At 73.3% G+C, this 54022-nt stretch carries 60 protein-coding genes and 2 tRNA genes (2 of these 62 cut by a window edge); 24 read left to right on the top strand and 38 right to left on the bottom strand.

The annotated features are described in order from the left end of the window. A protein-coding gene (locus GFH29_RS14460; protein ID WP_153324520.1) for a hypothetical protein crosses the window boundary here: on the bottom strand, nucleotides 1–362 show its 5' portion. Its footprint begins 40 nt before the window's first position; 362 of the gene's 402 nt are visible here — the first part of the coding sequence; its start codon is at nucleotides 360–362; its stop codon lies off the left edge, out of view. A 246-nt stretch (nucleotides 363–608) separates the two neighbouring features. Between GFH29_RS14460 and GFH29_RS14465 the strand changes: the two genes are divergently transcribed. Then, nucleotides 609–860: a WhiB family transcriptional regulator gene (locus tag GFH29_RS14465; protein WP_011755173.1), complete on the top strand. Its 252-nt coding sequence runs from the start codon at nucleotides 609–611 to the stop codon at nucleotides 858–860. An 82-nt stretch (nucleotides 861–942) separates the two neighbouring features. Here the strand turns inward: GFH29_RS14465 and GFH29_RS14470 are convergent, their stop codons facing one another. Continuing rightward, complete coding sequence (locus tag GFH29_RS14470) at nucleotides 943–2427, bottom strand: PAS domain-containing sensor histidine kinase (protein ID WP_153324521.1); 1485 nt, start codon at nucleotides 2425–2427, stop codon at nucleotides 943–945. Between the two features lie 81 nt (nucleotides 2428–2508). Here GFH29_RS14470 and GFH29_RS14475 point away from each other — a divergent pair, with 81 nt between their 5' ends. From GFH29_RS14475 to GFH29_RS20940, 4 genes are all read left to right on the top strand, one after another. Continuing rightward, nucleotides 2509–3396, top strand: a complete 888-nt coding sequence (locus tag GFH29_RS14475) for a DUF2785 domain-containing protein (protein ID WP_153324522.1) — start codon at nucleotides 2509–2511, stop codon at nucleotides 3394–3396. A 4-nt stretch (nucleotides 3397–3400) separates the two neighbouring features. Then, complete coding sequence (locus GFH29_RS14480) at nucleotides 3401–3922, top strand: GNAT family N-acetyltransferase (RefSeq protein ID WP_153324523.1); 522 nt, start codon at nucleotides 3401–3403, stop codon at nucleotides 3920–3922. Then, on the top strand, nucleotides 3919–4305 hold the full coding sequence (locus GFH29_RS14485) for a thioesterase family protein (RefSeq protein WP_228387506.1): 387 nt from the start codon (nucleotides 3919–3921) through the stop codon (nucleotides 4303–4305). Before GFH29_RS14480 ends, GFH29_RS14485 begins: the two co-directional genes overlap by 4 nt. Nucleotides 4306–4377: 72 nt before the next feature. Beyond that, complete coding sequence (locus GFH29_RS20940; RefSeq protein ID WP_369759046.1) at nucleotides 4378–4452, top strand: 50S ribosomal protein bL37; 75 nt, start codon at nucleotides 4378–4380, stop codon at nucleotides 4450–4452. Nucleotides 4453–4523: 71 nt separating this feature from the next. On the opposite strand, the gene GFH29_RS14490 is transcribed toward GFH29_RS20940, so the two are convergent. The 5 genes from GFH29_RS14490 to GFH29_RS14510 are packed head-to-tail and all read right to left on the bottom strand — an operon-like array spanning nucleotide 4524 to nucleotide 9168. Next, nucleotides 4524–5303, bottom strand: a complete 780-nt coding sequence (locus GFH29_RS14490) for an ABC transporter ATP-binding protein (protein ID WP_153324524.1) — start codon at nucleotides 5301–5303, stop codon at nucleotides 4524–4526. Continuing rightward, nucleotides 5300–6325, bottom strand: coding sequence for a FecCD family ABC transporter permease (locus tag GFH29_RS14495; protein WP_228387507.1), 1026 nt, complete (start codon nucleotides 6323–6325; stop codon nucleotides 5300–5302). The genes GFH29_RS14490 and GFH29_RS14495 overlap by 4 nt, the downstream gene beginning before the upstream one ends. Beyond that, on the bottom strand, nucleotides 6322–7341 hold the full coding sequence (locus GFH29_RS14500) for a FecCD family ABC transporter permease (RefSeq protein ID WP_153324525.1): 1020 nt from the start codon (nucleotides 7339–7341) through the stop codon (nucleotides 6322–6324). Before GFH29_RS14500 ends, GFH29_RS14495 begins: the two co-directional genes overlap by 4 nt. After that, nucleotides 7334–8149, bottom strand: coding sequence for a siderophore-interacting protein (locus GFH29_RS14505; protein ID WP_153337329.1), 816 nt, complete (start codon nucleotides 8147–8149; stop codon nucleotides 7334–7336). Before GFH29_RS14505 ends, GFH29_RS14500 begins: the two co-directional genes overlap by 8 nt. An 8-nt stretch (nucleotides 8150–8157) precedes the next feature. Continuing rightward, nucleotides 8158–9168 carry an ABC transporter substrate-binding protein gene (locus GFH29_RS14510; RefSeq protein WP_153324527.1) on the bottom strand — a complete coding sequence of 337 codons (1011 nt, stop codon included), beginning with the start codon at nucleotides 9166–9168 and terminating at the stop codon, nucleotides 8158–8160. A 65-nt stretch (nucleotides 9169–9233) separates the two neighbouring features. Between GFH29_RS14510 and GFH29_RS14515 the strand changes: the two genes are divergently transcribed. Continuing rightward, the gene (locus tag GFH29_RS14515) at nucleotides 9234–10055 is read left to right on the top strand and encodes a helix-turn-helix domain-containing protein (RefSeq protein WP_228387508.1); all 822 of its coding nucleotides are present in this window, start codon (nucleotides 9234–9236) and stop codon (nucleotides 10053–10055) included. Between the two features lie 6 nt (nucleotides 10056–10061). On the opposite strand, the gene rsrA is transcribed toward GFH29_RS14515, so the two are convergent. Both rsrA and GFH29_RS14525 read right to left on the bottom strand, forming a co-directional pair. Further along, complete coding sequence (gene rsrA, locus GFH29_RS14520; RefSeq protein WP_153324528.1) at nucleotides 10062–10352, bottom strand: mycothiol system anti-sigma-R factor; 291 nt, start codon at nucleotides 10350–10352, stop codon at nucleotides 10062–10064. After that, the gene (locus GFH29_RS14525; RefSeq protein WP_153324529.1) at nucleotides 10352–11014 is read right to left on the bottom strand and encodes a sigma-70 family RNA polymerase sigma factor; all 663 of its coding nucleotides are present in this window, start codon (nucleotides 11012–11014) and stop codon (nucleotides 10352–10354) included. Before GFH29_RS14525 ends, rsrA begins: the two co-directional genes overlap by 1 nt. Before the next feature lie 204 nt (nucleotides 11015–11218). On the opposite strand from GFH29_RS14525, the gene GFH29_RS14530 reads away from it, so the two are divergent. Next, on the top strand, nucleotides 11219–11776 hold the full coding sequence (locus tag GFH29_RS14530; RefSeq protein WP_153324530.1) for a GrpB family protein: 558 nt from the start codon (nucleotides 11219–11221) through the stop codon (nucleotides 11774–11776). Nucleotides 11777–11917: 141 nt separating this feature from the next. Further along, the gene (locus tag GFH29_RS14535) at nucleotides 11918–13219 is read left to right on the top strand and encodes an HNH endonuclease signature motif containing protein (protein ID WP_153324531.1); all 1302 of its coding nucleotides are present in this window, start codon (nucleotides 11918–11920) and stop codon (nucleotides 13217–13219) included. A gap of 105 nt (nucleotides 13220–13324) precedes the next feature. Here GFH29_RS14535 and GFH29_RS14540 read toward each other — a convergent pair whose 3' ends face one another. Together GFH29_RS14540 and GFH29_RS14545 are read right to left on the bottom strand one after the other, a co-directional pair. Next, nucleotides 13325–13996 carry an alpha/beta family hydrolase gene (locus GFH29_RS14540; RefSeq protein WP_153324532.1) on the bottom strand — a complete coding sequence of 224 codons (672 nt, stop codon included), beginning with the start codon at nucleotides 13994–13996 and terminating at the stop codon, nucleotides 13325–13327. Then, nucleotides 13993–14757: an SOS response-associated peptidase gene (locus GFH29_RS14545; protein WP_153324533.1), complete on the bottom strand. Its 765-nt coding sequence runs from the start codon at nucleotides 14755–14757 to the stop codon at nucleotides 13993–13995. Before GFH29_RS14545 ends, GFH29_RS14540 begins: the two co-directional genes overlap by 4 nt. Before the next feature lie 64 nt (nucleotides 14758–14821). Between GFH29_RS14545 and GFH29_RS14550 the strand changes: the two genes are divergently transcribed. The 3 genes from GFH29_RS14550 to rsgA are packed head-to-tail and all read left to right on the top strand — an operon-like array spanning nucleotide 14822 to nucleotide 17656. Next, a complete protein-coding gene (locus GFH29_RS14550; protein WP_153324534.1) occupies nucleotides 14822–15346 on the top strand; it encodes a DoxX family protein in 525 nt (174 codons plus the stop codon). Nucleotides 15347–15381: 35 nt separating this feature from the next. Next, nucleotides 15382–16656: a 3-phosphoshikimate 1-carboxyvinyltransferase gene (gene aroA, locus GFH29_RS14555; RefSeq protein ID WP_228387509.1), complete on the top strand. Its 1275-nt coding sequence runs from the start codon at nucleotides 15382–15384 to the stop codon at nucleotides 16654–16656. A 7-nt stretch (nucleotides 16657–16663) separates the two neighbouring features. Next, a complete protein-coding gene (gene rsgA, locus GFH29_RS14560; RefSeq protein ID WP_153324536.1) occupies nucleotides 16664–17656 on the top strand; it encodes a ribosome small subunit-dependent GTPase A in 993 nt (330 codons plus the stop codon). A gap of 5 nt (nucleotides 17657–17661) precedes the next feature. On the opposite strand, the gene GFH29_RS14565 is transcribed toward rsgA, so the two are convergent. Further along, the gene (locus GFH29_RS14565) at nucleotides 17662–18099 is read right to left on the bottom strand and encodes a DUF2231 domain-containing protein (protein WP_153324537.1); all 438 of its coding nucleotides are present in this window, start codon (nucleotides 18097–18099) and stop codon (nucleotides 17662–17664) included. Nucleotides 18100–18140: 41 nt separating this feature from the next. Here GFH29_RS14565 and hisN point away from each other — a divergent pair, with 41 nt between their 5' ends. Together hisN and GFH29_RS14575 are read left to right on the top strand one after the other, a co-directional pair. Continuing rightward, the gene (hisN, locus tag GFH29_RS14570; protein WP_194289555.1) at nucleotides 18141–19028 is read left to right on the top strand and encodes a histidinol-phosphatase; all 888 of its coding nucleotides are present in this window, start codon (nucleotides 18141–18143) and stop codon (nucleotides 19026–19028) included. A 113-nt stretch (nucleotides 19029–19141) separates the two neighbouring features. Then, nucleotides 19142–19573 (top strand): CBS domain-containing protein, encoded by a 432-nt coding sequence (locus GFH29_RS14575; protein WP_153324539.1) that lies wholly within the window; start codon nucleotides 19142–19144, stop codon nucleotides 19571–19573. Nucleotides 19574–19583: 10 nt separating this feature from the next. Here GFH29_RS14575 and lepB read toward each other — a convergent pair whose 3' ends face one another. Beyond that, nucleotides 19584–20372, bottom strand: coding sequence for a signal peptidase I (gene lepB / locus GFH29_RS14580; RefSeq protein WP_153324540.1), 789 nt, complete (start codon nucleotides 20370–20372; stop codon nucleotides 19584–19586). Nucleotides 20373–20452: 80 nt separating this feature from the next. Between lepB and GFH29_RS14585 the strand changes: the two genes are divergently transcribed. After that, nucleotides 20453–20821, top strand: coding sequence for an FKBP-type peptidyl-prolyl cis-trans isomerase (locus tag GFH29_RS14585; RefSeq protein ID WP_153324541.1), 369 nt, complete (start codon nucleotides 20453–20455; stop codon nucleotides 20819–20821). Nucleotides 20822–20880: 59 nt separating this feature from the next. Here the strand turns inward: GFH29_RS14585 and GFH29_RS14590 are convergent, their stop codons facing one another. Both GFH29_RS14590 and GFH29_RS14595 read right to left on the bottom strand, forming a co-directional pair. Continuing rightward, entirely contained in the window at nucleotides 20881–21129 is a 249-nt protein-coding gene (locus GFH29_RS14590) for an RNA-binding S4 domain-containing protein (protein ID WP_153324542.1), read from the bottom strand. 44 nt (nucleotides 21130–21173) lie between these two features. Next, complete coding sequence (locus tag GFH29_RS14595) at nucleotides 21174–22439, bottom strand: DUF445 domain-containing protein (protein WP_323368665.1); 1266 nt, start codon at nucleotides 22437–22439, stop codon at nucleotides 21174–21176. A 115-nt stretch (nucleotides 22440–22554) separates the two neighbouring features. Between GFH29_RS14595 and GFH29_RS14600 the strand changes: the two genes are divergently transcribed. Then, nucleotides 22555–24129 (top strand): MXAN_6640 family putative metalloprotease, encoded by a 1575-nt coding sequence (locus tag GFH29_RS14600; protein WP_153324543.1) that lies wholly within the window; start codon nucleotides 22555–22557, stop codon nucleotides 24127–24129. Between the two features lie 70 nt (nucleotides 24130–24199). Here the strand turns inward: GFH29_RS14600 and GFH29_RS14605 are convergent, their stop codons facing one another. Next, nucleotides 24200–24490, bottom strand: coding sequence for a chorismate mutase (locus GFH29_RS14605; protein WP_153325809.1), 291 nt, complete (start codon nucleotides 24488–24490; stop codon nucleotides 24200–24202). A 64-nt stretch (nucleotides 24491–24554) separates the two neighbouring features. Next, nucleotides 24555–27383, bottom strand: a complete 2829-nt coding sequence (locus tag GFH29_RS14610; protein ID WP_153324544.1) for a crotonase/enoyl-CoA hydratase family protein — start codon at nucleotides 27381–27383, stop codon at nucleotides 24555–24557. A gap of 244 nt (nucleotides 27384–27627) precedes the next feature. Here GFH29_RS14610 and GFH29_RS14615 point away from each other — a divergent pair, with 244 nt between their 5' ends. Further along, nucleotides 27628–29229: a sulfatase-like hydrolase/transferase gene (locus GFH29_RS14615; protein ID WP_194288955.1), complete on the top strand. Its 1602-nt coding sequence runs from the start codon at nucleotides 27628–27630 to the stop codon at nucleotides 29227–29229. 112 nt (nucleotides 29230–29341) lie between these two features. Then, on the top strand, nucleotides 29342–30094 hold the full coding sequence (locus tag GFH29_RS14620; RefSeq protein WP_153324546.1) for a B3/4 domain-containing protein: 753 nt from the start codon (nucleotides 29342–29344) through the stop codon (nucleotides 30092–30094). A gap of 9 nt (nucleotides 30095–30103) precedes the next feature. On the opposite strand, the gene GFH29_RS14625 is transcribed toward GFH29_RS14620, so the two are convergent. The 8 genes from GFH29_RS14625 to GFH29_RS14660 all read right to left on the bottom strand — a co-directional run bounded on the left by GFH29_RS14625 (nucleotide 30104) and on the right by GFH29_RS14660 (nucleotide 37001). Continuing rightward, nucleotides 30104–30811: a hemerythrin domain-containing protein gene (locus GFH29_RS14625; RefSeq protein WP_153324547.1), complete on the bottom strand. Its 708-nt coding sequence runs from the start codon at nucleotides 30809–30811 to the stop codon at nucleotides 30104–30106. A gap of 132 nt (nucleotides 30812–30943) precedes the next feature. Beyond that, nucleotides 30944–31017: transfer RNA gene (locus GFH29_RS14630), tRNA-Met, on the bottom strand. 216 nt (nucleotides 31018–31233) lie between these two features. After that, nucleotides 31234–31307: transfer RNA gene (locus GFH29_RS14635), tRNA-Met, on the bottom strand. Between the two features lie 48 nt (nucleotides 31308–31355). Next, nucleotides 31356–34421, bottom strand: a complete 3066-nt coding sequence (locus tag GFH29_RS14640) for a UPF0182 family protein (RefSeq protein ID WP_153324548.1) — start codon at nucleotides 34419–34421, stop codon at nucleotides 31356–31358. Nucleotides 34422–34495: 74 nt separating this feature from the next. Continuing rightward, nucleotides 34496–35116, bottom strand: coding sequence for a PPA1309 family protein (locus GFH29_RS14645; protein ID WP_228387511.1), 621 nt, complete (start codon nucleotides 35114–35116; stop codon nucleotides 34496–34498). Nucleotides 35117–35129: 13 nt separating this feature from the next. After that, the gene (locus tag GFH29_RS14650) at nucleotides 35130–36173 is read right to left on the bottom strand and encodes a PDZ domain-containing protein (protein WP_153324549.1); all 1044 of its coding nucleotides are present in this window, start codon (nucleotides 36171–36173) and stop codon (nucleotides 35130–35132) included. 60 nt (nucleotides 36174–36233) lie between these two features. Then, on the bottom strand, nucleotides 36234–36491 hold the full coding sequence (locus GFH29_RS14655; protein ID WP_153324550.1) for a hypothetical protein: 258 nt from the start codon (nucleotides 36489–36491) through the stop codon (nucleotides 36234–36236). Between the two features lie 57 nt (nucleotides 36492–36548). Next, complete coding sequence (locus GFH29_RS14660; protein ID WP_153324551.1) at nucleotides 36549–37001, bottom strand: molybdenum cofactor biosynthesis protein MoaE; 453 nt, start codon at nucleotides 36999–37001, stop codon at nucleotides 36549–36551. A gap of 44 nt (nucleotides 37002–37045) precedes the next feature. Between GFH29_RS14660 and GFH29_RS14665 the strand changes: the two genes are divergently transcribed. Both GFH29_RS14665 and GFH29_RS14670 read left to right on the top strand, forming a co-directional pair. After that, on the top strand, nucleotides 37046–38437 hold the full coding sequence (locus tag GFH29_RS14665) for a zinc-dependent metalloprotease (protein ID WP_153324552.1): 1392 nt from the start codon (nucleotides 37046–37048) through the stop codon (nucleotides 38435–38437). Next, nucleotides 38434–39048, top strand: a complete 615-nt coding sequence (locus GFH29_RS14670; RefSeq protein WP_153324553.1) for an NUDIX hydrolase — start codon at nucleotides 38434–38436, stop codon at nucleotides 39046–39048. The genes GFH29_RS14665 and GFH29_RS14670 overlap by 4 nt, the downstream gene beginning before the upstream one ends. On the opposite strand, the gene GFH29_RS14675 is transcribed toward GFH29_RS14670, so the two are convergent. The 3 genes from GFH29_RS14675 to GFH29_RS14685 form a co-directional block, all read right to left on the bottom strand. Next, nucleotides 38994–39512 carry a M48 family metallopeptidase gene (locus GFH29_RS14675; RefSeq protein ID WP_153324554.1) on the bottom strand — a complete coding sequence of 173 codons (519 nt, stop codon included), beginning with the start codon at nucleotides 39510–39512 and terminating at the stop codon, nucleotides 38994–38996. The genes GFH29_RS14670 and GFH29_RS14675 overlap by 55 nt on opposite strands. A 9-nt stretch (nucleotides 39513–39521) precedes the next feature. Further along, on the bottom strand, nucleotides 39522–40568 hold the full coding sequence (locus GFH29_RS14680) for a PHP domain-containing protein (protein ID WP_153324555.1): 1047 nt from the start codon (nucleotides 40566–40568) through the stop codon (nucleotides 39522–39524). A gap of 139 nt (nucleotides 40569–40707) precedes the next feature. Beyond that, nucleotides 40708–41502, bottom strand: coding sequence for an enoyl-CoA hydratase/isomerase family protein (locus GFH29_RS14685; RefSeq protein WP_153324556.1), 795 nt, complete (start codon nucleotides 41500–41502; stop codon nucleotides 40708–40710). 158 nt (nucleotides 41503–41660) lie between these two features. Between GFH29_RS14685 and GFH29_RS20490 the strand changes: the two genes are divergently transcribed. Together GFH29_RS20490 and GFH29_RS14690 are read left to right on the top strand one after the other, a co-directional pair. Then, entirely contained in the window at nucleotides 41661–41819 is a 159-nt protein-coding gene (locus GFH29_RS20490) for a DUF5679 domain-containing protein (protein WP_166133072.1), read from the top strand. A gap of 145 nt (nucleotides 41820–41964) precedes the next feature. Next, complete coding sequence (locus tag GFH29_RS14690; RefSeq protein WP_153324557.1) at nucleotides 41965–42792, top strand: hypothetical protein; 828 nt, start codon at nucleotides 41965–41967, stop codon at nucleotides 42790–42792. Nucleotides 42793–42804: 12 nt separating this feature from the next. On the opposite strand, the gene GFH29_RS20495 is transcribed toward GFH29_RS14690, so the two are convergent. The 6 genes from GFH29_RS20495 to GFH29_RS14710 all read right to left on the bottom strand — a co-directional run bounded on the left by GFH29_RS20495 (nucleotide 42805) and on the right by GFH29_RS14710 (nucleotide 46573). Beyond that, nucleotides 42805–42975 carry a hypothetical protein gene (locus GFH29_RS20495; RefSeq protein ID WP_194288956.1) on the bottom strand — a complete coding sequence of 57 codons (171 nt, stop codon included), beginning with the start codon at nucleotides 42973–42975 and terminating at the stop codon, nucleotides 42805–42807. A 174-nt stretch (nucleotides 42976–43149) separates the two neighbouring features. After that, a complete protein-coding gene (locus GFH29_RS14695; RefSeq protein WP_153324558.1) occupies nucleotides 43150–43413 on the bottom strand; it encodes a hypothetical protein in 264 nt (87 codons plus the stop codon). Between the two features lie 31 nt (nucleotides 43414–43444). Further along, nucleotides 43445–43609, bottom strand: coding sequence for a hypothetical protein (locus tag GFH29_RS20500; RefSeq protein WP_194288957.1), 165 nt, complete (start codon nucleotides 43607–43609; stop codon nucleotides 43445–43447). Between the two features lie 60 nt (nucleotides 43610–43669). Further along, nucleotides 43670–43987, bottom strand: coding sequence for a WhiB family transcriptional regulator (locus GFH29_RS14700; protein ID WP_153324559.1), 318 nt, complete (start codon nucleotides 43985–43987; stop codon nucleotides 43670–43672). Between the two features lie 126 nt (nucleotides 43988–44113). Continuing rightward, nucleotides 44114–44371 carry a hypothetical protein gene (locus GFH29_RS14705; RefSeq protein ID WP_153324560.1) on the bottom strand — a complete coding sequence of 86 codons (258 nt, stop codon included), beginning with the start codon at nucleotides 44369–44371 and terminating at the stop codon, nucleotides 44114–44116. Between the two features lie 171 nt (nucleotides 44372–44542). After that, nucleotides 44543–46573, bottom strand: coding sequence for an ATP-dependent DNA helicase UvrD2 (locus tag GFH29_RS14710; protein WP_228387512.1), 2031 nt, complete (start codon nucleotides 46571–46573; stop codon nucleotides 44543–44545). Between the two features lie 79 nt (nucleotides 46574–46652). Here GFH29_RS14710 and GFH29_RS14715 point away from each other — a divergent pair, with 79 nt between their 5' ends. Further along, nucleotides 46653–46898 (top strand): mycoredoxin, encoded by a 246-nt coding sequence (locus GFH29_RS14715; protein ID WP_153324562.1) that lies wholly within the window; start codon nucleotides 46653–46655, stop codon nucleotides 46896–46898. Nucleotides 46899–46919: 21 nt separating this feature from the next. On the opposite strand, the gene nudC is transcribed toward GFH29_RS14715, so the two are convergent. Further along, complete coding sequence (gene nudC, locus GFH29_RS14720; protein ID WP_153324563.1) at nucleotides 46920–47840, bottom strand: NAD(+) diphosphatase; 921 nt, start codon at nucleotides 47838–47840, stop codon at nucleotides 46920–46922. Between the two features lie 59 nt (nucleotides 47841–47899). Between nudC and deoD the strand changes: the two genes are divergently transcribed. Beyond that, a complete protein-coding gene (deoD, locus tag GFH29_RS14725) occupies nucleotides 47900–48613 on the top strand; it encodes a purine-nucleoside phosphorylase (RefSeq protein WP_153324564.1) in 714 nt (237 codons plus the stop codon). Nucleotides 48614–48660: 47 nt separating this feature from the next. On the opposite strand, the gene GFH29_RS14730 is transcribed toward deoD, so the two are convergent. After that, a complete protein-coding gene (locus tag GFH29_RS14730) occupies nucleotides 48661–48849 on the bottom strand; it encodes a hypothetical protein (RefSeq protein ID WP_153324565.1) in 189 nt (62 codons plus the stop codon). A 61-nt stretch (nucleotides 48850–48910) separates the two neighbouring features. Between GFH29_RS14730 and GFH29_RS14735 the strand changes: the two genes are divergently transcribed. Further along, nucleotides 48911–49993, top strand: a complete 1083-nt coding sequence (locus GFH29_RS14735; RefSeq protein ID WP_153324566.1) for an NAD(P)-binding domain-containing protein — start codon at nucleotides 48911–48913, stop codon at nucleotides 49991–49993. Here the strand turns inward: GFH29_RS14735 and GFH29_RS14740 are convergent. Next, nucleotides 49983–53315 carry an ATP-dependent DNA helicase gene (locus tag GFH29_RS14740; RefSeq protein ID WP_228387513.1) on the bottom strand — a complete coding sequence of 1111 codons (3333 nt, stop codon included), beginning with the start codon at nucleotides 53313–53315 and terminating at the stop codon, nucleotides 49983–49985. The genes GFH29_RS14735 and GFH29_RS14740 overlap by 11 nt on opposite strands. After that, nucleotides 53312–54022: the final stretch of an ATP-dependent helicase gene (locus GFH29_RS14745; RefSeq protein ID WP_153324567.1), read on the bottom strand. It continues 2625 nt past the right edge of the window; the window shows 711 of its 3336 coding nt (coding positions 2626–3336); the start codon falls outside the window, past its right edge; it ends in the stop codon at nucleotides 53312–53314. The genes GFH29_RS14740 and GFH29_RS14745 overlap by 4 nt, the downstream gene beginning before the upstream one ends.

The raw sequence follows: 54022 nt of genomic DNA on the forward strand, positions 1-54022 counted from the left end.
CGGGTGCTGGCCGGGTGCAGAAGACACACCAGCACGACGACCGCGACGACTGCGAGCAGCACCGCGACCAACGTCGTGTCCCCGCCCAGGAAGCTCCAGGCGAGACCGAGCTGGATGAGCTGGGTGAGGATGATCGGCGCACGCGCCCACGGCGCCAGCCGGGTCAGGAACCACGCGCAGAGCATCAGCCCCGCGGCGTACAGCAAGAAGAAGAAGGCGGTCGAGGCGCCCATCGTGACGCGCACCGAGGAGATGTTGATCAGCTCCAGCAGCGCCAGGCCGAGCAGCGCGAGCGCCTCGAGCGCAGCACCACCGGCGGCGACCAGGAGCGGGACGGGCAGGTCTGGACGGCGGTCGGTCACGGCTCCAGGGTAGGAGACCGGGCACCGCGTCGGCCGACGGGTAGCCTCTCAGTGACGCCCGAGTGCGGCCCCTGTGACGAAAGAGACCATCGGAAGGTCTTGTCTCCGCCTCCGTTAGTTGCGACGCTGGGCGTGCGCTCGTGAATGCGTTCACAACGCGGTGCATTGTTGCGCCCAGCGCTTCAACGCAGGCCTGAGATGCCCCTGGTCTGCACGTTCGCAGTAGAGATGAGGGATTCTCCAGCCATGGATTGGCGCCACCGTTCCGCATGCCTCGATGAGGACCCGGAACTGTTCTTCCCGATCGGCAACACCGGTCCGGCCATCCTCCAGATCGAGGAGGCCAAGCAGGTCTGTCGGCGCTGCGAGGTCCGCGAGCAATGCCTCGCCTGGGCCCTCGAGGCCGGCCAGGACCACGGGGTCTGGGGTGGCCTCAGCGAGGACGAGCGTCGCGCGCTGAAGCGTCGCAACGCCCGCGCCCGCGTCCGTACGGCCTGATCACACCCGCCTGACACGTCCGGCCCCGGCGCGACCTTCGCGCCGGGCGGCCGGACCCCGACCGGCTCTCAGCGCCGCACTGTCACTCCAGCGGGATGTCGACCCCGACCCGTGTGCCGCTTCCCTCCGGCACCGGCCCGATCTCGAGCTGGCCGCCGAGCTCGGACTCCACCAGCGTGCGCACGATCGAGAGCCCGAGGTTGGTGGACCCCTCGACGTTGAAGCCCGCCGGCAGCCCGACGCCGTCGTCGTCGACGGTGAGGTGGAGGCGCCCGACCAGGCGCCGCACCCGCACGTCGATGGTGCCGACGAGCTCCTCGCTGCCGGCGTCGTAGCCGTGCTCGACGGCGTTCTGCATGATCTCGGTGAGCACCATCGCCAGCGCGGTCGCCGACTCCGAGGACAGCACGCCGAACGCGCCGTCGCGGCGCACCCGCACCCGCCCGCCGACGGCGCTGACATCGGTCACCATGGCGCCGAGACGGTCGGCCACGTCGTCGAAGTCGACGGTCTCCTCGACGGCCTGGCTGAGGGTCTCGTGCACGATCGCGATCGTGCCCACCCGGCGTACCGCCTCCTCGAGCGCGGAGCGGCCCGCCTCGGAGTCCATCCGGCGCGCCTGGAGACGCAGCAGTGCGGCGACGGTCTGCAGGTTGTTCTTCACCCGGTGGTGGATCTCGCGGATCGTGGCGTCCTTGGTCACCAGCTCCCGGTCGCGGCGGCGCAGGTCGGTGACGTCGCGGACCAGGATCAGCGCGCCGATGCGCTCCCCGGCCGGGCGCAGCGGCACCGCGCGGACGATCAGGGAGATCCCGTCGCTGCGCTCGCTGGTGATCTCCAGGTCGCGCTGGGCGCGTCCACCGAGGACCGCGCTCAGGGTCTCCTCGTCGGGTCGCCGCCGGGGCGGCACCAGCTCGCGGGTGACGTCGGTGAGGGTCAGCCCGGCGAGGTCGCCGGAGAGCCCGAGGCGGCGGTAGACCGACAGTGCGTTGGGGCTCGCGTACTCGACGCGACCCGCCGCGTCGACGCGCAGGAAGCCGTCACCGACCCGCGGGGAGTCCGCGTGGTCGCTGCGCTGACCCGGCGAGGGGAAGTGCCCCCGGGCGATCATCTGGGTCAGGTCCCCCGCGGTCTGCAGGTAGGACAGCTCGAGCTGGCTGGGGGTCCGCACGCCGAGCAGGTTGGTGTTGCGGGCCACGACCGCGATCACCCGGCCCTCGCGCCGCACCGGGATCGCCTCCACCCGCACCGGCACGTCGTCGCGCCACTCGGGATCGCCGTCACGCACCAGGCGCCCCTCCCGGGCCGCGGTGTCGAGCAGCGGACGGCGACCGGCCGGCACGAAGGTGCCGATCACGTCGTCGACGTACGCCGTCGGGCCGGTAGTGGGACGCATCTGCCCGGCTGCCCAGAACCCGCTGCCGTCGCGGTCGGGCAGCCAGAGCACGAGGTCGGCGAAGGAGAGGTCGGCGATGATCTGCCAGTCCGCCTGGAGCAGCTGCAGCCAGGCGACGTCCGCGTCGTCGAGGTCGGTGTGGCTGCGCACGAGCTCGGTCAGGGACGGCACCGGCCCAGCGTAGGCCCGCGCCCGCCCGGCCCGGCCACCGGCATCGTGCACCTGTCGGCGGTGTTTGGCAGGATGGCCCTCATGTCCGGGACGTACTGGCGAGAGCTGCAAGCACAAGGCCTCCCGGTCCCCTCCGACCGCTCGCTGCACGAGCTGAGCGCCGAGCTCACCGCGATGCTGGGCGATCCGGACCCCGCGGTGCGCGAGGGCCTCGCCCTCCCCGCGATCCTCACCTGGCTCGACCGCGGCGTGTACGACGACCTGATGAGCGGCCTCGGCGACGGCATGGCCCTCGGCCTGTCCGCCGGCCTCGGCGAGTCCGGCACCGACACCGTCTTTCGGCGCAGCCTGTCCGCGCGCGTCCTGGGCGCCTGCCTGGAGCGCGGCGTCGAGCTCGCGCTGATCTCCCCCGACCGGGTGCTCGACTGGGGCGACCGGCTCGCGACCTGGTTCCTGCGCGAGCAGGACCTGCGCGGCTTCGTGCCCGGCAAGGGCCGCGCCCACGCGGTCGCCCACGGCGCCGACGCGCTGGGCTCGCTCGCCGGCTCCAGCCACCTCGGCGCACCCGAGCTGACGGTCGTCCTCGACGTGCTGGCCGACCGGCTGCTGCTGCCCACCGAGGTGCTCTTCAACCACGGCGAGCCCGACCGGCTGGCCGCCGCGACCATCCGGGTCCTGCACCGCGACCTGGTGCCGCTGTCGGTCCTCGAGCCGTGGGTGGCCCGGATCGCCGCCCGCGCCGGGGTGCGCGCGGCGTACGACGGGCGCGACCCCTACCTCGTGCGTGGCAACGCCGAGTCGTTCCTGCGCGCGCTCTATCTCCAGCTGGCCCTGGGCCCGCAGCCGCCGCCGGTCCGCGCCGACCTGCTGCTGATCGTCGTCGACGCGCTGCGCGCCACCAACCCCGACCACCTGCGCGCCGCCGGCGAGCACTACCGCGGCACCCGGCGCGCCGGCGCGCGCGGCTGAGTCCGTGACGAGCGAGCGCCCGTCCCCGGTCGGCGACCCCGACCTGGTCGTGCGCCTCGCCGTGCCGGGCGACCACGACGCCGTCGGCGAGCTCGTCGCGGCCGCCTACGCCGACTTCCTCCTCGGCCCCGACGACCCCTACCTCTCGCGGCTGCGCGACAGCGCCGCCCGCGCGGCCGAGGCCGAGCTGTGGGTGGCCGCCGACCGTGGCGGCGAGCTGCTGGGCACTGTCACGATCTGCCCCGACGGCTCTCCGTGGCGCGAGATCGCCGGCCCCGACGAGGGCGAGTTCCGGATGCTCGCGGTCTCCCCCGCCGCCCAGGGCCGCGGGGTGGGTGCCCGCCTCGTCGAGCTGGTGCTGCAGCGGGCGCGCGCCGAGGGTCGCGGCGCCGTCGTGCTCTCCAGCCTGTCGCAGATGCGCGCCGCCCACCGCGTCTACGCGCGCTTCGGCTTCCTCGCCGTCCCTGAGCGGGACTGGCAGCCGGCGCCCGGCGTCGCGCTGCGTGTCTTCCGGGTGGCGCTGTGAGCGAGTCGTCCCTGCGCTTCACGGTCACCGCGGCCGACACCGCCGCGGCGCTCGGCTCCGGCACGCTGCCGGTGCTGGGGACCCCGCGCCTGCTCGCCTGGCTCGAGGCCGCCACCTGTGCCGCCCTGGACCCGACGCTGCCGGCGGGCTCGGCGTCGGTCGGCACCCGGGTCGCGGTCGAGCACCGGGCGCCCAGCCCGGTCGGGCAGCAGCTCGAGGTGACCGCCTCCTCGTCGTACGCCGACGGGCGCCTGCACCGCTTCACCGTCGCCGCCCGGCACGTCGTCGGCGACCGCCCGGGCGTGGTGGTGGCGAGCGGCGAGATCACCCGGGTCGTGGTCGACAGCGTCCGATTCCTGGCCCGGATTTCTCCTGCGTCCTGACATTTGGGAGGATGCTCCGTGGCCCGCCGGACATCCGTTGCAGGGTCGACGTCGATTCCGCAGGAGGACACCATGGGCAAGACCGGCCGCAAGCGCCGCGCTCGCAAGAAGAAGGGCGCGAACCACGGCAAGCGCCCCAACGCCTGAGCGCAGGCATCAAGCACTGAACCCCCGAGCCACCCGGCCGGGGGTTCGCTGCTTTCTCGGGCAGGACCTGCTCAGAAGCCCGCCGTGGGCACCACCATCGGGGTCCCGGCGACCGGGTCCGGGACCACCACGCAGGGCAGGCCGAAGACGTGCTCGACCAGCGCGGCGTCCATGATCTCGCCGGGCGCTCCCTGGGCCACGATCCGCCCGTCCTTCATCGCGACCAGGTGGTCGGCGTAGCGGCAGGCCTGGTTGAGGTCGTGCAGCACCGTCACGATCGTGCGCCCCTCGTCGCGCAGCCGGGCCAGCAGCCCGAGCAGCTCGTACTGGTGCGCCACGTCGAGGAAGGTCGTCGGCTCGTCGAGCAGGAGGTACGACGACTCCTGGGCGAGCACCATCGCGATCCAGACCCGCTGGGCCTGGCCGCCGGAGAGCTCCTCGACGGTCCGGGTGGCCAGCGCGGTCACCCCGGCGGCGGTCATCGCGCGGTCCACCGCCGCCTCGTCGGCCTCGGTCCAGGCGCCCAGCAGCGACTGGTGCGGGTAGCGCCCGCGGCGTACCAGCTGGGCCACCCGGATCCCCTCGACCGGGACCAGCCCCTGCGGCAGGAAGCCGAGCTCGCGGGCGACCGCCTTGGAGCGCAGGGTGGCCAGGTCGCGCCCGTCCAGCACGACCCGCCCCGACGCCGGCGCCAGCAGGCGGACCAGGGCACGCAGCAGCGTCGACTTGCCGCAGGCGTTGGCACCCACGATCGCGGTGAACGCCCGGTCCGGCACCGCGAGGTCCAGACCGGTGGAGATGGTCCGCTCGCCGTAGGCGAGGGTCAGGGCGTCGGCGACCAGGCGGGTCATCGCTTCACTTCCTTCAGCAGCAGCCAGATGAGGTAGGCCCCGCCGACCGCGGTGGTCACGACGCCCACCGGGAGCGCCACGGGCGCGAGCAGGACCTGGGCGAGCAGGTCGGAGGCCGACAGCAGGACCGCCCCGGTGAGCGCCGCCGGCAGCAGCGGCACCCCGGCCGCGCCGGCGAGCCGGCGGCCGACCTGCGGCGCCGCGAGGGCCACGAAGACGATCGGGCCTGCCACCGCTGTCACGGTGGCCGTGCAGCCGACGCCGACCGCGATCAGCAGCAGCCGCAGCGGCCCGAGACGAACGCCGGTGGTGACCGCGAGCTCCTCCCCCAGCGCCGACTGGTGCAGCGCGCGAGAGGCGGCCACGAGCACCACCGCGAGCACGCCCAGGACGAGGAACGGCAGCCGCACCTCCTCCCAGTCCAGGCCGTTGAGCGAGCCGGCGCTCCAGCCGGCGGCGACGATCGCGACGTCGAGCTCGGCGCGCAGCACCAGCCAGGCGTTCACGGCGGTGAGCATCGCGTTCACCGCGATGCCGATGACGACCAGCCGCAGGCCGCTGAAGCCGGCCTGGATCGAGAGCAGGTAGATCACGGCGGCGGTCGCCAGGCCGGCGACGACCGAGCCGGCCGCGAGCTGGGCGGCGCTGCCGCCGAGGACGGTGATCACCAGCAGCGCGCCGGTGTAGGCGCCGGCGTCCAGGCCGATGACGTCCGGGCTGCCGAGCGGGTTGCGGGTGAGGTTCTGGAAGATCGCGCCGGCCAGCCCGAGGGCCGCCCCGAGCACGAGGCCCGCGACCACCCGGGGCGCGCGCCACTCGGTGACCACCACCGACCGCGGCCCGTCGCCGGTCAGCGCGGCCCACACCTCGCCCGGCGGGTCCCAGCCGGTGCCACGGGAGAGGCCGAGGAAGGCCAGCGCGGCGGCCGCCAGCGCCAGCAGCAGGCAGGCCAGCGCCCCGCGCCGCTCCACGAGCAGGACCGGGCCGCCCAGCGGCACCCGCAGGGTCGTCCCGGCGCTCACATCGCCACCGTGCCGTAGCGGCGTACGACCCAGATCAGCACCGGGGCGCCGAGGAAAGCCGTCACGATCGCGACCGGCACCTCCCCGGTGGGCAGCAGCAGCCGGCCCAGCACGTCGGCCGCGAGCAGCAGCGCCGGGCCGAGCAGCAGGCTGAAGGCCAGCAGCCAGGGCACCGAGCCCCGGGCCAGCCGTCGCGCGAGGTGCGGCACGATCAGCCCGACGAACGCGATCGGCCCCGCCACCGCGGTGGCGGCGCCGGCCAGGACCGTCACCAGCACGACGACCAGCACCCGGGTGCGTACGACGTGGGCGCCGAGGGCGTGCGCGACGTGCTCGCCCAGCGCGAGCGCGTCCAGCGGGCGCGAGAGCAGCAGCGCGCCGAGGAGCGCGGCGAGCACGACCAGCACCGGCAGCGTGAGCGGGGTCTGCTCGCGCCCGGCCAGCGACCCGACCGCCCAGAAGCGGTAGTTGTCGAAGACCTCCGGGCGCAGCAGCCGGATCCCCAGCGACAGCCCGGCGAGCACCGAGCTCAGCGCGACCCCGGCGAGCAGCAGCCGCACCGGCGAGCCGCGCCCCACGGCGTACACCGCGACGGTGGCGAGCAGGGCGCCGACGAGTGCGGCGAGGAGCTGCGCGACCTGCGAGCCGGACTGCCACAGCGCCTGGGCCACCACGATCGCGAAGCCGGCGCCCGCGGTCACGCCGAGGATCCCCGGCTCGGCGAGCGGGTTGCGGGTGAGGGTCTGGATCAGCGCACCTGCGGTGGCCAGCGCGGCGCCGACCACGACCGCGAGCAGGGTGCGCGGCACCCGGATGTCACGCACCACGACGTGGTCGTCGGTGCCGGAGAAGTCGAGGAGGGCGCGCAGCACCTCGACGGGCGCGATGCTGCGCGTCCCGACGCAGATGCTCACGACGGCCAGCAGCAACACCGCCGCGGCCGCGCCGAGGAGCAGTACGCCGCGGCGTGGACCCGCCCCGCCCACCTGCGCGGGCCGATGGGCGAGCTCAGTCATCGAGGCCGGCGACCCCGCGCTTCCAGTAGCCGGTGACCATGCTCTCCGCACAGTGTTCCCGGGCCCAGGCGCGCAGCGCCTTGACGTCGCCCGCCTCGCCCGCGGCGAAGAGGAAGGTCCGCCCGGGCGGCAGCGCCAGGGCGGCCACCGCCTCGGCCAGGCGCGAGCCGTCCCCGCGCTCCAGCCAGGTCACCTCGACACCGGGCCGGGAGGCGAGCGGGTAGTCGCGCTCGGCCGCATGGTCGGTGTCGACGAGCACGTGGGCCGACACGTCGGCCGGGGACTCCTCGAGCCAGCGGGCCAGCGCCGGCAGCCCGGTGTTGTCGACGGCCAGCACGTGGTGGTCGAAGCCCGTGGGCCAGACCTTCGCGCCGGGCGGGCCGGCGATCACGACCTCCTCGCCCACGGCGACCGATGCGGCCCAGTCCGCGGCGAGGCCGCCCGGGTGCACGACGAAGTCGAGGTCGATCTCGTGGCGCGCCGGGTCGTGGCGCCGCACGGTGTACTTGCGCGTCGGCGGCACCGGGCGCACCCAGTCCAGGCTGTCCTCGTCGTTGGGCACCGGGTCGTTGCGGGTGCCGTCCGGGAAAGCGAAGACCACCTTGACGTGGTCGTCGGCCTGGTAGGTGTGGAAGCCGGCCAGCTCGGGGCCGGACAGGGTCAGGCGCACCATGGTCTCGGTGACCTGCTCGCGGGCGGCGACGCGCACGCGGCGTACGCCGATCGGGTAGCCGACCCGGGCGATGCCGGTTCCGGTGCGCTGGTGCAGGGCGACCCGGATGCCCGGGTCGGAGCGGTCGATCGACATCGGCGCGCTCACCCGGCCAGCAGCGGCGCGAGCACGGCGTCGAGCTCGTCGAGGGTGCGCAGCGCGGTCTCGTAGGTCGAGGCCTCGGTGAACCGCACGCCGATCGCGCGGTCCGCCTTGACCGCCGGGAGGCTCTTCCACAGCGGGGAGTCGAGCACGTACTGCACGGCTGCCGGCGCCTTGCCGTCGTCCTCGAGGGAGTAGGTGATGACGTCCACGTCGCCGAAGCTCTCCGGGAGCTCCTCGATCGAGGGGTACTCCGAGACGTCGCCGGCGCCGCCGGTCTTCTTGGCGACCTCGCCGGGGTAGCGCGCGCCGATGTCCTCGGCGATGTTCGGGCCCCACGAACCGGCGTACTCACGCATGAAGCTGCCGGCGCTGGTGTCGCCGTAGGCGCCGAGGTGGCCGAAGGTCGCGGACTCCAGGAGGTCGGCGTACTTCTCGCTGAGCTCGGCGGCGCGCGCCTCGTAGGCGTCGCGGGCCTCCTCCCAGGCGTCCAGCTCGCCGGCCGCGTCGAGGTGGCGACGGCTCAGCTCGCGCCAGCCGGAGGGCAGGGCGGGGCCGATGGCGGCGACCGGGGCGATGGACTCGAGGCGCTCCAGGTCGATGTCGACCAGCGCGGGCGCGGGGACGCCGATGATGATCAGGTCCGGCTCGGCCTCGGCGATCGCCTCGTAGTTGGTGGAGTCGGCGGTCTCGCCGGCGACCTTGGTGAGCGACTCGTAGGTCGCCAGGTCCTCCTCGCTCATCAGGTTGGTCCCGCGCTCCCAGCTGGAGATGCCCACCAGCTCGGCCTCGGCCTCGATCAGGCTCGGGACGGCGTAGCCGGTCGCCACGATGCGCTGCGGGTCTGCCGGGATCTCGATGTCACCGTTGTCGGCGGTGAAGACCCGCGTCTCCGCGGAGCCGTCGTCCCCGGTCTCGGCATCCCCCCCGCCGCACGCGGTGAGGGCGAGGGCCAGTGCCGTGGCACCGGCGAAGGCCGTGAGGGACGGACGGGCGAACGGGCGCGAGCGCATGGAGCTCCTTCGACGATTTCTGGACAGGCGTCCGAGAAGACGAAGGTAAGGCTAGCCTTAGCGCTGTGTCGTCGATATCTCCCGGAGGACAGCCGTCGCCGTTCGCAGGACATCTCGACGCGATCGTCGAGGAGTACGGCTACGGGATCGGCCCGCCGACCGGCATGGTCGTGCTGCGCTACCGCCGAGCGGAGGGGCTCAGCGTCGCCGACACCCGCGATGACCACCTGCACTGGCTCTACGTGAGCCCGGACGGCGTCTTGTGCGTACGCCGCGCCGGCGCCACGACCTACCTCGCGCCCGGCACGGGGTTCTGGGCGACCCGCGGCCACGTGCACCAGATCGCCTCGCTCTCCGCGGCCGGCGTGCTGCGAGTGGGCCTGCGCGAGGCGCCGCCCGCGCTCAGCGACCTGGGAGCGGGACCGGTCGAGGTGCCCGCCTCCGTCCTCAGCGCACTGCTGGACGTGACCCGCCCGAACGTGAGCGAGGAGGCGGGCCTGGCGGCGCGCGCGGTCCTGATGGCCGGCGTGCGCGACAGCGGGGCTGTCGTCCCGCCCCAGGAGCCCGGCACCGGGCTGGGCGCCGGCTACGCCCGTCGGGTCGCGGCCGCACTGAGCGCGGACCCCGCCGACGACACCACCCTGCAGGAGTGGGCCGACCGGCTGCACATCAGCGCGAAGACCCTGCAACGCGACTTCACCCGCGAGTTCGCCACGTCGTACACCGAGTGGCGCTCGCGACTGCGGCTCCAGGCCGCCCGCGCCCTGCTCCGCACGCTGCCGGTCAGCGAGACCGCGCACCGAGTCGGCTACGCGAGCCCCTCGGCGTTCGTCGGGGCGTTCACCCGCCAGTACGGCGAGACGCCGGGCCAGTGGGCCCGCCGCTGAGGGCGCTCAGCCCTCGGTGATGCGGACCTGCACCTCGCGCAGCCGGAAGACCACCCGGTCGCGCAGCTCCTGCGGAGCCGCCTCGGAGCAGGACCTGGCGACGACCGACTTCACCGTGCGCTGGAGGTCGTACTTCTCCAGGCAGGGGTTGCAGGTGTCGAGGTGCACGCGGACCGCGTCGCAGTCGGCCTCGGCCAGCTCGTTGTCGATGAAGTAGACGATCTGCTCGAGGTAGTCCGCACAGTCGGTGGCCGAGGGCTCACCGGCGGGCGCGGCGCTGTCGGGCTGCTCGGCCATCACCTGCCCCCTGCCCGCGAGCTGGCGGTGAGCAGGTCGTTGCGCCGCACGTAGTCGGAGAGCATGTCGCGCAGCTGGCGACGCCCCCGGTGCAGACGCGACATCACGGTGCCGATGGGAGTGTCCATGATCTCGGCGATCTCCTTGTAGGCGAAGCCCTCGACGTCGGCAAGGTAGACCGCGAGGCGGAACTCCTCGGGCAGGCGCTGGAGCGCGTCCTTCACCTGGGAGTCGGGAAGGTGCTCGAGCGCCTCCATCTCCGCCGACTTCAGCCCGGTGGAGCTGTGCGACTCCGCGCGGGCGAGCTGCCAGTCCTCGACGTCCTCGGACATCGACTGCTGCGGCTGGCGCTGCTTCTTGCGGTAGGTGTTGATGAAGGTGTTGGTCAGGATCCGGTACAGCCAGGCCTTCAGGTTGGTCCCGGGCCGGAACTGGTGGAAGGACGAATACGCCTTCGCGAACGTCTCCTGGACCAGGTCCTCGGCGTCGGCAGGATTGCGCGTCATGCGCATGGCCGCGGAGTACAGCGGGTCGAGGAACGGCAGGGCGTCGCGCTCGAAGCGGGCAGCGCGCTCCGCGTCGGTCTCGGCAACAGGGTCGACGGGGGTGTCCGCAGGGGCCTGCAGGGCCTCCTCGAGGCCGGGCTCGGTGATATCAGTCATCACGTCCCAGCGTACGCCGCCGACCGGCGCTTCCATCAGTACCGTCACGCAGTCGAGAACGTCGCACGCCGCGCTCTCATTCCCGACTGGCCCTCGGTGGTCCGGTGGCAACCGTCGGTCGCGTGCCGGTTCCGGCGGTCGGGGCCGTCGGGCGAGCTCGTCGAGACCTGCCGGCGCGCGGTCGCGCGATGGAATGCTGGCGCCGTGCCCACTCCACGCGAACCTCGTCGGCCCGATGTCACCACGGCAGAGCTCATCGGCGGCGTGGAGAAGCGCGACCTCCTTCTGGAGGAGTATCAGCCAGGTTGGCCGGAGGCGTTCGCAAGCCATGAACGACGCATCCGCGAGGCGCTCGGACCGATCGCCCAGGTCGAGCACATCGGGTCGACCTCTGTGCCAGGGCTGGCTGCGAAGCCCATCATCGACATCCTCGTCGTGGTCGAGGACATCACGGGCGAGGAGGACTATCTCAGCCAGCTGGTCGACGCAGGCTACGAACTTCGAGTCCGGGAACCGGGCCACCGCATGGTGCGGACCTCTGCCCGCGACATTCACGTGCACATCGTGGAAGCCGGGGATCCGGCCGCCGACGACTACCTGCTCCTCCGCGATCACCTCCGCGCTCACCCCGATGACCGCGCGCTGTACGAGCGCACGAAACGGTCCTTGATCGCCGAGGACTGGGTGGACATGAACGCCTATGCCGAGGCCAAGACCGAGGTGATCGCCGCGATCAAGGCACGCGCCCGGAGACTCGCCTGAGCGCTCACGCGAACAGCGGAGGAACGCCTCGCACCCCCGCCTGGCCCGGCCCGTCCGGCCGGGCCCCGCGCGGGGACAGGTCTTTACCTTCGATTCCACCCAACCCCTTTTCCTCGAACGCGCGTTCGATTAAGATGAGGCATGGCCGACTCCGAGCTCCCCGAGTGCGACACCCCAGCCGCGGTGCTGGCGTTCGCTCAAGCCCGCCGGGCCGCTGCCCAGCGGGCGGAGATCGACGTCTTGGAGGCCGCTCTGGTGTGGGCCGCGATGCACCCCGAGGAGTCGGTCGCCGATGCGGCGCCGACGGCCGGGCTGGTGTTCGGCGAGCTCGCGGTGCCGCTGGCCGGTGAGGGGGCGCCGCTGGTGGCGGAGTTCGCGCCGATCGAGTTCGGCGCAGCGATTGGCATGTCCACCGACTCCGCGCGGTCCTTGGTGGGTGACGCGTTGGAGCTGGCGCACCGGTTGAAGCGGACCTGGAAGCTGGTCCGCGCCGGCAGGGTCCCACTCTGGAAGGCGCGGCGGCTCGCGCAGCTGACCACCACCCTGCCGTTGGACGGTGCGGAGTTCGTGGACCGTCAGCTGGCCGCCTTGGTCGGGAAGATCAGCTGGGCCGGGATCGAGCGGCTCGTTGACCAGGCCCGCGTGATGTTTGACCCTGAGGGTGCGGAGAAGCAACGCCGCGAGGCCGCCGACGGTCGCCGCTTCGACGTCCACACCGACGAGGCCACCCACGACGGCACCGTGCACGTCGAAGGCGTCCTCGACCTCGCCGACGCGATCGACCTGGACACCGCGATCCGTCAGGGAGCTGAGGAGCTCGCCGCCCTCGGATCCACCGAGTCATTGGACGTGCGTCGCTCCATGGCCGCCGGCGAGCTCGCGCGACGCCAGCTCGCTTTCGACCTCCGGGCGGAGGCCGGCGACGGCGCCGCATCGGTGGTCAAGCCCCGCCAGGTCGTCATCCACGTGCACCTCTCGCACGCAGCGATCTCCCGCGACGAGTCCGGCATCGCACACGTGGAAGAGACCCGATCCATCGTGTCGACCGAGCAGGTCCGCGACTGGTGCAGCGGCGACGCCCAGGTGGTCATCAAGCCGGTGATCGACCTTGAGACCCACCACCACACCGACGCCTACGCCGTCCCCGACCGGCTCGCCGACCAGACCCGTCTGGCCCAGCCGGTCTGTGCCTTCCCGTGGTGTGAGCGCCCCGCGCGGCGCTGCGACACCGACCACGTCACCGCCCACGGTGACAGCGGGCCTACGTGCAGCTGCAACCTCGCCCCCCTCTGCCGACGCCACCATCGCGCCAAGACCCACACCGGCTGGGCCTACGACAAGACCGACGCCGCGACGTACCTCTGGCGCTCACCCCACGGGCTGCACTTGATGAAGGACCGCGGCAGTACCCAGCTCGTCACCGCGCACCCGCCGGACGAGTAGATCCACCGCCCCGGACCCTGCCAGCAGCCGGCGGGGCCGTATCCCTGCCTCGCCGGTGTTTCTCAGTGCCCTCACGAGTTCGACCCACGGGATATATCCCGGCGCTCAGGCCCCCGTGCCGTCCCGGGACCCGCAGATGTCACGGACCACCCACTCGAGCACGGACTCGACGACCACCTCGAGGGCACTCTCCTGCGACAGCGGGCCGCGGGCGCCGACCTTGAGGCCGTGGTCGGCGCCGGGCACGACCGCGAGGTCGACGCCGCCGATGCCCTCGGGGAACTCGTCGGGGCGGCCCATGGCGTCGCGTTCGCCCTGGACGACGAGCGTGGGGACGCCGGTGCCCTCGAGCTCGGCGAGGCGCGAGCGCTCGGGGCGGCCGGGCGGGTGCAGCGGGAACGACAGCGCCAGGCATCCGGCGGCGCCGGCCCGCGAGGCGCAGCGCGCTGCCGATCGGGCACCGGCGGAGCGCCCGCCCAGCACGAGCGGTACGCCGTCGCGTGGCGGCAGCGCCGCGACCGCGGCCATCAGCGCGACATCGAGCGTCGGCGGCGCCGTGGCGATCTTGCGACCGGCGACGCGCCAGGGCTGCTCGAGTCGCACCACCGTCACCCCCTGCGGGGGCAGCGCCGCGGCGAGCGCCTCCAGGTCCCGGCTCTCGATGCCGTTGCCGGCACCGTGGCTCATCAGCAGCACCGCGGTGGGGGTGCCGGCGGCCGCGTCGGTCACCAGGCGGGCGGGGCCGTAGGCGGTCTGCAGCGTCTGCTCGGCACTCATGTCACCAGCTCCTGGGGGACGTCCTCGAGCGGAAGCGGCTCGACCAACGACGGGTCGTTGTTGCGCACGTTGCTGACCGCGCGGGACACGGCGTACGCCTCCAGCCGGCCCGGCTCGGCCGGCGTCAGCAGGTCCAGCAGCCTGTCCTGCGCGGCCCGCGGGTCGAGCCAGTCGTGCCAGCGCTCGCGCTCGACCATGAGCGGCATCCGGTCGTGGATGCGCCCGAGGGAGTCCTCGGCGTCGGTGGTGATCACGGTGCACGTCCAGCGGAACCGCGCCGGGTCGTCCTCGGCCTTGTCCGGGTCGCGCCAGATCTCATAGAGCCCGGCCATCGCCAGCGAGCCGCCGTCGCGTGGACGGATGAAGAACGGCTGCTTCACGGGCTTGCCGTTGCGGCCCTTCTCGGAGGTGGCGTACCACTCGAAGTAGCCGTCGGCGGGCAGCAGGCAGCGGCGGGCCGCGAACGCCTTGCGGTACGCCGGCTTCTCCGCGACCGTCTCCATGCGGGCGTTGATCATCCGGTTGCCGATCGAGGGGTCCTTGGCCCACGACGGCACCAGCCCCCACCGCAGCACGCGCAGCTGACGGTGCGGCGGCTCCTCGCTCTCCCGCGACGGCGGACGCTCCAAGACGGCGTACACCTCCTTGGTGGGGGCGACGTTGTAGTCGGGCTCGAGGGCAGCCTCGATCATCGTCTCGGCCACGTCGAACTCCTCGACGAGCTCCTCGGGGCTCCGGCTCGAGGCGTATCGGCCACACATGGGAGCCAGCCTAACGGCGCCGGAGGCGCGCGTGCCCGGTCCCAGCAGCGGGTACGGGGCCACCATGACCGTCAGCAGACTGATCGCCCGCCCGATGCTCGCCTCCGTGTTCGTGGTCGGCTCGGCCCACGCGCTGCGCAACGCCGAGACCCTCGCGCCCAAGGTCCAGGCGGTGGCCGACAAGATCGGTCCCGCGCTGCGCAGCGTCGGGGTCCCGGCGCCCTCCGACCCCGCCACCCTGGTCCGGATCAACGCCGGCACCCAGATCGCCGCCGGCCTGATGCTGGCGACCGGCCGGGCCCCGAGGCTCTCGGCCGGGGTGCTGGCGGCGACCCTGGTGCCGGCGACCATCGCCGGGCACCCGTTCTGGAAGGAGTCCGACCCGGCCGCCCGCAGGCGGGAGATGACCGGCTTCCTGCAGAACACCACCGTCCTCGGCGGGCTGCTGATCGCCGCCGGTGACACCGAGGGCAAGCCCGGCCTGGCCTGGCGTGCCCGCCGCGTCGCCAAGGACGCACGCCGCGAGGGCCGCCACCTCGCCGCCACCGCGCGCCGCGAGGCCGCGCTCGCCAAGGCCAAGGTGTCCTGAGCGCGGCCCGCCGCAGGTGCCCTAGTCTGTCGCGGGTGACGAGCCTGCCCGATCCCTGGCCCGCGCCCCGCGCGCACGCACCCGTCGACGCCGTGGTCTCGTTGCCGGGCAGCAAGTCGCTGACCAACCGTGCGCTCGTGCTCGCCGCGCTCTCCGACGGGCCCTCCGTCGTACGCCGACCGCTGCACTCGCGGGACTCGGCGCTGATGGTCGCGGCGCTGCGCGCGCTCGGCGTGGGCCTCGACGCCACGGGCGAGGACGCTCAGGACTGGCGGGTGACCCCGGCTCCGCTGACCCGCGACGCCGCCGTCGACTGCGGCCTGGCCGGCACCGTGATGCGGTTCGTGCCGCCGGTCGCCGCGCTGTCCACGGGCACCGTCGCCTTCGACGGCGACGCCCACATGCGCAACCGCCCGGTGGGTGAGGTGCTCAGCGCCCTCCGCGCACTCGGCGTGGACGTCGAGGGCGACGCGCTGCCGTTCACCGTGCGCGGGGCCGGGTCGGTCCGCGGCGGACGGGTCGTGGTCGATGCGTCCTCCTCCTCCCAGTTCGTCTCCGCTCTGCTGCTGGCCGGCGCCCGCTTCGACGACGGCGTCGAGGTCGTCCACGACGGCAAGCCGGTGCCCTCGCTGCCGCACATCGACATGACCGTCGCGGTGCTGCGCCAGCACGGCGTGGACGTCGATGACTCCCAGGCCGACACCTGGCGGGTATCCCCCGGCCCGATCCGCGCCGTGGACCACCTGATCGAGCCCGACCTGTCCAACGCCGCGCCGTTCCTCGCCCTCGCCGCCGTCTCCGGCGGCACCGTGACCGTGCGCGACTGGCCCCGCGCCACCACCCAGGCCGGGGACGCGCTGCGCGAGATCCTCACCGCGATGGGCTGCGAGGTGGCTCTCGACGACACCGGGCTGCGGGTCACCGGGCCCGCCGAGCTTCGCGGGGTCGACCTGGACCTGCACGACGTCGGTGAGCTGGCCCCGGCGGTGGCCGCGCTCTGCGCCCTGGCCACCACCCCCTCGCACCTGCGCGGCATCGCGCACATCCGTCACCACGAGACCGACCGGCTCGCCGCGCTCGCCACCGAGCTCGGCCGGCTCGGCGCCGACGTGGACGAGCGCGAGGACGGGCTCTCCTTCCGTCCGGCTCCGCTGCACGGCGGGGTGTTCCACACCTACGCCGACCACCGGATGGCCCACGCGGGCGTCATCGTGGGCGCCGCCGTGGACGGCGTGCTCGTCGAGGACGTCGCGACCACCGCCAAGACCTTCCCCGACTTCGCCGGCTTCTGGTCCGGCCTGTTCGCCTGAGCACCTGATGGCCACCGGTCGCTACTCCACCCACGACATCGAGCACTACGACCGACCGCGGCGGCACACCCGTCCGCGCACCAAGGACCGACCGTCGTACGACGACGCGGTGCGCGGCGTGGTCGTGACAGTGGACCGCGGACGCTTCACGCTGCTGGTGGACGGTCGCACGGTGACCGCCATGAAGGCCCGGCCGCTGGGTCGCAAGGGCGTCGTGGTCGGCGACCGGGTCCGTGTCGTCGGCGACGTCTCGGGGGCCGACGGGGCGCTGGCCCGCATCGTGGAGGTCGAGGAGCGGCTGACCACGCTGCGGCGTACCGCCGACGACGACGACCCCGTCGAGCGGATCATCGTGGCCAACGCCGAGCAGATGGTGATCGTGACCGCGCTCGCCGACCCCGAGCCGCAGCCGCGTCTGCTCGACCGCGCCCTGGTGGCGGCGTTCGACGCGGGCATGCAGCCGCTGCTGTGCCTCACCAAGGCCGACCTCGCCGACCCGGCGCCGCTGCTCTCGACGTACAGCTCGCTGGGCGTGCCGTGGGTGGTCACCCAGCGCGGCGGCGACCTCGACGAGCTGCGCACGCGGCTGGCGGGCCGCACCAGCGTGATGCTGGGCTCGAGCGGCGTCGGCAAGTCCACGCTGGTCAATGCCCTGGTCCCCGACGCCCACCGCGACGTCGGCCACGTCAACGCCGTGACCGGGCGCGGGCGCCACACCTCGACCTCGGCCTACATGCTCTCGCTGCCCGGCGGCGACGGCTGGATCATCGACACCCCCGGCATCCGCTCCTTCGGCCTGGCCCACGTCGAGCCGGAGCACCTGATCGAGGCCTTCCCGGACCTCGACGAGATGACCGAGGAGTGCCCGCGCGGCTGCACCCACGGCGACGCGGAGCCCGAGTGCGGGCTCGACGAGGCACTGGCCGCCGGCACCGTCGACCCCGAGCGGGTCGCGTCGTTCCGCCGACTGCTCGCGGCGCGCAGCGAATCGGCCTACTGAAAGGCTCAGCGCCCGCCCCACACCGCCCGGGCGCCGGCGTCCCCGGTCGCGATGACGGCCACCAGCGTGGCGACCGCCGCCAGCGCCAGCAGCACCCGCACGACGAGACCCACGGCGCCGGGACGGCGGTGCAGCAGCCCCGCCGCCACGGCCAGGACCGCCAGCACCAGCGTCGCCGTCAGCGCGTACGCCGCCCGGTCCTCGTGGCTCGCGACCGCAGGGAGCTGGCGCAGCGCGGGGTTCGCGTCCAGCAGGTCGCTGCCGGAGAGGTAGGCCGCGACCACGAACCCGGCCGCCACCACGGCCGTGGCGACCATCGGCCCGCGCGCCCACTGCCGGGCGCGCGGGACGACGTACACGAGGGCCAGCAGGGCAGCCAGCGGGCCGAGCACGACCGCCCCGTGGATGACCAGCGCGTGCAGCGGCATTCCGTTGATCTCCATGCGCGGATCATGCACGGGTCGCCTGAAAGTAGCCTGTGCCTGTGGCCACCGACTTCACCGACGACCTGCGCCTCGCGCACGTCCTCGCCGACGACGCCGACTCCCTGACGACGGCGCGGTTCAAGGCACTGGACCTGCACGTCATGAGCAAGCCCGATCTCACCCCTGTCACCGACGCCGACCAGGCCGTCGAGGAGGGCATCCGCCGCACCCTGTCCCGGGTCCGCTCCCGCGACGCGATCACCGGCGAGGAGCAGGGCTCGAGCGGCACCAGCGCCCGGCGCTGGATCGTCGACCCGATCGACGGCACCAAGAACTTCGTGCGCGGTGTGCCGGTCTGGGCCACGCTCATCTCGCTGGTCGTCGACGACGAGGTCGTCGTCGGGGTGGTCTCCGCGCCGCAGCTGCAGCGGCGCTGGTGGGCGAGCAAGGGCGGCGGCGCGTGGACCGGGCGGTCCCTGCTGAAGGCCACCCAGTGCCACGTCTCCGACGTGCGCCGCCTCGAGGACGCCTCGCTGTCCTACTCCAGCCTGTCGGGCTGGGAGGAGCGCGGTCGCCTCGACGACTTCCTCTCGCTGATGCGGCGCTGCTGGCGCACCCGTGCGTACGGCGACTTCTGGTCCTACATGCTGCTCGCCGAGGGCGCGGTGGACATCGCGGCGGAGCCCGAGCTGGAGGTCTACGACATGGCCGCGCTCGACGTGATCGTGCGCGAGGCGGGCGGCCGGTTCACCTCGCTGGACGGCAACGACGGCCCGTGGGGCGGCAACGCGGTGGCCACCAACGCCCACCTTCACGACGCGGCGCTGGCGTTCCTGGCCTCGATGCCCCACGACGAGTCCGACCCCGACTCCCGCTCGCACGGCCACGGCTCGGTCTCCGACCTGCGCGCCCACCGGCTGCGCGTGGCCGACGAGTCCTCGGACTAGACCGCGACCGATCCGGCCCACGCGGTGCCCCGCGGGGCCTGTTCGGCGCGCCCGAACGGCAGTACGGTCGTCGCAGCGCCGCCACGACGCGGCCCGAGCGACGGAGGTCCGCCATGAACATCGACGACGTCATGCGGGCCAAGGAGCGGCCCGAGGTGGTCACGATCCGCCCTGAGGCCGATGTCCGGGAGCTGCTCGTGCTGCTCGCCGAGCACAACATCGGCGCGGTCGTCGTCAGCACCGACGCCGAGACGCTCGCGGGCATCGTCAGCGAACGCGACGTCGTACGCCACCTGCACGACGACGGCACGGTGGCCGACACCACCGTCGGCGCGATCATGACGGTCGACGTCGAGACCTGCGCCCCCGACACCGACCTGGACGCCGTGATGCAGACGATGACCGACCGCCGGGTGCGGCACCTGCCGGTGCTGCGCGACGGAGTCCTGGTCGGCGTGGTCAGCATCGGCGACGTCGTGAAGCACAAGATCGGCCAGCTGCAGTTCGAGCGCGACGAGCTCGACCGCTACGTGCACCAGTCCTGACCGGGCCGGCTCACTTCTCGCCGAGTGCCTCGGCCAGGTCCTCGAACGCGCTGGGACGCTCCAGGAGACTGATCCGGTCGGCCGGCCAGACCCGCGAGAAGACCTTGCCGACGACCAGGTCGACCGGCACGAACTCCTCGCCGGACACACAGTCGGTCTCGACCCGGTCGCCGCGGCACATGTGCACGCTGGAGTCGGCCGAGGCGTCGCGGTGGTCGCCCATCACGAAGACGTGCCCCGGCGGCACCGGACCGGCGGTCCAGGAGCAGTCCTGGGTGGGCATCGGCCCGTCGCACTCCTCCTCGTTGCGGGTGAAGGAGTCGCTGTCCAGAGGCACGCCGTTGATCAGCAGCCGGCCCTGCTCGTCGCAGCAGCGGATCACGTCACCCTCGACGCCGATCACGCGCTTCACCAGGTGACCGCCGGTCGGGTACAGCCCGATCTTGCTCAGCACCTCGGCGACCGCGCCGCCCGGCTCCTCGCTGGCGGCGCCGGCGAGCCAGCCGCCCGGGTCCTCGAAGACCACCGCGTCGCCGCGCTGCGGGCCGTCGTCGCCCCAGTAGGACACCTTCTGCACCAGGATCCGGTCGTCCACCTCCATCCCGGGCTCCATCGACCCCGAGGGGATGTAGAAGGCCTGCACGAAGAAGGTCTTGACGATGAAGGACAGCACCAGCGCCGCCGCGAGCAGGATCAGCGACTCCTGCCAGACCGAGAGCCGGCGGTGGTGCACCGGAGCCGCGGCCTCAGCCTCCGTGTCGGATGCTTCGCGCCGCTCATCGTCCTTGTGCACGTCCACCTCTGTTCCTCCCGCCCCGGACCCTCACCGTGGCGGTGGCTATCGTGGCACGTCATCCCTGACGCAACCGAGAGGGCACCATGAACAAGCCTGAGATCGACTTCCCTGACTTCGACGCCCCGTCCGACCTGGTCATCACCGACCTCACCGTCGGTGAGGGCGAGGAGGCCAAGGCCGGCCAGACCGTGACCGTGCACTACGTGGGGGTTGCGCACTCGACCGGCGAGCAGTTCGACGCCTCCTACGACCGCGGCGAGCCGCTGACGTTCCGCCTGGGCGTCGGCCAGGTCATCGCCGGGTGGGACACCGGCGTGCAGGGCATGAAGGTCGGCGGCCGTCGCCAGCTCGTCATCCCCCCGCACCTGGGGTACGGCGACCGCGGCGCGGGTCGCGACATCAAGCCCGGCGAGACGCTGATCTTCGTGTGCGACCTGGTCGCCGTGCGCTGACGCACTGACACACCCCGGGGCCGTCGGCCGCCGGGGCGCCCGGGGTCCTCACCCCCGCTTCACCAGGGCAGGTCGTCGGTCGCCGACTCATCGGCGACCCGGGCGGCCTGCGGCCCGAGGACCACCACGTCGCCCCGGACGAGCTGGCGGCCCCGTCGCGTCTCCACCTCGCCGTTGACCAGCACCCGCCCCTCGGCGAGCGGCGCCTTCGCCTCCGCACCGCTCTCGACCAGGTTGGCCAGCTTGAGGAACTGCCCCAGCCGGATGGTGTCGCGGACCGGGACGTCGAAGGGCTCGGGAGTGGGCATGGGACAAGTCAACCCCACCGCTCCCCGCCCCCGCAGGGCCGGCCTCAGGGCACGAGCACGCTGAGGGTGTGGATCAGCACGCCGACCAGGCCGCCGACGATCGTTCCGTTGATCCGGATGAACTGCAGGTCGCGCCCGACGTGCAGCTCGATGCGGCGCGCGGCCTCCTTGCCGTCCCACCGCTCGATCGTGTGGGTGATCACCGTGGTGATCTCCGCGCCGTACCGCTCGACGCCGAAGACGGCCGCGTCCGCGGCGAGGCCGTCGAGACGCTCGCGCAGCTCCTGGTCGTCCTGCAGGCGCTGGGCGAACGCCGCCAGCTCGACGAGCAGGCGGCTGCGCACCGCGCCCTCGGGGTCGCGCAGCGAGGTGGTGAGCGCGCGGCGCAGCGCGTTCCACAGCGACACCGCGGAGGCGATCACCTGCGGGTGGTCCAGCAGCCGGTCCTTGAGGCGTTCGGTGCGCTCCTGGGTGCCGGGGTCCTCCAGCAGGTCGTGGGCCAGCTGGTCGAGCATCGAGTCGAGCGCCTGGCGCGCCTGGTGGCGCGGGTCGTCGCGGATGTCGGCCACCCAGCGCACCAGCTCGACGTGGATGCGCGCGGTGACGCGGTCGTTGAGCACCGGCGGCGTCCACCACGGCGCCCGCTCCCCCAGCACCGCGGTGACGGTCTCGGGGTTGGCCACCAGCCAGTCGTGCAGCTCCGAGACCGCGAGATCGACCAGACCACGGTGCAGGTCGTCGCGCAGCGTCTCGGAGAGCAGCCCGCCGAGCAGCGGCGCGATCGGCTCCTCGTGGAACCGCGGCACGAGCGCGTCGCGCACGAGGGACTCCACGTGCTCGTCGCGTACCTTGCTCAGCCCGATGGCCGCCACGTCGGCGAACTCGTCGACCACCCGACGCGCGTGGCTGGGCTCCCCGAGCCACCGCCCCACCCGCAGCGAGACCTCGGCGCTCCCGATCCGCTCGCGGATCACCCCCTCCTGGAGGAAGTTCTCGCCGACGAACTCCTCGAGGCCCTGACCGAGCTGGTCCTTGCGCTTCGGGATCAGCGCCGTGTGCGGCACGGGGATGCCGAGCGGGTGGCGAAAGAGCGCCGTGACCGCGAACCAGTCGGCGATCGCGCCGACCATGGACGCCTCGGCGCCGGCGTTGACGAAGCCCCAGAACCCGTCCTCGCCCCGGGTCAGCGCATAGACCAGCGCCGCCAGCAGGAGCAGCGAGACCGCGACCGTGCGCATCCGGCGCAGCCCTTGGCGACGGACCTCGTCGGCAGCCGGATCCCCGGTGATCATCTCGATGGTGGCACTCACGTGGCGATTGTGGCCGACGCCCGAAACGTCGCGTGTTTGCCATTCCGCTCCGGGGGGGCAGTCTTGGCGGGAACGTCGGCGCCCGGGCGCCGCACCACTGACACGAAGGAACTTCATGCGCCGCACCGCCGCTGCTGTCCTCGTGGCACTGAGCACGGCCTTCACGGTCCTGCCAGCCACGCTCCCCACCACCTCATCCGCCGCGAGCGCCCACGAGGACGAGCCCCAGCCGGCCGAGGACGACGGCGGCGCAGTCGCTGCCACGCCCGAGGCCGCACAGGCGGCGCTGGAGGGCGCCACCGAGCTCGTGGAAGGCACCGCCAGCGAGGCCGAGCGGGCGGAGGCGACCCTGACCCTGCGCGACCTGGCGGTCTCCCTGCCGCTCCTGCGCGGCGACGACCGCGCCCGGGCCGAGGCCATCCTGGCCCGCCCGACCGACCGCGGCAGCGACAACTACGGCGACGGCTACTCCGTGTCCTCCAAGCGCAAGTGCAAGGGCAACGTCTGCGTCCACTGGGTGCCCAGCACCGCAGACGCCCCGCCGAACCGGGCCTGGGTCAACACCAACCTCGCGGTGCTCCACAAGGTCCTGCGTCACAGCAAGAAGATGGGCTACCGCGCCCCCACGAGCGACCGCCCCGTCCCGGGCAACAAGGGCGGCAACGGCAAGTTCGACGTCTACCTCGCCGACGTCGGCAGCCGCGGCCTGTACGGCTACTGCGCCCCCGAGTACCTGCGCACCGACAAGAAGGGCCGCGGCCGGGCCATCGGCTACTGCGTCCTGGACAACGACTTCGCCGAGTTCCCCGGCTCCGCGAAGGCCAACCTCCGCGTCACCGCCGCGCACGAGCTGTTCCACGCCGTGCAGTTCTCCTACGACGTCAACGAGGACCGGTGGTTCATGGAGTCCACGGCGACCTGGATGGAGGAGCGCTTCGCCGACGCTGTGAACGACAACCGCCAGTACCTCCCCCAGAGCCAGGTCGCGCAGCCGGTGCGGGCCCTCGACACGTTCTCGACCACCGGCTACACCCAGTACGCCTCCTGGATCTTCTGGGAGTACCTCAGCACCCGCTACGGCAACGGCATCGTGCGCCAGGTGTGGGAGCGTGCGGTCCCCCAGCGCGGCAAGCTCTACTCGATCAAGGCGACCGCCGCGGTGCTGAGGAAGCGGGGTGGCTTCGCCAACGTGTTCCGCGCCTACTCCGCCGCGAACGCCCGCCCCGCGGCGTCGTACCCCGAGGGCAAGAGCTGGCCGGACCCGGCGATCTCGGGTCGCTACAAGCTCGCGCGCAAGGACACCAAGCAGGTCTCGCTGCGGCTCAACCACCTCTCCGCGCAGCACTACGTCGTGAAGCCGGCGAAGTCGCTGAAGGGCAAGAAGTGGAAGCTGCGGATCGCCGTCGACGGGCCCAACCGCGTCACCGCCCCCGGCGCCTACGTCCACGTCAACCGCAAGAAGGGCGGCTCGGGCAAGGCGGTCAAGCTCAACCGCAAGGGCAAGGGCGCCACCACGATCGCGTTCAACCGCCGCAACGTGCGCAGCGTGACGATCACGCTGACCAACGCCTCGACGCGCTACCGCTGCAACAAGCAGTCGGCCTCCGCGCAGACGATGTACAGCTGCCGGGGCAACCCGCGCGACCAGAACCTGCCGTTCCGGCTCACGCTCAAGACCCTCAAGCGCTGAGCACCATCCCTCGCTGAGCACCGTCGCCGGCGTCGCGGAGCGATCCGCGGCGCCGGCGACGTCGTTCGGCTCAGGCCTGCGGGTCCCCGGGCTCCGCGAGCCGGCGGTGGTTGCGGATGACCTCATCGATCACCAGGGCCAGGAACTTCTCCGCGAAGTGCGGGTCGAGTCCCGAGCTCTCGGCGAGCTGACGCAGCCGGGCGATCTGCACCGCCTCGCGAGCGGGGTCCGCGGCGGGCATCTCCGCACGCGCCTTGAGCTCACCGACCTGCTGGGTGCACTTGAAGCGTTCGGCCAGCAGGTGCACCAGGGCGGCATCGAGGTTGTCGATGCTCGACCGTAGTCGGGTCAGCTCGGCCATCGCGTTGTCGTCGCTCACGAGAGAATGCAAGCATCCCCGCCCGACACCCGCGCGCGGTGGGGGCTCAGCGGCCCCGCCACACCGGCGCCCGGTGCTCGGCGAACGCCGCGATCCCCTCGGCCGCGTCCTCGGAGGTGACGGCCACCGACGCGAGGTCGCTCTGCCGGGAGAAGGCCTCCTCCGGCGCCCACGTCGGGGACTCCGCGACGATGCGTCGGCTCACCTGCACCGACAGCGGCGCGTTCGCGACGATCTCCTCGGCCAGCGCCAGCGCGGCGTCGAGGACGGCGCCGGGCTCGGCGAGCCGGTTGACCAGGCCCAGCTCGGCCAGCCTGGTCGCGGGCATCGGGTTGCCGGTCAAGGCCAGCTCCATGGCCACGTTGCGGGGCAGCCGCTCGGTCAGCCGCATCACCCCGCCGGCCGCGGCCACCAGGCCGCGCTTGGGCTCGGGGATGCCGAACTGCGACTGCGTGGAGGCCACCACGAGGTCGGCGATCAGCGCCAGCTCGCACCCACCCGCCAGCGCGTGGCCCTCGACCGCGGCGATCACCGGCTTGGCGATCGGCAGCGCCGAGATGCCCAGCGGGCCGCGCTTCTCGGTGAGGGCGAACTGGCCGGCGGCCGCCGCCTTGAGGTCCATCCCCGCGGAGAAGGTGCCGCCGGCGCCCGTCAGCACCGCGACGCGCGCCTCGGGGTCGGCCTCGAAGGCGTCGATGACGCGCTCGAGCAGCCGGGCGGTACGCAGGTCGATGGCGTTGCGACGCTCGGGACGGTTCAGCGTGATCACCAGCACCGGCCCGCGACGCTCCACCAGCACCGGCGGCTCCGGCGCCTCCGGCAGGGCGGTGCGCTCCTGACCGGTGATCGTGAGGGTGCGGACGTCGTGGACCTCCGCGGACAGCCCGAGCGGGTCGCCGCCGACGATGCAGTCGAGCACCTCGGGCTGGGTGGTCCGCACCAGCACCCGAGCACCCTCGGGGGTCAGCACGCTGAGAATGCCGGCCTCGGGCGCGCCGTCGCGGCCGTACTGTGCGGTCGCGGCCTCCACGACGCCGGGCCCGGCGTAGGAGTCCAGCGCCGGGCGGGCACGCTCGGGCAGCAGCACCGGCGCCAGCGCGCGGTACGGCGTGCGCGGCGGGGTGGCCGAGTAGATCCCCAGGGCGTGCTTGGTGACGAACCAGCCCAGCGAGGTCGACAGGCCGTAGGCCGCCGGGTCGCTGCGCAGCCGGTCGACGAGGGTCGCCACAGCATGGGTGCCGTAGTTGTTGCCCGGCCCGCCGGCGAAGGTGAGCCCGCCGGTGACCGAGAGCGGGCGCTCGGGGTCGTCCAGCGGCAGCCCGAGCTCGCTCGCGGCGATCTGCACCGCGGCGGGGAAGCAGGAGTAGAGGTCGACGTGGCGCACGTCGTCGGGGCCGATGCCGGCGTGCGCGAACGCCGCCTCGCCGATCGCCCGGATCGCCGGTGACGCGGCCAGCTCGCGACGCTCGGAGACGAACCACTCGTCGTACGCCGCGGCGCCGGCGTGCAGGAAGACCCACTTGTCCTGCGCGATCCCCAGCGCGGTGGCGGCCGCGACGCTCGTGACGACGACACCGGCGGCGAGGTCGACCTGGAGGTTCGCGCACAGCAGCTTGGGATAGGGCTCGCTGATCATCCGGTTGCCGGCGTCCGGCGTGGCCAGCTGCTCGGGGGTGTGCGCCTGGGGCAGCCAGGCGTACTCGTTGCCGGCCGCGACCTCGGAGAGCCGCGACCACAGCCCGGTGATCGTGCGGCGGTGCTCCTCGGGGGTCTCCCCGGCCTTGGCGCGCAGCGCGGACTCCATCAGCGCGTAGGTGTAGACCGGCACCGTGAGCCCGGCCGCGGTCTCGGGGCCGTTGTTGGCCTCCCGGTCGCTGCCGAGCACGGTCGTCGGGACGACGTCACGCTCCTGCACCGGCCAGCCGAGGTCGATGCCCTGCTTCTGCGCGGCGGCCAGGGTGGCACCCGCCTCCGCACCGCTCACCAGCACCACCTCGGCGCGGCCGTCGGCCACCACCTGACCGGCGGTGTTGATCAGCACCTGCCCGGCGTCGCCGCCGTACGGCGCGGACATCGCGGTCTCGCTCGGCTCGGCACCGAGCTGCTCGGCGATCAGGCGCCCCGCGTCGCGGTAGGTCCACGAGGCGCTCGCGACGTAGTAGACCGCGTCGGCGGCGCGCAGCAGCTCCTCGCCCGCCCCGCTGTCCTCGGCCGCGCGCCGCAGCGCCCGGGCCGCGAGGGTCGCGGGGTCCTCGGCACCACCCTCGAGGTCGGGACGGCGCTGCACGACCTGCCCGACGCCGACGAGGACCGGGGTGCGGGGGTCCAGGCGGACACCGGTGCGCTCGTGCACCACGCTGCGCTGGGGGAAGCGGCTGCCGGTGCTCTCGGCGGGATCGGCGGCGAGGTCCGCAGCCAGCGCGGCGAAACGCTCGGCGGACTCCACGAGGGCCTCCTTGACGCTCGACTCGACCGTGGCGCCGAGCGGCCCCTCCACCGGGTCGCCCCCGATGCCGGCGCGGATCGTGAAGCGGACCCCGTCCGCCTCGTCCTGGGCGACCTCCATCCGCAGCGCGAGGGTGAGGTTCATCGGCCCGGTGCCGTCGAGCGCGGTCAGCCCCGCCTCCGCCTCCCGCACGACCCAGGAGATGTCGGCCGGGATGCCCATCAAGGTGACCTGCTCCTCGAAGGCGTCGCCGGCGCTCGCGACCTCCGGCGGCGCCTCGCGGAACGCCGCGTGCATGCTCAGCCAGTCCGCGTGCCGGGCCGGGTTGGCCACCAGGGCGCTCGCGACGGCGAGCGGGGCGGCGACCTCGGCGGTCGCCTCGACCAGGCGCGGGAAGCCGGTGAGCTGGGCGGGCAGGGCGGTGGCCATCGCGTCTCCAAAAAAAGTCAGGCATGACTGTTTGTTGACCGGATGCTAGCGCCTCCCGAACCGCCGCGCACCCTCTCCGGCCCGGACAGGCCCCGTAGCGGAGATCGGCGCGGCGCGGGCCGGCACCCACGCCAGTTACCGCATTTCGATGACCGGCGCGCGGATCTGCGGCAGGCTGCTCGTCGGTCTCCTCCCCTCACGGCCCCGGGACCCCTCCGGACCCGACGACGCCCCAGGAGCACCGATGCACCGCCCGCGCGCCACACTCGCGGCCTCGCTCTCCGTAGCGCTCGCTGCTGTCGGGACGCTGTCGTGCCACGCCGGCCCGCCCGGCGGCCCGCCGAGCGCCGACGTGGCGATCCACGGCGCGGTCCTCGCCGGACAGTTCCCGGTCACCGTGGGCACCGAGCCGCTCGGCCCGGCACCGAGCGCGCGCCCGGCGTACGCCGCCCGCCCGAACGTCGTGATGATCACCGCCGACGACGCCAGCGTGGACGACCTGCGCCACATGCCGCACGTGCGCCGGCTGGTGCAGTCCCGTGGCACCCGCTTCGACGAGGCGATCGCGCCCACCCCGATCTGCGTCCCCGCTCGGGCCTCGCTGCTGACCGGGCAGCTCGCGCACAACCACGGCGCCGAGACGATCCGCGGCAGGCACGGCGGGTTCCGCTCCTTCGCCGACCACGACACCCTGCCGACCTGGTTGGCGGACGCCGGCTACCGCACGATGTTCGTCGGCAAGTACCTCAACGGCTACGGCTCGACCCGGAGCAGGCCGCGCACCTACGTCCCGCCCGGCTGGTCGGACTGGGTCGCCACGGTCGACCCCTCGACGTACAGCTTCCGGCGGTTCACGGTGAACCACGACGGCCGGCTGGAGCGAGTGCGTCGCTACAGCACCGACGCGCTGACCGGCTTCGCCACCCGCCTGATCGGCCAGGCGTCGCGCCAGCGGCGCACCCGGGGCACGCCGTTCTACCTGTGGCTGAACTACGTCGCACCCCATGCGGGCGGACCGATCGAGTCCGACGACCCGCTGACACGCCATCCACGCCACCGCGACCGGCTCACCACCACCGTGCCGGCGCCGCGGCACCGCAACGACTTCCGCGGGGTCGCGCTCCCGGCCAAGCCGAACATGTTCGAGCGCGACCTGCGCGACAAGCGGAACCCCGCGACCCGGCGCCCGGCCGGCTGGTCGCGCCTGGACAAGTCGCTCGTGCGCGAGCAGCACCAGCAGCGCCTCGAGGCCCTCCAGGCCGTCGACGAGGGCGTCGCGAAGGTCATCCGGAGGCTGCGCGCCACCGGCCAGCTGCGCCGCACCGTCGTGGTCTACGCCTCCGACAACGGCTGGGGCGTCGGCGAGCACAACATCGTCGGCAAGCACCAGCCCTACGCCGAGCACTCCGGGATCCCGCTGCTCATGGCCGGGCCCGGCGTCCCGCGCGGCCTGCGCACGCGCCTGCTGGTCACCAACCCCGACGTGGCCGCCACGATCGCCGCCCTCGCCGGTGCGCAGCCGCGCCGCCGCGAGCTCGACGGCATCGACGTACTGCCCTGGCTGCGGGCCGGCGGCGATCCGCAGCGCGCGGTGCCGATCTCCAAGCGCGGCGACCCGCGCGGCAACCTCGTCTACAGCGGGGTCAAGACCGGGCGCTGGACCTACGTGCGCTACGTGCGCGGCGGGGAGGAGCTCTTCGACAGGCGCCGCGACCCCTACGAGCTGCGCTCGCTGGCGCGTGCCCCGCGCGCCGCCCGGGCCCTGGCCGAGCTGCGCCGCCTCCACCGCGCCCTGCGCGACTGCGCCGGGGAGAGCTGCATGCGCCGCTACTACGACGGCTCCTGAGGCGCGGCCCCCTCCGCGAGTCGGCGCCCATGGTTGCGCGAGTCGGCGCCAATGGCGCGACTCCGGGCACGACGTCGAGGCACGTCGGCCCACCCCTGTGGTGCACTGGTGGATGGCCACCTCCTCGCCGTCCGACGCACCCACGCCCGAAGCGTTCCTCGCCGGCGCGCGCGTGGATCCCGCGGTGTACGAGCTGCGACCGGACTACCGCGCCATGCTGCTCGCCGTCGACGGGCTCGTCCCCGGGCCGAGCGACGAGGCCGCGGACGCGCTGCTGCGGCGCGCGGAGACCGCGGCGACCGACGCGCTCGGCCCACTCGGTGAGGTCCCGCCCGAGCAGCTCCCCCATGTCGCCGCGTGGCGCGCGGCGTACCGCTCCTTCGGCGCCAAACCCCAGCGCACCCGCAACAGCCTGGAGGCGCTCGTACGCCGCGCGGTCGCCAGCGGCCTGCCGCGGGTGAACCGGATCACCGACGTCTACAACGCGATCAGCGTGCTGCACCAGCTTCCGATCGGCGGCGAGGACCTCACCCGGTACGACGGGGCGCCGCGGCTGATCCGCGCCACGGGGGCCGAGGCGTTCGACACCACCGCCGGGGGCGAGGACGTGATCGAGCACCCGGACCCCGGCGAGGTGGTGTGGTGCGACGACTCCGGAGTGACCTGCCGGCGCTGGAACTGGCGTCAGACGCGGCGCACCCAGCTCAGCGAGGAGACCGTCACGGCGTTCTTCATCCTCGATGCCCTGGACCCGATGAGCGACGAGGCGCTCCTCGCCGCCGCCGACGACCTGGTCGCCCAGCTCTCGCTGTGGGCGCCGACCCTCAGCGTGGCCCAGCGGCTGCTGCGCGCCGACGCGGCCTGATCCTGGGCTTCACTCGACCCGGGTCGAGGGGTCCTCGCCCCGGCGAAGCACACCCGCCCGCTCCACGCGACCGGCCGCCCCGGCGAGGGCGCCGCTGGCGCGCGTCGCCGCGGGGTGCAGCTGGGGCACGCGTCGAGCGACCGCGTCCAGGCCGTCGCGGCTGCGGTCCAGCACGGTCAGCGGCAGGGCGGCGAGGGCGTTGCCGGGCGGGCGGCGGGAGACGACCGGGTGCGGACGCGTCGGCGCCGTACGCCGTACCGCCTCCCAGGCGACGCCGAGCGCCCGCAGCCTCGGCACGCTGGTCACCTCCTGCAGGCGCGGCAGGAGCTCGTCCTCCTCGTCGCGCACGTCCTCGCGCAGCACGTCGCCCAGCCGCTTGAGCACGTCACGGCGGGCCGTCCCGACGGGCGGGAGCTGCTCGAGCGCGGTCCAGAGCTCGTTGACCTCCTGGTGCTCGCGCTCGACCTGCAGGGTCAGCGCCTCGCCGTCGGGCAGACGCCGCCGGAGCTCGGGCCAGAGCACGGACTCCTCGGCGAACGCGTGCGGGAACACCAGCCGCGCGATCCGTCCCAGCACCCGGTCCTCATCCGCCCCCGGCCGGGCGAGCTCGAGTTGGTGCAGCAGCACGTCGAGGTGCTCGTGGTCCCGGCGCTGCCGCACGAGGATGCTGAGTGGCCCGCCGAGCTGGTCGATGTCCTGGTCCGCGATGCTCGTCATGAGCCTGCGGTAACCAGCCTCCGAGCCGGTAGCCGCGCCCGGAGGGGTGATCGGCGCTCGTCGGGTCCTGCACCGTGGGCTGGGAAAGCAACGAGGCCCGGCCGCGTTGTCGCGGCCGGGCCTCGTTCTTTGTAGCGGGGGCAGGATTTGAACCTGCGACCTCTGGGTTATGAGCCCAGCGAGCTACCGAGCTGCTCCACCCCGCGCCGGTGAGAACAACACTACCTGTCCCTTCCCCGGAACTCACATCGGGGTCCCCGCCGGCGTCACAGCGCCGGCGCGCGCGTCCCCGCCGCGCCATTGGCGCCGACTCGGCGCACCATTCGCGCCGACTCGGCGCACCATTCGGGCCGACTCGGCGAAGGGGCACGAAATGGCACAAGGCCCGGTCTGCATCGCTGCAGACCGGGCCTTGTTCCTTGTAGCGGGGGCAGGATTTGAACCTGCGACCTCTGGGTTATGAGCCCAGCGAGCTACCGAGCTGCTCCACCCCGCGTCGGTGAACAGAACGTTACGACGTCCGCGGGGAAAGACCAAATCGGGCTCAGCTCCCGGCGCCCTCCTCGGTCTCGGTGTCGCCGGGGGTCTCGGCGGAGCCGTCCGGCTGCGCCGTGTCCTCGCGGTCGTCACGCTGCTCGGCGAGGCGGATCGCGCTGGAGACCAGCTCCTGGGCGCGCTCCACGGACTCCTGGTAGCCGGCGAGGTCGCCCGCGGCCAGGGCCCGGTCGGCCTCGGCGAAGGCCTCGTCGGCCTGACCCAGGAGACGCCCGATGCGCTGGTCGACGCTCAGCGCGGGGCCGTTGTCGGGTCCCTGGCCGCCGTTGCCGCCGCCGTTGTTGCCGCCGCCGTTGTTGCCAGCGCCAGCGCCGGCACCAGGGCCGCCGCCGGGACCGAGCTCGACGTCGAGCGCGTCGGCGATCGCCGTCGTCAGGGTCTCCCCCACCCCCACGCTGTCGCCGTAGGAGACGAGCACGAAGCGCAGGATCGGGTAGCCACCGCTGGACGCAGAGCGGACGGCGTACACCGGCTGGATGTACATCAGGCCGTCGGCGACGGGGACCGTGAGCAGGTTGCCGTAGGTCGGCTTGGACTGACCCTGGTTGTAGGGCAGCAGCGCGTCACGCACAGCCTCGTCGTTCTCGAACTCGTTGGCGATGAGGCCCGGGCCCTTGGTGTTCTGGTCCTGCAGCTGCAGCACCGTCATCTTGCCGTAGTCATCCGATGTGGCATCGGAGTTGACCGTCACGAACGAGGCGAGGTTCTCCTTGCCGTACGGCACGAAGACCGAGGTCAGCGACCAGTCCTGCTCGCCGTTGGCGCCCTCGCCGGCGTCCGCGCCCTCGTTGAACAGGCGGTACGGCGGCTGCAGGTCGTTGGTGCTGTTCGGGTCGCGCGGGACCGCCCAGCGGTCGTTGCCCTGGTACCAGTCACCGGCGTCGGTGACGTGGTAGCGGGCGTAGTGGTAGCGCTGGACCTTGAACAGGTCCTCGGGGTAGCGCAGGTGCTCCATCAGCTCATCGGAGATCTCCGAGCGGTCCTTGACCGTGTCGGGGAAGGCACTGCGCCAGGTCTGCAGGATCGGGTCCTCCTCGTCCCAGGCGTAGAGCGTGACCGTGCCGTCATAGGCGTCGACGGTCGCCTTGACCGCGTTGCGCATGTAGTTGATCTCGTCGGTCGGCAGCGTCTGCAGACCCGTCTGCTCCTGCAGGGAGTCGTCGGTCATGTCCTCGAAGGACTCACGCTCGGAGAACGGGTAGCGGTCGGTCGTGGTGTAGCCGTCCACGATCCACACGATCTTGCCGTCGACGATCGCCGGGTAGGAGTCGTCGTCGATGGTCAGCCACGGGGCGACCTTCTCCACCCGCTCGCGCGGGGTGCGGTTGTAGAGGATCTCGCTGCCGCCGTGCACGCGCCCGGAGAGCAGGAAGTTGGGCTCGCCGAACTTGATCGCGTAGAGCAGCTGGCGGAACGTCGAGCCGATCGGCACGCCGCCGTCGCCGTCGTACGTCGTGGTCTGCTCCTCGTCCTCGGTCGCGCCGGCGAGGCCGAGCTCCACGCTCGGGGACTCGTCGTCCTCCTTGCCGACCACCGAGTACGACGGGCTCTGCTCACCGAAGTAGATCCGGCTCTCGTAGCCGCCGACCGCCTTGCTCAGCGCGTCCTGGCGGCTGCCGTCGTCGTTGGTCTGGTTGCCCTCGGCCCACTGGATGTCGGTGCCCTCGGAGCTGTCGTCGGCCCCGCGCTGGTTGGCGTAGGCGGCGATGATGCCGTTGCCGTGGGTGTAGACGGTGTGCAGGTTCGACCAGTTGCGGTCGCCCTCGTTGAGCCCGCTCTGGTCGAGCTCACGGGCGCCGAGCACGAGCGCACGGTCCCGGCCACCGATGCGGTAGCGGTCCACGTCGAGCACGTCGGCGACCGAGTAGTAGACGCGGCCCTGCTGGTTCTGCTCGAAGGTCTGGCGCACCAGCTTGGGGTCGACCAGCGGCACCGAGGCGGCCTGCGAGCGCACCGCGCGTGCCTTGTCGAGGTCCGCGTCCCCGGTGGTCGTGGTCGAGGCATAGCCGACCTCCTCGACCTCGTCGAGGTCGAAGGCCGCACGTGTCGCCTCGATGTTGCGGGCGATGTAAGTGGCCTCCTTGTCGGCCTCGGAGGGCTTGACCTGGAACTGCTGGACGATGCCCGGCCAGATCACGCCCAGCAGGATCGCCGAGAGCGCCAGCAGGGCGATGCCCACCGAGGGCAGCGTCCAGGTGCGGCGCCACACGTTGAGGAAGAACAGCACGGCGCAGATGACCGCGATGCCCATCAGGATGTTCTTGGCCGGCAGCACCGCGTTCTCGTCGGTGTAGGTCATGCCGGTGATCAGCCCGCTGCCCTGGTGGACCAGGTCGAAGCGGTCCAGCCAGTAGTCGACGGCCTTGGCCAGGACGAACAGGCCGAGCAGCAGCGACAGCTGCACCTGGGCGGCGCCGGAGAGCCGGTCGCCCGGGCTCTGCAGGCGGATGCCGCCGTACAGGTAGTGCACCAGCGCCGCGGCGATCAGCGCGATCATCGTGAGCGCCATCGCGTAGTCGACCAGGAAGTGCCAGAACGGCAGGTCGAAGACGTAGAACCCGATGTCCTTGCCGAACTGGGCGTCGTCGCTGCCGAAGTCCTTGCCGTTGCGCCACAGCAGGTAGTTGCGCCACTCCCCCAGCGCCGAGGTGCCGGCGAAGAGGCCGACGACCAGCGAGACGCCGACGAGCAGCCAGGTGCGGATCGGCGCGACCGCGTCGCGGTAGCGGTCCAGCCCGGCCTGCTCGGAGGAGCGCGGGTGGAACAGCGGTCGGAACCGGTAGGCCAGGTGCATGTTGAGCCCCACCACGAGGGCCATCACCAGGCCGAACACCACGAACAGCACCGCGCGGGTCCAGAACAGCCGGCTGAAGACCCCGCCGTAGCCGCCGTCGCGGTACCAGAGGCGGTCGGTGTAGATGCCGGCGAAGGTGGTCAGCCCGAAGAACGCGACGACCAGCACGACGCCGGTGACGACGAGCGCCCGGGACCGGCCGGAGCGCTGCGGCGGCTGCTTGGCGGCGCGGGGGTCGTCGGAGCCGAACAGATCGCTCACTGGGTCACCTCGGGCCCGTGCGGTGCCCGGTCACGGGCGGAACCTGCTGGGGAGTGCGGGGTCGATCGGGTCATTCAACTGGCCTCGTCGGTCTCGTCGGGGTCATCGGTCAAGGTGGCGGCCAGCATGGCCACCAGGGCAGGCACCAAGTCCGCGCCGCCGACGACGGAGGTGTCCTCGTCGTGGGCGCGCAGGCGCAGGGCGCAGTACGTCGCGCCGGCGCGGGTCACGCCGGCGACCATGCGGACCTCCTGGCGGTCCGGGTGCTCGCGGGCGTACTGCTCGGCGGCCGCGGGGTCCTCGGGGACCTCTCCGTCGGCGTCGGGCGGGAGCACGAGGCGCTCGACGACCGCGGCGCACCCGGCGACCTCCGGCGGCCAGGTGATCGCCTCGAGGACCTGCTCGAGCAGCTGGTCGGGACGCAGGTGGTCCTGCTCGACGGGCGTGAGCGAGCCCTCGGCCGAGGCGGCGTCCAGGCCCATCAGCGAGGCCAGGGCCGGCTCGCGGCGCACCAGGTCGGCGGTGTCGACCAGCGCGTAGAGCCGCGCCGGCTGGTCCCAGCCACCCTCGGCGACGTGCTGCTCGATCTCGAGCACGACCGATGCCAGCGCGGGATCGACGTCGAGGTCGTCCAAGCCGGTGAGGTCGTCCGGCCCGGTGAGGTCGGGGGCGTCGGAATCGTGCGGTTCGCTCATCGTTGGAATCAGCTCAGCCTTCGCAGCTCGGGAGTTCGGCGTCGGGGTCGGCCGCCCACGTCTCGACGGCCACGCGTGCCTCGTGCATCGTCGTGGCCCGCGCCAGGCGCATGTCGCCGTTCTCGGCGCCGAGCGCCTCGGCGCAGTTGTCCGCGGGCACGAGGAAGAGGTCGGCACCGTCGCGGCGGGCCGCCGCGATCTTCTGCTGGATGCCCCCGATCGGACCGACCGTGCCGTCGCGCGCGATCGTGCCGGTGCCGGCGATGTCGCGCCCGCCGGTCATCGACCCGGGGGTGAGGGTGTCGTAGATGCCGAGGGCGAACATCAGGCCCGCGCTCGGGCCGCCGATGTCGGGGTCCACGGAGACCGACACCTGGAAGGGGAAGCGGAACCCGGTGCCGGCCGAGACCCCGATCCGGGGCTCGCCGTCCACGATCTCCGGGGTCAGCTCGATGGTCTGCGGCTTGCCGTCGCGCAGGATCTCCAGGCTGACGTCGTCCCCGCGGGGCGTGGCGCGCACCGCCTCGACCAGCTCCTCGGGCGTGGTGACCTGGGTGCCGTTGACGGAGACGAAGAGGTCCTTGACCTTGATCCGTCCCTCGGCGGGCGAGTCGGGAGCGACGTACGCCGCCATGACCGCGGGCTCGACCTCGTAGTCCAGCTCCTCCAGCGCCACCGCGACCGCGACGTCTTGGGAGGTGACCATGTCGATGGAACCGGAGATCCGGCTCTCCTCGACGGTCTCGTCCTCCTGGTAGACGGCGTCGTAGGGATAGACCGCCCGGTCCGGGTCCAGCCAGGTCCCCATCAGCTCCAGCAGGCCCTTGTCGGCGCCGGGCAGCGAGACATAGACGGTCGTCATCCGCAGCTCGCCGTCGTCGTGGAAGGAGCGGTGCCCGGAGACCTGCACGATCTCCTTGCCGTCCTCCTTGCCCAGCACGTCGACGGTCAGGCCGGGGCCATAGGTCGCGAACGGCAGCGGCGCGAAGGCGGCGGCCGCGAACAGGGCGAGCAGCAACGGCACCGCCACGACGGCGGCGACCAGACGCTGCTTCATGGGCGCCAGTCTCTCATCCGCCGCCAACCCCCGGGCGCGGACCTCGCACCCCGGGCGGGCCTAGGACGCGCGGCGACCAGACGAGCCCGTTCCGCGGGGATCGCGCGAGGGGCGCACGGCGATGCCGGTGCTGCGGTCGCGCTCGGGGATGCGTGCGGCGTAGCCCACCGGCAGGTCCTTCTGCAGGGCCTCGGCCAGGCGCTGGGCGAGGACCTCGCGGTCGACGTCGCCCGAGCGCTCACGACCGGCCCAGCCCACCCAGCAGGCCGCGACGGCGGTCGCCACCACGGCAGGCACGAGCCAGAGCAGGATCTCCACGCCGTGAAGAGTACGGCGGAGCCTGCCGGGGCGCCGGGAGGCTCGCGGCAGGCGCGCTCACGGCGAGCCGACCCACTCCTCGGTGCCGTCCCCGAAGCGCTGGTGCTTCCAGATCGGCACCTCGGCCTTCAAGGTGTCGATGAGCGCGCGGGAGGCCTCGAACGCCTCCCCCCGGTGCGCGGCGGTGGTGGCGATGACCACTGCCGCATCGCCGATCGCGAGGGTGCCGGTGCGGTGGACGGCCGCTACGCCGTGCACGTCGTACTGCGTGGCGACGCGCTCGCACACCTCGCTCAGCCGGTCGAGAGCGCTGGGGTGGGCGGAGTAGTCCAGCCCGATGACGCCCTTGCCGCCGTCGTGGTCGCGCACGCGGCCCACGAAGAGGGTGAGGCCGCCGGCGGCGTCGTCGTCGAGCGCGGCGAGCACCTCCTCGACGTCGAGGGGCTCCTCGCGGAGGGCGACCAGACGTACGACGGGGCGCCCGGCGGGAGACGCAGCAGAACTGGACATGACCGCGAGCGTAGAACGGTTGCCCGGCGAAGTACCGTTGGACCATGAGCAACGACCCCGGCAACCCGTCCTCCGACGGGCCCGACGAGGGCCAGAACCCCTTCAAGGGCACCCCCTTCGAGCACCTCTTCGGCGGCCTGGCCGGAGGAGCCGGCGGCCTCGGCGGCCCCGGCGGGTTCCCCTTCCCGGGCATGACGCCCGGCCAGGGCGGCCTGCCCGACCTCAACCAGCTCTTCGGCCAGATCCAGGCGATGCTGCAGCCCTACGACGGCCCGCTCAACTGGGACGTGGCCCTCGACGTCGCGCGCAAGAGCGCCGCGCAGGCCTCCGACCCCTCGATCACCCAGCGCCAGAAGGACGCCGTCGCCGACGCCCTCCAGCTCGCCGACCACTGGCTCGACGAGACCACGTCGTACCCCTCGGGGGTCCAGACCACCGCCGCTTGGAGTCGCGCGGAGTGGATCGTGGCGACCGCTGACGTGTGGAAGGTGCTGATCGAGCCGATCGCCGCGTCGTCGGTGCAGGCGATGGGCAGCGCGCTGCCCGAGGAGGCCAAGGCTCAGGCCGGGCCGATCCTGGCGATGATGGGCAAGGCCATCGGCGCGATGCTGGCCCAGCAGGTCGGCTCCGCGCTCGGCGCCCTCGCCGGGGAGGTGCTGTCGGTCTCCGACATCGGCGTCCCGCTGGCGCCCGCCGGTCGCGCGGCGCTGCTGCCGACCAACGTCGCGGCGTTCGCCGACGGCCTCGACGTCAGCGCGGACGACGTGCTGCTCTACCTGGCCCTGCGCGAGGCCGCCCACCAGCGCCTGTTCGTCCACGTGCCGTGGCTGCGCGAGCACGTGATCGGCGCGGTCCGCGACTACGCCGGCGGGATCGAGATCGACGCCGAGCAGATCCAGTCGCGTCTCGAGGAGCAGCTGCGCGGGGTCGACCCCAGCAACCCCGAGGCCATGCAGCAGCTGCTCGAGGGCGGGCTGTTCGACATGCCCAAGTCGCCGCGCCAGCAGGCGGCGCTCAGCCGCCTCGAGGTCGTGCTCGCGCTCGTCGAGGGCTGGGTCGACGAGGTGGTCGCCCAGGCGACCACCGAGCGGATGCCGTCCGCCGCCAAGCTGCAGGAGGCGTTCCGGCGTCGCCGGGCCGCCGGCGGTCCCGCCGAGGACACCTTCGCCGCGCTGGTCGGGCTCGAGATGCGCCCGCGCCGGCTACGCGACGCCTCCACGCTGTGGGGCTCGCTGCGCGCCCGTCAGGGCATCGAGGCCCGCGACGGCGTGTGGATGCACCCCGACCTGCTGCCCACCGCCGCCGACCTCGACGACCCGCTCGGGTTCCGCGAGGACGCCGCCGCCCCGGCCGAGCTCAGCGAGACCGACTTCGACGCCGAGCTGCGCAAGCTGCTCGACGGCGGCAGCGACTCCCCCGGCTCCTCCGAGGAGTGAGCCTGCACGCCGACGCGCTGCAGGTCCTGACCTCCTGGGTGGCGCCCTCGCCCGCCCAGGAGGTGCTGCGCGAGCGCTACGTCGCCCACCTGCGCGCGCACCCCGACGGCGTACGCCGTGCCTGCCGGCCCGACCACCTCACCGCCTCGACGCTGGTGCTGAGCGCCGACCGCTCACAGGTGCTGCTGACCCTGCACGCGAAGGCGCAGCGGTGGTTCCAGCTCGGCGGGCACTGCGAGGACGGCGACGCCACGCTCGCGGACGCCGCGCTGCGCGAGGCCACCGAGGAGTCGGGCCTGCGCGAGCTGGTGCTCACCGCCGCGCCGGTGCACCTCGACGAGCACGTGGTCCCGTTCTGCGGCGGCCCCGACGCCGCTGCTCCCGTGCACCACCTCGACGTCCGCTACGTCGCGGTGGCTCCGCCCGGCGCGGCCCACGCGATCAGCGAGGAGTCGCTGGACCTGCGCTGGTGGCCGGTCGACGCGCTGCCCGACGCGGACCTGGTCGAGCTGGTCGAGCACGCGCTGGCCGCCCCGCTGCCCTCGGCGGCGCTGCCTCAGTCGACCTCCGGCGGGCCGACGTCGGTGGCCGCTGACCAGCCGAGCAGGTAGCCCTTCGCGCGCTCGGCCTGCGGGAATCGGTCCACCCAGCCCCAGAACTGCTCGTTGTGGCTGGGCTCGATCAGGTGGGCGAGCTCGTGGACCAGCACGTAGTCGATCACCCAGGCCGGCATCCCCTGCAGACGCTCGGAGAGCCGGATCGAGCGGTCGCCGGGCGTGCACGAGCCCCAGCGCGACTGCTGGTTGCCCACCCAGCGCACCGAACCCGGCAGCGCCAGGCCGCCCAGGTAGCGATCGTTGAGCCCGAGGGCGCGCTGCACCAGGTCCTCGTCGCTGGGGCGCCGGCGCTGCTCGGAGCGCTCCAGGCGGGCCACCATCCGGTCCACCCAGTCGGCCTCCTCGGCACGGCTGAGCGAGGCGGGGACCAGCACGACGATGCGCTCGCCCTCACGGTAGGCAGACACGGTGCGGCGGCGCCGCGACGAGCGGCGCACCTCCACCTCCGGTGTCTCCATGGCGGGACCTTAGCGGCTGGCCCAGGCCAGCAGGCGCTCCTTCGGCCAGGTGGTGACGATGCGCTCGGGCTCGATGCCGGCCGCCTCGGCCCGTTCCGCGCCGTACCAGAGGAAGTCGAGCTGGCCCGGGGCGTGGGCGTCGCTGTCGATCGAGAACAGGCAGCCGACGTCGCGGGCCAGCTCCAGCAGCTCCGTGGGCGGGTCGCGCCGCTCGGGCCGGGAGTTGATCTCGACCGCGACGTCGTGCTCCACGCACGCCTCGAAGACGGCCCGGGCATCGAACTGCGACTGCTTGCGGGTGCCGCGGCCACCGGTCACCAGCCGCCCGGTGCAGTGCCCGAGCACGTTGGTCCAGGGGTTCGCGACGGCCGCGATCATCCGGCGGGTCATCGCGTCGCGCTCCATCGCCAGCTTGGAGTGCACGCTCGCCACCCGCACGTCCAGGCGCGCCAGCATCTCCTCGCTCTGGTCCAGTCCACCGTCGTCGAGGATGTCGACCTCGATGCCTTTGAGCAGGGTGAACCCGGCCCCGCCCAGGTGCTCGTTGACCGCGTCGACGACCTCGAGCTGGCGCGCGAGCCGCTCCGCGCTCAGCCCGTGGGCGATCTTCAACCGCGGCGAGTGGTCGGTGAGCACCTGGTAGTCGCGCCCGAGCTCGATCGCGGTGAACGCCATCTCCTCGATCGGCGACCCGCCGTCGGACCAGTCCGAGTGGGAGTGCAGGTCGCCGCGCAGCTGCGCGTGCAGCGCGTGACCGCCGGTGGTCAGGTCGCCGCCGTGCTCCGCCTCGGCGCGCGCGAGCCGCTCGGGCACCTCGCCGCGGACCGCGGCCGCGATCACCTTCGACGAGCTGGCCCCGATCCCGGGCAGCGTGGCCAGCGTGCCGTCGTCGACGGCCCGGCGTACCTCCTCCTCCGACATCGGCAGGATCGTCGCCGCCGCGTTGCGGAACGCCTTGACCTTGTAGGTGTCCTCGCGGCCGCGCTCGAGCAGGAACGCGATGCGCCGCAGCGCGGCGACCGGTCCCCCGTCGTAGGTCCCGCTCCGATCATTCACAGGCGCCACTGTATTTCCTCCACACCCGGTGCACGAACGTCGTCGCTGGTCAGCACGGCGTACGACGCGGCGCGGGGCCGATTTCCGGGGTCGTGTCCACAGAGTTCTCCACAGGATGTGGGTGCCCGGGCGCCGCCCCTCAGCGTCCCTGGAAGACCGGGCGGCGCCGCTCGTCCTTGGCCCGGATCCCCTCCTGGAGGTCCTCGGTCGCCAGCGTGATCGGCTGGGCCATGGCCTCCCACTGCAGCGCCGACTCGAGGTCGGCGTGACCGCCGTCGGCGAGCGCGAGCTTGGTGAGCCGGCTCGCGATCGGGGCGGTCTCCGCGATCGAGCGCGCGGTGGCCAGCACGTCGTCGAGGAACGTCCCCGGCTCGTGGACGCCCGAGACGAGCCCGATCCGCAGCGCCTCGTCGGTCTCGACCATCCGGCCGGTGAGTAGCAGGTCGCGGGCGTGCGCGGCGCCGACCACCTCGGGCAGCAGGTGGGTGCCGGCCATGCCGGGATGCATGCCGAGGCGGACGAACGGGGCACCGAGCCGCGCACCGGCGGCGGCGTAGCGCAGGTCGCAGGCCAGGGCGAGGCAGAGGCCGGCGCCCACCGCCGGGCCGTTGACGGCGGCGATGGTCGGCACCTCGAGGCGTCGGATCGAGAGCCAGGAGCGGTAGAAGGCCAGCATCCGGGTGCGCAGCTCATCCACGCTCGCGTCGGGCTCCCCCGCGATCCAGGCGGTGTCGCCGCCGGAGCAGAACGCCGATCCGGCGCCGGTGACGACCACCGCCCGGATCTCGCGGTCAGCGGCGAGCTCGTCGATCGCGGCGACCCAGGACCCGGTCATCGCGGGCGACATCGCGTTGCGCTGGTCGGGGTTGTCGAGGGTCAGCAGGGCCACGCCGGGGAACGGACGGTCCAGACGCAGGTGCGAGAAGAGGGCCATGGGGCGCAATCTACGGCGCGGCGGCGCCCGGAGGGCCGCTGTGCACGCACGCGGGTGTGCCGTAGGGTCGACTCGGTCCCGCGCCGAGCCGCGGACCCCGGCGGGCTCCCCCACCAGCCCGGCGTGACGACCGAGTGAGACTAGGCAAGGAGGCCCTCATGGCGGAGACCTGGAGCGGCGAGTTCTACTGCGTGAAGTGCAAGGAGAAGCGCGAGGCCGAGGGCGAGGTCAAGGTCAACGACAAGGGCACCCGCATGGCGAAGGCCACGTGCCCCGTGTGCTCGACCAACCTCAACCGCATCCTCGGCAAGGCGTGAGCTGACCCAGCGCACCCCAGCCTCGGAGCTGTTCCGGCGGCGTCTCCCCTCTGGGAGGCGCCGCCGTGGTCATTTCCGCCGGTGACCGCCCCGCCGCTGTGGAGAGCGCCGACGACCCGCACGCGCGTCTGTGAGGCTCGGACGCATGCCCGCTTCGCCCCGCCTGCCGGTCGGCGTCCCGCTCCTGCGCCGCGACCGCGCCCACCTGCAGGTCGGCCTGGGCCCTGCGGTCGTGCTGCCCGACGCACCGGAGGTGCGCGCCCTGCTCGGCCGGCTGCGCGACGGCGAGGACGCCCGCCCCGACTCCCCCGCCACCCGCTCCGCCCTGGCCCGTCTGGGTGCCGCCGGCCTGCTCGAGGACCCCACGGCCGACGCCGTACGACGGGAGCGGCGACGCGCCTGCACGGTCGTGCTGGACGCCCCCGAGGAGCTCACCGCCGCGATCGGGGCCGTGCTGCGGCGCGCCGGCCTCGGCGTGCTCGCGCCCGGCGCGCCCCTCCCGGCCCACCGGGGCGGGGAGGAGGCGCCGGGGCAGGCACCGCTGTGTGCACTGGTCGTCCGCGACGGGGTGCTGGCCCGGGGCGACCTCGACGAGGCGACCCGCACCGGCCTGCCCCACCTCGTGGTCGCCAGCGACCACGCCGGCACGGTCGTCGGGCCGTTCGTCGTGCCGGGGATCTCGACCTGCGTGCGCTGTGTGGACGCCCACCTGAGCACCCGCGACCCCCGGTGGCCGGTGCTGGTGGAGCAGGCGGCGCGTCAGACACCACCGCCGCGCGATCCCGTGCGCCACGCGCTCGCGATCAGCTGGGCCGCCGGTGACCTGCGGCTGTGGGCCGAGGGACGTACGCCGTCGACCTGGTCGGCGACCGTCCGGGTCGAGGACACCATGAGCCTCACCCGGGAGTGCTGGGAGCGTCACCCCGCCTGCGGGTGCGCCTGGGGCGGCCTCGCCGCACCGGCGGCCGGGTGAGCGGCACCGCGCTCACCACCACTCGCTGTCGAGCTTGCCCTCCATCGCGCGCAGGTGCTCGCGCGAGCAGGTCGCGCAGAAGGTGCGCGGTCGCCCGTTCTCGATCGCCGTGGTCCAGGAGAGCCGGACCACCGGGTCGGGCTCGTCCTCCTCACGACGTCCGCAGAAGTCGCAGGTCCTCATCGCTGCAGGCTACCGCCGGCGCCGCGGAGGCCCCCGGACACAGGCCGGCTGGGCACGACGCGGGAGTCGTGCCCAGCCGGTTCCTGCATGCACCCGCGATCAGGGTGCCGGGTCGGGGCCGCTGCCAGTGCGGCCCCGCCGCGTTCTCAGTGGGCCCGTCTCACGGTGCCTGTCTCACAGGGCCCGCGCGAGGGCGAGGCGTGCCTGCTGAGCCGCGTGCTCGGCCTTGCGGCTGAGCCGGGCGGCCCGCGACAGCTGGTAGCCGCGGCGACGTTCTTGCGCCTCTCCCAGGCGCGCGGACATTTGGACGCGTGCCAGGTTCTCGTGCATCAGATTCATGTCGGTGCTCCGGTCGAAGTCGGGGTCGGCGTGCGGGTGCACGCCGGCGGGGTCGGTGGTGCTCGCGATCGGCGAGCCGCTCTGCGGGATCGTGTTCATCGGTGTCCGTTGCTTCCTGGTCGGGGCGCGCTCAGAACGCGCGGGCGAGTGCGGTGCGCGCCTGCTGGGCGGCGACCTCGGCGCGGCGGGTCAGCCGGTGCGCACGAGCGAGCTCGTGATCCCGGCGGCGCTGCTGGGCCTCTCCTCGCCGGGCGCACATCTGCACCCGGGCGATGTTCTCGTGCAGGAGGAACATGTCGGTCTCTTCTCTTCGGGATGGTCGGGTGGTCGGCTGCCTCCGTGGCGAGGTGCTGCTCTAGGCGGCGGACTCGTTCTTGCGGGGGCGACCGCGGGGGCGCTTGCGGGGGATCACTACTCCGTGCAGGAACAGCTCTCCGCCCCAGACACCCCAGGGCTCGCGGCGGTCGAGGGCTCCGTCGAGGCAGGTCGCCCGCACGGGGCACTCCTGGCAGAGCGCCTTGGCGGACTCCACGTCGCTGGGCGACTCGGCGAACCAGAGCTCGGGGTTGCGGACCCGGCACGGCAGGCTCTCCTCGTCGACCCGGCTCGCCTGGTCGTGGAGCAGGCCGAGGGTCGGCGCGCCGGCGGGGCGGTCGAGGACGCTGATCGTCATGTTTCACCTCCTTCGTTGTGTGATCGCGGATGCAGGTGGAGCTGGTGGTGGCCTTCTCGCGACAACGAAAAAGCCGCGGATCCCGGTGTGGGGATCCGCGGCCTGGAGGTGCCGGTTGCTGATGTCTCAGCAGCTCGGTGGTCTCCAGGCACTGGTCCCCGGGAAGTAGCCATCGATGCGACGGTTCGTGTGTCCCCACACGTGACCCGTGGCCTCGACGCCGCCCTTGATGGCGGCAATGGCGGAACGCTCACGCACGGCAGCGGACACAGTGGTCCCCTGGGCAGCGGACACGACGCCGGGCGCACGGAAGTCCTGGGCGCATGCGGACGTGGCGTAGCCGGACGGGAGCTGAGCCGTCATCGCGAGCTTGGTGCTGTCCATCTGGGGCCACCTCCTTCAAGGCATCGGGCGCCGACCGGGTCAGGGCCGTGGGTGCGCGTCAGTAATGAGGCGAAGTTATCGCGCGCCTCGTGTCATGGGCAAACGATTTAATGACTATTTCCCAGAAAAAGTTCCCGGGTCACCCGAGATGGGTGACCCGGGGTCCTCGGATCACTCGACGAGCGCGAGCACGTCCTCGCCGAAGCGGTCCAGCTTGGACTGTCCGATGCCGCCGATCTTGAGCAGCGCCTGCGGAGTGCGCGGCTTCTGCTCCGCGATCAGCTGGAGGGTGGCGTCGGTGAAGATGACGAACGCCGGCACGCTCTCCTCTGCGGCGCGGTCCTTGCGCCACTCGCGCAGCCGCTCGAACAGCGCCTCGTCGTAGGAGGCCGGGCAGTCCTCGCACCGGCCGCGCTTCTTCTCCAGCCCGGTCATCAGCGGCTTGCCGCACTCGCGGCAGCTGGCGACCTTGCTGCGCCGCAGCCGCGGCTCCGGCGCGCGGGCGCTGTCGGGCAGCAGCGGGTCGAGGAATCGCGAGGGCTTGCGGCTGCCGCGTCCACCGGGGTTGCGCGCCTGGGCCCAGGACAGCGCGAGGTCGAGGCGCGCACGCGTCATGCCGACGTAGAGCAGGCGCCGCTCCTCCTCGATCTCGGCGGGCGACTCGGCGTAGGTGATCGGCATGGTGCCGTCCTGCAGGCCGCACAGGAAGACCGAGTCCCACTCCAGACCCTTGGCGGCGTGGAAGGTCGCGAGCGTGACGCCGGCCGCGACGGGGGCGTGTTGCTCGGCGGCGCGCCGGTCGAGGTCGTCGACGAAGGCGTCGAGCCCGCCGCCGGCTGCGGCGAACTCGGCGGCCTGGTCGACGAGCGCCTGCCAGGACTCCCAGCGGTCCCGGGTCTGGCCGCGGGTGGTCGGGGCCTCGGGGGTCCACCCCATGCCCGCGAGGATCGCGCGCACCGTCTCGGCCGGCTCGCTGCCCTCCCCGGACCGGGCCGCGCCGCGGATGCGCGTGACGGCCTCGCGGATCTCGGGCCGGTCGAAGAAGCGGGCCGCGCCGCGCACGACGTACGGGATGGCGCGGGCGGCCAGCGCCTCTTCGAAGGTCTCGGACTGGGCGTTGATGCGGAACAGGATCGCGACCTCACCGAGCGGGCGTCCGGCGTCGCGCAGCCGCAGCACCTGCGCCGCGACCGCCTCGGCCTCGGCGACCTCGTCGGAGTGCTGGGTGTAGGTGACGGCCGGACCGGCGGGGCGCTGGGAGCGCAGCTGGACGCCCTCGCTCCCGGAGCCGGCGAGCAGCGTGTTGGCCGCCCCCACGATCTCCGGGGTCGAGCGGTAGTTGCGCACCAGCTCGATGGAGGTGGTGCCGGTGTGCTTGCGGGGGAACTCGCGCAGGTAGTCGGCGTTGGCGCCGGCGAAGCTGTAGACGGTCTGGGCCGGGTCGCCGACCACGCAGATCTCGTTGCGCCCGCCCAGCCACAGGTCGAGCAGGGCCGACTGGAGCGGTGAGACGTCTTGGAACTCATCGACCACGAACCACTTGTACTGCTGGCGCACCTGGGCCGCGACGCGCTCGTCCTCGGCGAGCAGGCCGGCGGTCAGGAGCAGGACGTCCTCCATGTCCATGCGCCCCTGCCCGCGCTTGACCTCCTCGTAGCTGCCGAACACCCGCCCGACGGTCTCGGGGTCCTGCCCGGTCACCGTGCGGCCGCGCTGGAGCGCCACCTTGGCGTAGTCGTCGGGGTGCACGTTGCTGACCTTGGCCCACTCGATCTCCGAGGCGAGGTCGCGCAGCAGCGCCTGGTCGGTCTGGATGCGCTGGCGGCGCGCCGCGCCGGCGAGCAGGCCCATCTTGGACTCGATGAGCGTGGGCAGCTCGGTGCCGTAGGCGCGCGGCCAGAAGTAGCGCAGCTGGCGCAGCGCGGCGGAGTGGAAGGTGCGGGCCTGGACCGGGCCCGCGCCCAGGGTGCGCAGCCGCTGGCGCATCTCGCCGGCGGCGCGGGTGGTGAAGGTGACCGCGAGGACCTCCGAGGGGGCGTAGACCCCGGTGGCCACGCCGTAGGCGATGCGGTGCGTGATCGCCCGCGTCTTGCCGGTGCCGGCACCAGCGAGCACCCGCACGGGGCCGCGCAGGGCCTCCGCGACCCGCCGCTGCTCCGGGTCGAGGGCGGCGAGCAACTGGTCGGGGTCCACAGCGGACATCGGGGGGAGCATCTCCTGGATCGGGGTGGTTGGATCGAGCTGTATCTCGAACCCTAGACGTCGGAGGCGACAGTCCCAGATGAGCTCCTTCACGATGTACACGACCCCCTGGTGCGGCTATTGCCACCGGCTCAAGAGCCAGCTCGACCGTGAGGGCATCAGCTATGACGTGGTGGACATCGAGCAGGTCCCCGACGCCGCGCTGATCGTCGAGCAGGCCAACGGCGGCAACCAGACCGTGCCGACGCTCGTCTACAGCGACGGCACCGCCCAGACCAACCCCTCGCTGGCGCAGGTCAAGGAGAAGATCGCCTCGCTCGGCTGAGCCCGCCGGCCCGGCCGCCGCTCACCAGTGGCCGGGCAGCGGCTCGCCGTACCAGTGCTCGATGAGGGACCGGCTGATCGAGACCCCGCCGGGGAGCACGAGGCTGCCGTCGGCGGCGCCCGCCCGCATCTGCTCGCGGGTGAACCAGTGCGCCTCCTCGATCTCCTCGAGATCCACGGTGATGCCGGTGGTCTCGGCGCGCGCCACGAAGCCGACCATCAGGCTCGCGGGGAACGGCCACGGCTGGCTGCCGAAGTAGGTCACCTCACCGATCCGCACGCCCGCCTCCTCGGCCACCTCGCGGCGTACGGCGTCCTCGAGGGTCTCGCCCGGCTCGCAGAAGCCGGCCAGCGTGGAGTAGCGCCCGGCGGGCCACACCGCTTGGCGCCCGAGCAGGCAGCGCTCCTCGGGGCTGCCGGGCTCGCCGTCGGTGACCAGCATGATGACGGCCGGGTCGGTACGCGGGAACTGCGAGCGGCCACAGTCGTCGCAGACCAGCTCGTGGCCGGACTTGCGCGGGCTGAGCGATCCGCCGCAGCGCGGGCAGAAGCGGGTGACGAACAGCCACTCCGCCAGGCCGAGCGCGTGGAAGACCAGCGGGACGCCGGTCATCGCGTCGTCGGCGAGGTGCGGCAGCAGGCCGCGCAGCGGCACCCAGCCCTCCTCCTCGCTGGATCGCTCCGCGTCGACGACGACCGCGAACCAGGCGCGCCCGTCCTGCTCGCCCAGCAGCACCCGCAGCCCGTCGGGGGCCTGCGCGGTGGGCACCCAGCCGACGTCGCCGCCCTGCGGCCGGATGCGGGTGCCGGACACGACGAGCGCGCGGGACTCCGGATCGTTCCAGCGCTGCTCGAGCCAGGCCTCGTCGCCGCGGTGGACACCGGCGCGGTCGTGGGGGTGGGCGCTGAGCTTCTCGTGGGGGCGTTCGTGGGGCTGCGGCACGCGACGAGGCTAGCCCGCATCCCTGGGCACGCCGCCCGAAAGCGACCTACGCTGCCCCGGTGAGCACCCACATCGGCGCCGCCCCCGGTGACATCGCCCCGCTCGTCCTGCTGCCCGGGGATCCGCTGCGAGCCCGCTGGATCGCGGAGACGTTCCTCGAGGACGCCCGCTGCTACAGCGAGGTGCGCGGCATGTACGGCTACACCGGGGCCTGGCAGGGCCGGCCGGTGTCGGTGCAGGGCTCAGGGATGGGCCAGCCGTCGATGGCGATCTACGTCCACGAGCTGTTCACCGAGTACGACGTGCGCACGGTCATCCGCGTGGGTTCCTGCGGCGCGCTCAGCGAGCGGCTGGCCGTGCGCGACCTGGTCCTCGCCTCGGGAGCGTGCACGGACTCCTCGATGAACCGGATCCGCTTCGACGGCTGGGACTACGCCCCGGTCGCCGACTTCGACCTGCTGCGGGCGGCCCGCGACGCCGCGGCGCAGCACGCCGAGGGTGCGGGGGTGCACGTCGGGCTGGTCCTCAGCAGCGACTCCTTCTACCACCCGCGCCCCGATGTGACGGCCCGGATGGCCGAGCACGGCGTGCTCGCGGTGGAGATGGAGACCAGCGCGCTCTACACCCTCGCCGCCCGGCACGGCCGGCGCGCGCTGGCGGTGTGCACGGTCTCCGACCACATCGTCACCGGTGAGGAGACCACCGCGCAGGAGCGCGAGCAGACCTTCGGCGCGATGGTGCGCATCGCGCTCGCGGCCGGGCTCGCGGGCTGAGCCTCGCGGGGCGCCGAGGGAGGAGGGCTGGGAGCGCGGCGGGCGGCTCAGCTGTCGGCGAAGGCCCGCTTGGCGAGCACGAAGGCGCCGGCGCCGAAGAAGCCGAGCAGCGCGAACCCGAGCGCCTGGCCACCCTCGTCGCCGCTGAAGGCCCACAGGGCGCCCCAGCCGGCGGGCAGCAGGCAGATGAGGGCGAGCACGAGGTGGAAGGCACTGACACGACGCGGGGAGCTCACCCGTCGAGGATGCCACTCCCGGGCCGGGAAGCCCGAGCCGGGTCCGCGGCGTTGGGGCCACATGGAGACGACGCGCACGGTGTGGGACGCGCTGGTGATCGGCGCCGGGCAGGCCGGGCTGTCCACGTCGTACCACCTGACGCGGCGCGGGGTCGCCCATCTGGTGCTCGACGCCGACGCCGCACCGGGCGGGGCCTGGCAGCACCGCTGGGACTCCCTCACCATGCGTGACGTGCACGGCGTGGCCGCGCTCCCCGATGCCGCTCCGCTGCCGGTCTCCGAGGAGCGGGCGAACCTCGCGGTGCCGGCGTACTTCGCCGACTACGAGAGGGCACACCGGCTCCCGGTCGTGCGCCCGGTGCAGGTGCGGCGGGTGCGGGCGCTCGACGACGACCCGGGATCGCTGCTCGAGGTCGAGGCACCCCAGAGCACCTGGCGCACCCGCACCGTGGTGAGTGCGACCGGCACCTGGACGCGCCCGTTCGTGCCGACCTACCCCGGGGCGGCGACGTTCCTCGGTGAGCAGCTGCACACCCACGACTACCGCGGGGCCGAGGCCTTCCGGGGCCGCACGGTGCTCGTCGTCGGTGGCGGGGCCTCCGCGATCCAGCTGCTCGGCGAGCTCGCGCCGCTGACACGCACGATCTGGGTGACGCGGCGCCCGCCGGTGTGGCGCAGCGACGACTTCAACCCGGAACGGGGCCGCGAGGCGGTGGCCCTGGTGGCCGACCGGGTGCGCCGCGGCCTGCCACCACGAAGCGTGGTCAGCGTGACCGGGCTGGCGCTGCGGCCCCAGGAGCGCGAGGCGGAGCGGCTGGGCGCCTACCGCCGGCGCGAGATGTTCGCCCGGATCGAGCCCGACGGCGTGCGATGGGCCGACGGGTCGTTCGCGGCGGTCGACGTGATCTTGTGGGCCACCGGGTTCCGCCCGGTCCTCTCCCACCTCGCGCCGCTGCACCTGCGCAGCGAGCACGGTGGCATCCAGCTCGACGAGGCCGGGACCACCGCGGTGCGCGACCCGCGGGTCCAGCTGGTCGGCTACGGCCCCTCGGCCAGCACGATCGGCGCGAACCGGGCCGGACGCGCGGCGGCCCTCGGGGTGCAGCGGTGGCTGTCCGCGCACCCGACGCCGGTCAGGGCCTGAACAGCTCCTCGAGCTCCACGCGCCCCGGCAGGTGCCCGGGCTCGACCAGCTCGCCGGTGCGGACGTAGAAGAACGCGGCCCGCACCCGCTCGAGGGGTACGCCGTGCAGCTCGGCGTAGGCGAGGCGGTAGATCGCCAGCTGGAGCGGCTCGGCGTCCTGGTGGCGGCTGGTCTTCCAGTCCACCAGCAGGTAGCCGGGGGCGCCGTCGGGGGCGGTCTCGGTGTAGACGGCGTCGATGCGTCCGCGCACCACCTGCCCGTCGAGCACCAGCGCGAACGGTGCCTCGACCTGGTGGGGCACCCGGGTGCCGAACGGGCCGTGCTCGAAGCGGGTGATGAGCTCCTTGAGGTCGGTGTCGTCGTCGATGCCGGCGTCGGCGCGTCCGGGGAGGTCGTCGTAGTCGAAGAGGTCCTGCTGGCCGAAGCGTGCCTCGACCCAGGCGTGGAAGCGGGTGCCGAAGCGGGCGGCCGCCGAGGGCCGGCGCGGCATCGGCCGGGCCAGGTCGCGGGCGAACTCCGCCGGCTCGTCGCGCAGCCGCGCGGCGGCGGTCGCTGACAGGCTGGAGGGCAGCTCCACCTCGATCTCGGTGGCCCGGTCGCGTCGGGCCTCGGTGAGCAGGCGCTCCAGCTCGGCGTCCCACTCCGCGACCACCGCGGCCTCGACCATGTCGAGGTCGAGGTCGGGCGCCTCGGGGTCGGCGGCGCGCAGGCGGCGGGCGGCCTCGAGTCGCAGCGCGGCCTCCATGCCGGCCTCGGTCACCGGCCACGGCCGTGAGGGGTCCACCTCGTCGTAGGGGTTCGGGTCGCCCTTGGCGGGCTTGACCAGCCAGCCCTCGACCGGCTCGCCCCACGCCTCGAGCTGCTCGCGGACCACCTCCTGGTAGGCGGAGGGGCCGAACGGGGTGGAGCGAGTGGACCAGCAGTAGGAGGAGACCGCGAGGGAGTGGGCGGCGCGGGTGAAGGCGACGTAGCCCAGCCGCAGCTCCTCCTCGGCGTCGTGGGCGCGGGTCGCCTCGCGGTAGGCGGCCAGCGCGGCCTTGTCGTAGCCGTCGAGCTGGGGCAGGTCGGCGGCGTCGCCGCGCAGGGGCGCCGGCAGGATCGAGGGCGAGGAGGTCCACAGGGTGCGCGAGCGCCCGGAGGGGAAGCGGCTCTCGCAGACCCCGACCAGGAAGACCGCGTCCCACTCCAGCCCCTTGGAGCGGTGCACGGTGAGCAGCTTGACCGAGTCGGCCTCGGTCGGGGTGGCGACGTCGAGGCCGTTGCCCTGGTCGTCCTCGGCGGTCAGGTAGGCCAGCAGCGCCGCGAGCGACACGTCGCCGTCGACGGCCTCGAAGTCGGCGACGGCCTTGACGAACAGGTCGAGGTTGTCGCGCCGGGCGGCGGCCGCGTCGCTGACCGCGGAGGCGAGCTCGATGTCGACGCCGGTGGTGTCGATGATGCGGCGTACGAGGTCGAGCAGCGGGTCGCCGACGTGGCGGCGCAGCATCCTCAGCTCGGCGGCCAGCAGCGCGAAGCGCTCACGCGCCTCCGGGCTGTAAGGGTGCTCGGCCGGGTCGCCGGGGTCGGTGAGCGCGTCGTCGAGGCACGGGATCTCGGCGGGGTCGATGCCGTCGGTGATCGCGACGAGGTGGTCGGTGACCGTCGCCGGCTCGGCGCCGCGGACCCGGCCGCCGGCCAGCTCCTCGGCACGCCGCGCCAGCAGCCGCAGGTCGCGGGGTCCGACGGCCCAGCGGGGTCCGCTGAGCAGGGTCAGCAGTGCGGCGTTGGCCGTGACGTCGTGCATGAGGTGCAGCACCGCGACCACCTCGGCGACCTCCGGCAGGCGCAGCAGGCCGGACAGGCCGACGATCTCCACCGGGATCCCGGCACCGGTGAGGGCATCGAAGACGTCCTCGGCGTGGGCGTTGTCGCGGGTCAGCACCCCGATGTCGGACCAGGCACCGGTGTGAGCGGCCTGCACTCCGGCGACCAGCGCGTCGAGCTCGTCGGCGTGGGTGGGGTGCACCTGCGCCGAGACGGTCCCGGGCTCCGCACCGGGCTTGGCCTCCAGCGGGTCCACCTGGTCGTACTTGTCATACAGCGGCGCGGCGAGCCGGTTGGCGACCTCGAGGATCCGCGCGTCGGAGCGGCGGTTCACCGTCAGGGGGTAGGTCGGGACCGGACCGCTGGCCGCGGGGAAGGTGTCGGCGAAGTTGAGGATGTTGGAGACCGAGGCGCCGCGCCAGCCGTAGATGGCCTGGTTGGGGTCGCCGACCGCGGTGACGGCGTGCCCGCGCCCGGCGGCGGCCGTCGGGCCGGAGAAGAGGCGCGACAGCATCGTGGCCTGGGCGACCGAGGTGTCTTGGTATTCGTCCAGGAGCACCACCTTGAACTTCGCGCGCTCCAGGGCGCCGACGTCGGGCTGCTCGCTGGCCAGCCGGGCGCCGAGCTCGATCTGGTCGGAGAAGTCCATCAGCCCGAGCTCGCGCTTGAGGCGCCGGTAGCCGGCCACCAGGCCGAGCAGCTCGCCGCGGCGGTCGATCGCCGAGATCGCCTTCTCGATCGGCTCGCGGTAGGTGGTGCGGTCCTTGCCGGCCCGCTCCTCGGCCAGGGCCGCCTCGAAGCCGCGCCGGGCCTCGGCGTCGACGCGGCGTACGTCGTCGGGGCCCACGAGGTGCTCGCTCATCGCGCCGTCGAGGGCCAGGAGGTTCTGGATGGCGGTCTCGGGGTGGTCGGTCAGCTGGGCGACCGACCCGGTGTGGCGGTCCACGACGCGGGCACCGAGCTGGTAGCGGGCCGCGTCGGTGATCACCCGGGTGTCGGGCTCGTGACCGATGCGCAGGCCGTGCTCGGTGAGCAGCTGGGCGGCGTAGGCGTTGTAGGTGAGCACTGTCGGCTCGAGGACCTCCTCGAGCTCCTCCCCCGGACGCGGGCGGCGGGTCTCGGGGTCCTCGAGCACCCCGGCGGTGCGCAGCGCGGCGCGGATGCGCTGGCGCAGCTCGCTGGCGGCCTTGGTGGTGAAGGTCAGGCCGAGGACCTCCTCGGGGCGCACCTGGCCGGTGGCGACGAGGTAGACCACCCGGGCGGCCATCAGCGTGGTCTTGCCGGACCCGGCGCCGGCGATGACGACGGCGGGGGCCAGCGGCGCGGAGATCGCGCGCCACTGCTGCTCGCTGGGCGCATAGGGGGTCTTCATGACCTCCTGGAGGTCCGCGGGGGTCTCGATGCGCAGCGGCGCCGGCCCGGTCGGCGCGGCGACGTGCTGGGTGTCGGTCGTGGGCACGCCGAGCAGCGGCACGTCGGTGTCCAGCAGGTCGTCGGCGGGTGGCTGGGGGGTCGTCACTGGTTGATCACCGCTCCGGCGCTCTTGATGGGGCACAACGAGACGAACGCGCAGTCGCGGCATTGCTGCCCGGCGACCGCGGGGAAGGACTCGCTGCGCAGCAGCGTCGCCACCCGGCCGAGGTGGCCGCGCAGCTCCTCGCGCGCCACCCCCTCGTCGGGCTGGGGGTCCTGGGGCTGGACGGTGGCGTGGGTGGCGTCGTCGAGCATGCCGAGCTGCACCAGCTCGGCCCCGCCGGCCCGCGGGCCCGCCGTGGGGGTGCCGACCTGCTCCTCGAGGACCCCGTCGACGGCGCCGGCGTCCACGGCGTACTGGTAGAGGCCGAGCTGGACGTTGCGCTGGACCGACTTGTTGGAGGGCTTGCCGCGTCCGGTCTTGAGGTCGACCACGACGACGTGACCGGCCCCGTCGAGCTCGAGGCGGTCGGCATAGCCGGTGAGCCGGACCTGCTCACCGCCATCGAGCTCGACCACTGTCGCGAAGTGCTGCTCGGTGGCGAGCAGGCGGCGGGGGTTGTCGTGGTGCCAGCGCAGGAACCGCGCCAGCGCGGTGCGGACCCGGGCGTGCTCGCGGGCCCGGGACCAGGGGGTGCGGAACTCCAGGCGCGGCCACACCTCCTCGACATGGGCCATCAGCAGGTCGGCGTCGTCGGGGCCGGCCGGGATCTCGCCGTCGGCGACGCGCTGGGCGAGGGCGTGCACGATCTG

It is taken from the genome of Nocardioides sp. dk884, from assembly GCF_009557055.1.
Taxonomy (GTDB): Bacteria; Actinomycetota; Actinomycetes; order Propionibacteriales; family Nocardioidaceae; genus Nocardioides.

Bases quoted from the DNA above. Each gene is read 5' to 3' on its own strand.
- GFH29_RS14645 (WP_228387511.1), bottom strand. From the start codon at position 35,116: ATGAGCGAACCGCACGATTCCGACGCCCCCGACCTCACCGGGCCGGAC.
- GFH29_RS20490 (WP_166133072.1), top strand. From the start codon at position 41,661: ATGGCGGAGACCTGGAGCGGCGAGTTCTACTGCGTGAAGTGCAAGGAG.
- GFH29_RS14705 (WP_153324560.1), bottom strand. From the start codon at position 44,371: ATGGACAGCACCAAGCTCGCGATGACGGCTCAGCTCCCGTCCGGCTAC.
- rsgA (WP_153324536.1), top strand. From the start codon at position 16,664: ATGGCCACCGGTCGCTACTCCACCCACGACATCGAGCACTACGACCGA.
- GFH29_RS14690 (WP_153324557.1), top strand. From the start codon at position 41,965: ATGCCCGCTTCGCCCCGCCTGCCGGTCGGCGTCCCGCTCCTGCGCCGC.
- GFH29_RS14550 (WP_153324534.1), top strand. From the start codon at position 14,822: ATGACCGTCAGCAGACTGATCGCCCGCCCGATGCTCGCCTCCGTGTTC.
- GFH29_RS14675 (WP_153324554.1), bottom strand. From the start codon at position 39,512: ATGGAGACACCGGAGGTGGAGGTGCGCCGCTCGTCGCGGCGCCGCCGC.
- GFH29_RS14575 (WP_153324539.1), top strand. From the start codon at position 19,142: ATGAACATCGACGACGTCATGCGGGCCAAGGAGCGGCCCGAGGTGGTC.
- GFH29_RS14500 (WP_153324525.1), bottom strand. From the start codon at position 7,341: ATGACTGAGCTCGCCCATCGGCCCGCGCAGGTGGGCGGGGCGGGTCCA.
- GFH29_RS14475 (WP_153324522.1), top strand. From the start codon at position 2,509: ATGTCCGGGACGTACTGGCGAGAGCTGCAAGCACAAGGCCTCCCGGTC.
- GFH29_RS14510 (WP_153324527.1), bottom strand. From the start codon at position 9,168: ATGCGCTCGCGCCCGTTCGCCCGTCCGTCCCTCACGGCCTTCGCCGGT.
- GFH29_RS14700 (WP_153324559.1), bottom strand. From the start codon at position 43,987: ATGACGATCAGCGTCCTCGACCGCCCCGCCGGCGCGCCGACCCTCGGC.
- GFH29_RS14620 (WP_153324546.1), top strand. From the start codon at position 29,342: ATGGCCACCTCCTCGCCGTCCGACGCACCCACGCCCGAAGCGTTCCTC.
- GFH29_RS14610 (WP_153324544.1), bottom strand. From the start codon at position 27,383: ATGGCCACCGCCCTGCCCGCCCAGCTCACCGGCTTCCCGCGCCTGGTC.
- GFH29_RS14565 (WP_153324537.1), bottom strand. From the start codon at position 18,099: ATGGAGATCAACGGAATGCCGCTGCACGCGCTGGTCATCCACGGGGCG.
- GFH29_RS14735 (WP_153324566.1), top strand. From the start codon at position 48,911: ATGGAGACGACGCGCACGGTGTGGGACGCGCTGGTGATCGGCGCCGGG.
- GFH29_RS14605 (WP_153325809.1), bottom strand. From the start codon at position 24,490: ATGGCCGAGCTGACCCGACTACGGTCGAGCATCGACAACCTCGATGCC.
- GFH29_RS14545 (WP_153324533.1), bottom strand. From the start codon at position 14,757: ATGTGTGGCCGATACGCCTCGAGCCGGAGCCCCGAGGAGCTCGTCGAG.
- GFH29_RS14615 (WP_194288955.1), top strand. From the start codon at position 27,628: ATGCACCGCCCGCGCGCCACACTCGCGGCCTCGCTCTCCGTAGCGCTC.
- GFH29_RS14600 (WP_153324543.1), top strand. From the start codon at position 22,555: ATGCGCCGCACCGCCGCTGCTGTCCTCGTGGCACTGAGCACGGCCTTC.
- GFH29_RS14540 (WP_153324532.1), bottom strand. From the start codon at position 13,996: ATGAGTGCCGAGCAGACGCTGCAGACCGCCTACGGCCCCGCCCGCCTG.
- GFH29_RS14650 (WP_153324549.1), bottom strand. From the start codon at position 36,173: ATGAAGCAGCGTCTGGTCGCCGCCGTCGTGGCGGTGCCGTTGCTGCTC.
- GFH29_RS14490 (WP_153324524.1), bottom strand. From the start codon at position 5,303: ATGACCCGCCTGGTCGCCGACGCCCTGACCCTCGCCTACGGCGAGCGG.
- GFH29_RS20495 (WP_194288956.1), bottom strand. From the start codon at position 42,975: ATGAGGACCTGCGACTTCTGCGGACGTCGTGAGGAGGACGAGCCCGAC.
- GFH29_RS14585 (WP_153324541.1), top strand. From the start codon at position 20,453: ATGAACAAGCCTGAGATCGACTTCCCTGACTTCGACGCCCCGTCCGAC.
- GFH29_RS14525 (WP_153324529.1), bottom strand. From the start codon at position 11,014: ATGACTGATATCACCGAGCCCGGCCTCGAGGAGGCCCTGCAGGCCCCT.
- GFH29_RS14660 (WP_153324551.1), bottom strand. From the start codon at position 37,001: ATGTCCAGTTCTGCTGCGTCTCCCGCCGGGCGCCCCGTCGTACGTCTG.
- GFH29_RS14465 (WP_011755173.1), top strand. From the start codon at position 609: ATGGATTGGCGCCACCGTTCCGCATGCCTCGATGAGGACCCGGAACTG.
- GFH29_RS14710 (WP_228387512.1), bottom strand. From the start codon at position 46,573: ATGTCCGCTGTGGACCCCGACCAGTTGCTCGCCGCCCTCGACCCGGAG.
- rsrA (WP_153324528.1), bottom strand. From the start codon at position 10,352: ATGGCCGAGCAGCCCGACAGCGCCGCGCCCGCCGGTGAGCCCTCGGCC.
- GFH29_RS14695 (WP_153324558.1), bottom strand. From the start codon at position 43,413: ATGAACACGATCCCGCAGAGCGGCTCGCCGATCGCGAGCACCACCGAC.
- GFH29_RS14505 (WP_153337329.1), bottom strand. From the start codon at position 8,149: ATGTCGATCGACCGCTCCGACCCGGGCATCCGGGTCGCCCTGCACCAG.
- GFH29_RS14535 (WP_153324531.1), top strand. From the start codon at position 11,918: ATGGCCGACTCCGAGCTCCCCGAGTGCGACACCCCAGCCGCGGTGCTG.
- GFH29_RS20500 (WP_194288957.1), bottom strand. From the start codon at position 43,609: ATGTTCCTCCTGCACGAGAACATCGCCCGGGTGCAGATGTGCGCCCGG.
- GFH29_RS14625 (WP_153324547.1), bottom strand. From the start codon at position 30,811: ATGACGAGCATCGCGGACCAGGACATCGACCAGCTCGGCGGGCCACTC.
- GFH29_RS14665 (WP_153324552.1), top strand. From the start codon at position 37,046: ATGAGCAACGACCCCGGCAACCCGTCCTCCGACGGGCCCGACGAGGGC.
- GFH29_RS14715 (WP_153324562.1), top strand. From the start codon at position 46,653: ATGAGCTCCTTCACGATGTACACGACCCCCTGGTGCGGCTATTGCCAC.
- GFH29_RS14685 (WP_153324556.1), bottom strand. From the start codon at position 41,502: ATGGCCCTCTTCTCGCACCTGCGTCTGGACCGTCCGTTCCCCGGCGTG.
- GFH29_RS14590 (WP_153324542.1), bottom strand. From the start codon at position 21,129: ATGCCCACTCCCGAGCCCTTCGACGTCCCGGTCCGCGACACCATCCGG.